Here is a 40826-nt window from a genome sequence, read left to right as displayed (position 1 = left end):
GATATCTGAGTCCAGTAAAATATGAAGCTTTACAGACACAACATTTATCAACTACTGTAGCTTAACTCCTCATCCACTCAAACAGGGGAAACCCATCTTAACTCTTAACTCTTTCTCTACTTTTGCGCCGTGAATCCACTTGTGCGGGCGCACCTGGCGCTCTTTCTCACGTCCGTGTTGTTCGCGGCCAACTTCAGCATCGCCAAAATCGCCATGCCCGAATGGGTACCGCCGTTTGCGTTCATCTCCATCCGCGTTGTTCCGACGGCGCTGGTGTTCTGGCTGTTGCATCGGTTCACCGTCCGCGAGCCCATCCGTTCGCGGCGCGACCTGGGGAAGATGTTGCTCGGAGCACTGCTGGGCATCGCGGGCAACATGCTCCTGATTTTCAAAGGGCTGAGTTTGACGGCCCCCATCAACGCCTCGCTGCTGACCATCCTGTCGCCCATTGTGGTCTTGGTCGGGTCTTCTTTCCTGATCGGCGAACCGATGACGCGCCGGAAGATGCTGGGTACGCTGCTGGCCGCCGGAGGTACGGTGCTGCTGGTGGTCAACAGTCGCTCGGCTGAGACGACCGGCTCGCTCGAAGGCGACCTGCTGGTGCTGGTTAGTGCGGTGAGCTACGGCGGTTACCTGATTTTGACGCGTCCGCTCGCGCAACGCTACCATCCGTTCACGATCATGAAGTGGAACTTCCTGTTCGGTGTGCTTTTGGTAGTGCCCTTCGGCATCGTCCCGTTGCAACAGATTCAGTGGAGCCAGTTTCCGGCCGAAGTGTGGGGCAGTGTGGTGTTCGTGGTGATTGGCGTGACCATTCTGCCGTACCTGTTCAACGCCGTGGCCCTGCGCACCGTCAGCGCGTCGGTAGCCGGCATTTACATCTACCTGCAACCGCCCATGGCCGCCTGGTTTGCCGTGATGCTGGGCAAAGACCAACTGACCTGGACCAAAATCGGGCTGGGGCTGCTGATTCTCCTCGGCGTGTTTATCGCCAGCCGTCCCCGCCTCCCCCAACCTCGCGCCAAGGTCCTGAACGAGTCGTAGCCGCGTGGGCCCTCTTCCGGAAGTAGATGAACGAGTCTACGCTCACGCCGCCTGCCAGCCGTTGCCCGAAAGCGCGACGTTAGCATAGCGTGCGTAACCCGTTACCAGCCTTTTCTTTTCTTCGCTGCCTTACCTTATCGGTAGCGATTCGCCGTGGACGTCTCAACAACGTAACATTGGACGTTTCAACAAACTAGCCTACCGTACGAGGAGCGACCTTTGCGCTATCCATTGTACTTCGTATGACACCTTCTGTTTCTGACACCCTTGTTCTGGTCACCGGCGGCACCGGCTTCGTCGGGAGTCACTGCATTTTGCAACTGCTGCAACGCGGCTATCGGGTTCGCACCACTGTCCGGTCGCTCGAGAAAAAAGAAAAAGTCCTGGCCATGCTCCGCCAGGGCGGCCTCGCTTCGTTTGACCGCCTTTCGTTTGCAGAGGCCGATCTGACCCACGACCGCAATTGGAACACGGCTCTGCAGGACTGTACGTACGTGCTGCACGTGGCCTCCCCCATCTTTCTGGAACTGCCCCGCCACGAGGACGAGATGATCCGCCCGGCCGTGGACGGTACGCTGCGGGTGTTGCGGGCGGCGCGGCAGGCAGGCGTGAAACGCGTGGTGATGACTTCCAATTTTGGTGCGGTGGGCTACAGCCACCGGGATCACAACACGCCGATCACAGAAACCAGCTGGACCGATCCTCATGAGAAAGGGCTGTCGGCTTACAACCAATCGAAGGTGCTGGCAGAACGGGCTGCCTGGGACTTTATGGCCCACGAAGGAGGCGACCTGGAGCTAGCGGTGATCAATCCGATGGGTATTTTCGGTCCGGCGCTGGGCCCGGAGCTTTCCAGTGGTTTCGGGTTACTCCAGAAAGTTTTGGACGGGAGCATGAAACGCCTGCCGGACATTCGCATGGGAGTTGTTGACGTGCGCGACGTGGCCGATCTGCACCTCCGCGCCATGACACACCCTGCCGCCAACGGCGAACGCTTTCTGGCGCTGGCCGGCGGCACGATGTCGCTGCTGGAAATCAGCCAGTTCCTCCGCCGGAAACTACCGGACGTGACGCAACGGGCTTCCACCCGGCCCCTTCCTACCTGGCTACTACGGATGGCGGCGCTGTTCAACACACAGGCGCGGGCAATTTTGCCGCTGGTGGGCATTTACCGGAACGCCAGCAATGCCAAGGCGAAGCAACTGCTGGGTTGGCAACCCCGCCCGAACGAAGAAGCCCTTCTGGCCACGGCCCAAAGTCTGGTACACTACGGCCTCTTGCGTCCCGAAACAGGCGCCCGATGAGTGCATCATTTTTCAAAGATTAGCCCGTATCTTTAACGAATGGTGAGCAACGCTGATCGCATTACGTCCTGTTACCTGGGGCCGCAGATTTCGCCCGAGCAATTTGTTGCGGAGCACATGTTTCTGTTTCTGCTCAAAGGCACCCTGCACGGCTACGACGGCCACCGGCACCACACGCTACGCCCCGGCGAATGCTGTCTGGTGCGCAAAAACCAGTTGGCTCGTTACACCAAACAAAAGGACGAAGGACAATTTGAGAAAGTGGTGGTGATTTTCGATGCGCCTTTTCTGAAATCGTATCAGGAACGCCACGCCGTCACCGCTGAGCCGGCTCACGTTAGCGGGCCTTTTGTCCGGTTGGAGCCTGGTGAGTTGATTCCCACCTTTATTCGCTCCCTACGGCCTTACTACCAGATGGGCGGGCAGATCGACGACGCCTTTGCCCACGTGAAACGCGAAGAACTGCTCCTGATTCTGCTGCGCACTCATCCGAAACTGGCCGCTCTTTTCTTCGATTTTGGTCCACCCCACAAAGTAGACCTGGAAGCCTTTATGCACCGGCATTACAAATTCAACGTGAGCATAGAGCGCTTTGCGTTCCTGACGGGCCGCAGTCTGTCGGCGTTCAAACGCGATTTTCGGCAGATCTTCTCCGATACGCCCAGTCGCTGGTTAGTGCAACGTCGCCTGGAGGAGGCGTATTTTCTCCTGGACCACGAAGGCGGGAAACCTTCCGACATTTACCTGGACCTGGGCTTTGAGGATCTCTCGCACTTTTCGTTTGCCTTCAAGAAAAAATACGGCGTCGCCCCAACCCAACTGTCCAAAAACGTTTCCGTACTCCGGCCGTCACCCATGACATGACCTGGCTACTGAAACATAAATCGCGACTATTCCCGCTGAATCTCAACCTAACGATACCTTCAAACCACCCCAACGATGCACGCTACCCTACGCCTCTTCCTTGCCCTCGTGGCGCTGACCCTCTGCTTCAACGCCGATGCCACGACTGAGAAATTGCTAAAGACCGGAAAATTCAACCCGAAACGGGATTTGCTTCTGGTGCAATTCGACTGCAAAACCGATGTGGACGACCTGCATTCGGCAGCGGCGTTCGTTACGCTGATGTCTGACCCCGCCTTTTCCAACCTGAACTACCATGCCGTTGCCGGTACTTACGGCACGCAGGAGGGATTGTACGTCCCGCCCAACGCGTTATTTCAGCTTGCCTTTGGCGACCACTGGACCGATGCGCATGAAAATTTCGCAGGGGCCGTCGACGCGGTAAAAGCCCTGGTCAAGTCAACGCTTGCCCAAAAAGGCGATGTCTGGATTGCCGAAGCGGGCCAGTCCGATTTTACCGCGGCACTTCTTAAAGCCATCCAGGCCGATTTACCCACCCTGCCTACCTCGCAGCGGATCCATGTGGTGCAACACAGCGACTGGAACGAGGAGGTGACTTCTCCTGAAAGCCTGCAGTTTGTCAAGACCAACGCTGATTATCAGAAAATACCCGATGGCAATGTAGTGGGCAACGGCACCCCGGGGTTTCGGTCGGCGGAGTTCACCCAATGGAAAACACACATGAGCGATCGCCGCCTGGTGACGATATGGCAGCGCACCCTCGATACGGCGAATCAGTATAACGGGAAAGAGGGGCGTTACCTCAACGAGGCCGTGGCGGCCGGTGGACTGGACTTTTCGGACCTCTCGGAAGTGTGCTGGATTCTGGGTTTACAGGACATAAAGGATGTAGCGCACTTTTTCAACCGGTATGCTAGTTGAGCACGCTGCTCAGAGTGGCTTCCGGAGGTTTTTGAACCGGGACTTTTCAGGTATCCTTCATCACTCCTCCGCCTTGTAAGAAGACGCGCCCCCATGATAAAAATCGCCAGTCAGGTAAAAGGGGGAAGAAGACTGCCCTTATTTTGTTGCAATTTGAACCCGTACGCATATGATTTACATAACTCAGCTCATTTATATAAAGGATGGCCAGGAGGCCACGTTCAATCGGTTTGAGGAAGTGGCGATTCCTCTGATCGCCAAGTACAACGGACGGCTGTTGCTCCGCTATCGCCCCACAACCGACCAGATCATCGCACAAACGATCGAAACACCTTACGAAATTCATCTGGTAGAATTTTCCGACGAACAGGACCTGGCGGCTTTCTTTCAGGATGAGGCGCGGAAACAGATGGTGCACCTGAAAGAGCAGTCCATCGAAACGGTCTGGTTGCTGAAAGGCACCAGGCTCGGATAAGCTTTCTTCACCCGTTTGGCCAGTTCTTCGCCCGTGAGATCATTCTCCCGGCCATCTTGCGTCGCAATGTGGCGTCCTTCAACGGCATGTGGCTACCCAAGTGCGCCTCCCTAAGCGGGTCACCTCTAGCCTGCGTCCTGCCTTTGCAACACACTGGTTGGAAGGGAGAGCAGATTTGCACTATCTTCAAAACGTAGCGGGGCACGAATTGAGTAAGCCCACAGAAAGCTATACGCGCATGGCCACGAGTCAACTGCGCCGGAGTCCTAATCTACCGGACAACAAGCCCCAATAAAGAAGTAACCCAGCGGTGGGGTATGCATAGGTTGTAAACCATTAGAATAAGAGGGAAAGACAACAAGATGATATGAAGAAAAAACAATCCAAACAGATATTTAGAATAGTTTTATTGCTAGGCACAGCGATCTCCTTGTACTTCGTGCCATGGCTTTTGGTGAAAGCATGGATACTTCCACTACCCGATACAATTCAAGAACAGTTGGATGAAGCCATTGGTCATGGTTTTGACGGCATGATTGTCTATATCGACCAAGGTGACCAACCACCTCAATATTTTTCTTCCGGCTGGCACGATCGAGAATCCAACGTAGTGGCAAAGCCTGATGCGTTATTTAAGATCGCGAGCATCAGCAAACTCTATGACGCAGTGGCAGTTACCAAACTGGTAAGTGATGGACGACTTTCATTAGATAAGTCAATCGCTGATTATTTACCGGAGCTTGCGGGCAGAATTGAAAACGCTGACAAAATCTCCTTAAGGCTAATGATTCAGCACAGAAGTGGCATTCCCAATTTTACGGACGCTCCAAACTTTTGGTCAGCCCCCACAAAGACCTATGAAGAAAGCCTTGCCTTGATTCTGGACAAACCGGCCAATTTTGAACCAGGCAAAGGCTATGAATATTGCAATACGAATTACCTGTTAATTAATAAGATAATGGATGACGAGCTAGGATATAAGAACTTTCAATTCATTCGGGAAGAAATCTTAGCACCACTTCACCTCCGCAATACATTCGGGTCACTCAATGAGGTAAATATAGACGAAGTCATGAGTGGTTATCACGTAGGCCACCCCTTTGATTTGAAGGAAGACGAACATGGCATGTTAGCCACAGCAGAAGACGTTGGTATTTTCCTGAGGGCATTGAACGATGGATCGTTATTTGAACCGGGAGAGCAGGAAATCTATGCCTCCATTTACGAGTACGAACATGCCGGTTGGGTTCCGGGGTACCAGAGTTTCGCAAAATATCACAAAGACCTTGATGCTGTTATTGTTGAGTTTTACAACACAACCGACCCTAAACTGTATAATTGGAATTTGTCAGAAATCATCAATACTAGAATTGTCAAAATACTAAAAAGGCAAAAAGTTCATAGCGATATATAAAAGGTATTAGAATGCCCCACAGCCTCAATGTGGACGGTCAAAAATCAAGATGGTAAAGGTTAACTCAGTGGGTCTTGTTGTTTTCCATAGTTTGCTGCTTTTTCTAAGTCAGGCCTTGTATGCGCAAACTAGGTCGTGTATACAAACTAAGCGAAGAACTTGATGGCTGCGATTAGGATGACGGCTTCATAATTGGCGGGCCTTTTCTCATATCGGGCGGTCGGCCGCTGCCGTAGCCACTCGCCTGGCATCAATGAACCTGAACATTCGTCGCTCCAATTATGGAAATTGATTGTTGAAAGTAAAGCGCCAACAACCCAACCCAGCAGTTCGCGTCGGTCGTTGTGTGCCATAAAATAGAAAAAATGTGGGCACTAGGAGAACTAATGTTTTGGATTATCTACTTAATTCTGTTGCTTCCTCTAGCATGGATTGTTGCTCGATTAATGAGAGAAAAAAAATCTACGGTTCGAGAATTTGTTTATTTGACCATTGCATTGATACCTATAACCCTGTTTAGCTATATCCAATATATCAATCAAAGAAATGCCGAACTGGAATATGTTGGTGTCTATTATCTTACAGAATACCCGAACTGTGATACATGCGTGTTGAATTTAAACTCAGATAATGCATATACAGTAATTTTTGACGACAGGACGTTGGAACAGGGAAAATGGAAGTATAGTAGTGGTGGAGACTATTGGATCGTCGATATTGGTAAAAATGGACAGTTAGGGTCTGGAAAATACAAATACAATGACAGAAAGAATAATTTTAAAGAATAGATACGCACACAACAATACGCAGCCACTAGACTAGAAAAAATGAGCCAGAGTGGTAGTCTCGCGAAACACGGAAATTGATACTTGGAAGAAAACATCAAACAAGCTCGGCCAGCGGCTGCGTTTGCCGTTAAAAAGGACTTTCATGCCGAACTGGTTGCTCGGCAGCGAATCCTAAACACCATTATCCGTTTTACTTCTTCACGCGCTTGGTCAGTTCTTCGGCTGTGAGGGAGAGCATCTTCCCGGTCACTTCCCCGTCGCGGTGTGGCTTATAGTAGCGGTATACGGTGCCAATTTGTGCATTGGCAAGCGGGTCACCCCCCATTGTCTTCGTCATACCTTTGCCACGCATCTATTGGAAGATGGCGCAGATTTACGTTATATTCAAACCTTAATGGGGCACGAATCGAGTACAACTACGGAACGCTATACGCGCGTGGCCACAAGTCAACTGCGACGGATTCCTAACCTACTGGACGACGAGCCCCAAGATGGAAATAACACACATAAAATATAACACACATGTGTGTTACCCATACGTTGGTTGCCATACTACGTTGGTTGCCATACTTGGATGACGAGAATACGATATATTTCGATTTTGATTAGTTTAATTGGACTAGTTGTCGTCCTTTTTAAACATTATCAACTTGGTATTCAATACAGCACAGCTGACGGAAAAACCCAGGCTCTTTATTCGCTGAATTTGCTACCCTTTATAGAATATTCTCTATTCGGAATTATTGCACTTATTTTATCAATCATTGCGCTTATTCGTAATGAACCAAGACGTATATCTTATCTATCATTAGTTATTTCCTTGATGACAATTCTTCTTCCATTCATTGACATCTGGAAAATCTGGGTATGACGTGTACGGCAACCAACAACGCATAAGTCAAATCTGGCTTTTGTCTGTTACAACACTTCGTGGTAACTTTAGTCGCACATACGTTGGGTACTTTGGACGGGGGGAGCGACTAGCCAGCCTTGCCTTATACGCAACCGTTAACGAGGACCTTCATACCGAACTGGTCACGCAGGCGTTCGCCAGCGAATCCTGAGCACCCGCTTTCGTCCGTTTTACTTTTTGACGCGTTTGGCCAGTTCTTCGGCTGTGAGGGAGATCATCTTCCCGGCTACTTCGCCGTTGCGGTAGGAAATGACGCGGAACAGGTCGACGCCCTTCGGAACGACGATGGGTTCTTTGTAGGGATTGTAGTATTGGTTGGGCAGCGAGTTGTCGAGTGTGTAGTAAAGATCCACGCCGGGCACTTCGGTCGATAGTGTGACGACCAGATTGCCAGCCGGATTCTTTTTCACCTGGATGATGGCGTCGTAGATACTCCGCGCGTAGTTTATTCCTGCCTCGTCGAAACGGGCCATGTGCTGCTCCACGCGCGGCACGAATCCTTCCCAACTCTTTTGGTTTTTCGCCGTCCAGCCGATCTCGGCAATGGCAAACGCGCGCGGGTACATCATGTATTGTAACTGCGAAGGGGCGGCCAGTTGTTCGGTCCAGACGTTGCCCTGCGACCCCAGAATCAGGCTGGATTTGACGCCCTCGGGCACTGGGTCCCACGCGTAGCTGTCCTTCAGCCGGGCCATGCTGTACGTCGGCGGCTCGACAGATGGATCGCCCTGGTAGAGGTCGAGGTAGGCCATTGGCGACGGACTCATCACGACAGGAGCGCCCAAATGCGCCGCCTCAATGCCGCCCTTCATGCCACGCCAGCTCATCACCGCCGCGCCTTTGGGCAAGCCGCCTTCCAGAATCTCGTCCCACCCGATGGTTTTTTTGCCCTTGCTGGTGATGATGTCGTGCACGCGTTTCGAGAAGTAACTCTGGAGTTCTTCGGCGCTTTTCATGCCCTTTTGCTTCATCAGCGCCTGACAGCTGGCGTCTTTTTCCCAGTAGCCCTTGTAGCACTCGTCGCCGCCCATGTGGATGTACTCGAAGGGGAACAGTTGCGCCACTTCGGTCATCACCTTGTCCATAAACGTATAGGTATCCTCTTCCGACGGGTCCAGTGTGTTGTCGATGTGCATCGTAAATTTTCCGTTGCCGTGCCACGTCGAAAACTTGCTGCCGGGGTTCACCATCGCGTTGGGGTCTTCGGTGCAGGCCAGTTCCGGGTAGGCCGCGATGGCCGCCATGCTGTGGCCGGGCACGTCGATTTCGGGCAGGATTTCGATGTAGCGGTCTTTGGCATACTGCACCACTTCGCGGATGTCGTCCTGCGTGTAGAAGCCGCCGTCCGTAGCCTTTTCGCCTTTTGCCGGAGGTGCGTGGTTTCCCCACCGTCCGACACGCGGCACGCGCCATGCCCCCACCGAGGTCAGTTTCGGCAAGCTTTTGATTTCCACGCGCCAGCCCTGGTCGTCGGTCAGGTGCCAGTGGAACCGGTTGAATTTGTAGCGGGCGATGTGGTCGATGAAGGCTTTGACCTCCTCTTGCGTGTAGAAGTGACGGCTCACGTCGAGCATGATGCCCCGCCAGCCGAAGCGCGGTGCGTCGGTGATGGTCACGGCCGGAATGGCCCACTCCACCCCCTCGGCTTTCGTGTCGCTCTCGATCTCTTTCGGCAGGAGTTGCAACAGCGACTGCACACCGTAGAACAGCCCGGCGGGTTGGTTGGCCGCGATGGTAATTTGTTGCGCGGTGGCTTCCAGCCGGTAGCCTTCCTCACCCAGCGCCGCGTCCGGTTGAGCGTTGAGCGTCAGGACAATCGCCGATGGACTTAGCGTCTCCGTCACCTTGAGTTGATAACCCGTCGCCGGTTGAATTTCGTCCGACAGGTACGTGCCGATTTTCTGCACGTCAGGTTGGCCGCTCGGCACCACGATGGAGGTAGCACTGACGAGTGGAAATGTGCCCTGCCCCTTTTCCAGGCTGACAGGTTGGGGGATGATGGCAACCGAAGGCGCTTGCGCATGTACGGCGATCGTGCTTACGACCACCAGCGCAAGTGTAACGAGGCAGTGAGGTACGTTCATGGTGGTGAGCAAGTTACCCATATTTTTCAGGCGGCAGGTATTCGGCATTTCGTGCTATTACGTTGCTTTATGATTTGTTAACTCTTAGCGCTAATCTGTAGCACCGAAGTGTCCCGCCACTGCGGCCAACTCCATCGATACGGATAAGCATAACCACTACACTATCATGTTAACGCCCCGCGTGCGCCATCGCCTTGCTGGGTTCCTGTTGCATCGGACGGAACAGCTGTAACGGCAGGCCGTTGCGGGCGATGAGCAGGAGCGAGCCCTGTGTAGTGCGGATCGACTGAATGTCGCGGACTTCGCCTTCCAATAGGAAGCCGCAGTCGGTAGGCAGGACAGATGTAAAATGCCCTTTTCCGTCGCCTTTCAGCATCAGGCCGTAACTGCCGTCGTATCGCCCTTGATAGACACTGACGCCGTGGTAGTTCCCGCCCAGCAAAACGTCCAGGTTGCCGTCGCCGTCAGCGTCTTCGGGATGGAGGGCGTAGATTTTGGAAACCTGTGCCATCTCCGGCAGCGGCCGGGTGATAAACGAACCGGTGCCGGTATTTTCCAGGTAGAGCGACCGGAACTCATTGACTTCCAGCACGTCCGCGCCATTCAGTTCGTCTGCGGTGAAGATCTCGTCCACCGTTTTTCCAGCGAAGTCTTTGTAGCTGGTGAAACGCTTGTTGATGATGCCCGGCAGTTGTTTGCCCAGTTCATCTTTCGTTGCCACGGTGTACCAGCGGTCGCCCACGTTGTAAGTCAGGATCTGGTCGAGCGTTTCGTTGCCGTCCAGGTCCTTCACGTACATCTTCAGCGTGGTGCCTTCGGTTTTGCGCAGCTTCGTGTTCAGGCCCAAGTTTCCGGCCATGAGGTCTAGGTCGCCGTCGCCGTCGAAATCAGCCGCCGTCAGGCTGGCCCACAAACCTTCCGTTCCCGATAATCCGGCTTCGGTGGCCTCAGTCAGTTTCCCCGCTTCGTTACGAAATACGCGGATGGGCATCCAGTCACCCGCCAGGATCAGATCGCCATCGCCGTCCCGGTCATAATCGACCCAGACCGCATCCGACACCAGCCCGGCGCGTTGCAGGTCGGGCGCCAATGCTTCGGTCCGATCGGAAAAATGGCCCGTTCCGTCGTTCACGAGCAGGTATGAGCGGGGGCTCGCGCCGTAGTGATACGAGACAACGCGCCCGCCCACAAACAGATCGAGGTCACCGTCACCGTCCACATCGAAGGGGCGAACGCATCCGGTATTGTCGGGCATGGGCGGCAGGTGGTCCGTTGCGCGGGTCAGGTGGCCCTGCCCGTCGTTCAGGTAGAGGCGGTCGTACTGCTCGGGCATCTGGTCGTAAAATTCGTTGCCGCCACTGACCACATACAGGTCCAGATCCCCGTCGCCATCGGCATCGAAAAAGGCCGCGCCCACGTCCTCGTAAGTAGAATCCGTCCGAAAGGCCGGTTGCGCCAGCGGATTGAAACCGCCCTGTGGCGTTTGGACAAAAAGTTGTCCGGCCTGCCACTTGGCACCGCCGACAAAGAAATCGTCGAGGCTGTCGCCGTTCACGTCGCCCACGGCCAGACGCGGCCCTTCGGTCGAGACGTGGAAGGGAATCAGGCTCTCGCGGTAGAAGTCGAAAAACTGATTCTCGTGGTGCACGTAATCCACCGGTATGGCGGGCGTCACGTCCTCGAAAAGCGGCTGCGGCTTCGGGAAAAAGGCTTGATAGCGTTCGCGTCCGCCGTCGGCAGAAGTTTGGTGCAGGATCAACGTGGTATCGATGGGCACGTCGGTCAGCAACTGCGTCCGCTGGTCTTCCCAACATACCAGGAGCGTGTCGATCTTGGTTTGCGTGCCCAGCCCGAACGTCAGCGTCGGCTCCACCGCCGACAGAAAACCCCGCGTCGGCATGAGTTGCTGCAATTGCAATTTTCCGCCGGATTTCAGGATCACCTTTGCCCCCACACCGTACGTATTACCTGCCGTCCCTTTCAGTTGCACCCGGAGGTAGTGCGGTTGCCCCAGCGTGTTCGTCTGGTTTTCGTAGACGTGCGCAGGTTCGTTGATGTTATTGATGATCAGGTCGAGGTCACCGTCACCATCCAGGTCGGCGTAGGCCGCGCCGTTCGAAATGTTCGGCTCGCCCAGGCCCCATGCGACCGACCGGTCGTGAAAGCGCAGAGAGTCGGTGCCCTGAAACAGGTAGTTGTGGGTTTTGCCTTCGGGCATCATGGCGATGGCCCGTTGGTCCAGACTGGTCGAGGTTTCCATCGCATAGCGCAGCGAGTCGCCGGACGCGAATTTGACGTATTCCAGATTGTTGGGGCGGTGGACGATGCCGTTCGACACGAAAATGTCTTTGCGTCCGTCGAGGTCGTAGTCGGCCAGCAGCGTACTCCAGCTCCAGTCGGTCGCGGCCATGCCCGCCATCGCCCCGACGTCGGCGAATTTCTCTCCACCCATGTTGAGTTGCAGGCAGTTGCGGCTGTACTGGTAAAAATACCCGTAGTCGAGTTTGTAGCGGTAGATGTCGAACGGGTCTTCGCCCAACGACGATTTCTCCACGACTTCGTCTTCCGGGTACATGTCGAGCGTCAGTACATCCTGATACCCGTCGCCGTTGAGGTCGCCCACGTCGTTGCCCATCGAGTAGCGGCTCAGGTGCCGGAAGTGGTCTCGCGCACGTTCGGTAAAGGTGCCGTCGCCGTTGTTGACGTAATAGTAATCGTCCTCGTGAAAATCGTTCGAGACGTAAATGTCGTCCCAGCCGTCGTTGTTCAGGTCGGCCACCGACACCCCCAGGCCGTAGCCCATCGCCGCCTGGTAGATCCCCGCCTGTTCGCTCACGTCGACAAAGCCTGCCCGGCCAGTCTCCTGCAACTGATTTTTATAGAGTCGATCCCCCGACTCCTGATGTACCAGCGCGCGGGTGCTGACGCGGTCGTAGCTCCGCGAGGTATGCACGGCGTGGTTCAGCAGGTACAGGTCAAGGTCACCGTCGTGGTCATAATCGAAAAAGGCGGCCTGCGTGGCAAACCCACTGAAGTCGACGCCATACTCCGCGGAGCGTTCGGTAAAGGTGACCTGCCCCGTTTCGTCGGGACCGTCGTTGATGTAGAGTTCGTTGGCACCTTCCAGCCCGCGGAAGTTAGCGACCGCACAGAGGTAGATGTCGAGCCAGCCGTCGCCGTTGACGTCGGCCATCGTTACACCGGTCTGCCAGTCGGAATAGCCCCCGACACCCGCCGCTTCCGTGGCGTCTTCAAACCGCAGGTTGCCTGGTCCGGGCGTGGATCGATTCAGGTAGAGCTTATTTTTCTGGCGGTTCGAGACAAAATAAAGGTCGTTTTTCCCGTCGCCGTTGACGTCGCCGACCGCTACGCCCGCCCCGTTGTAGAAGTAGAGGTAGTCGAGGATGTTGAGGTCTTCCTGGTACTCCAGGTGGTTGACGAACGTCACGCCCGTCTGCGCCGAATCCAGCGCCTCGAACAGCGGATGCTCCGGCGCCTGTTCCGTCGTTTCCGAAGGCTGGCATGACCAGAGCAAGCCCGTCGCGAGGCACACCATTCCCACTATTGCTTGTTTCATCACTTTCTTGTCTGAATCGTTTCGTGCGCGGGCGCATACCGCATCACCTGCGCCGCCGCGTCGTTTTTAGCCAGAATCAACCACCGCTCCTCGCCCCGGCCGCGGGCGGGCTGCACGTGGCGTACCTGCCCCCGGGTAAAGAAGCCGGACTCCTGCGGGCGAAGCGGCTGGTAGCTTCCGTCCTTTTTCCCACACAGCACCAGGCCATAAGAAGCGTCGTACCGACCGATTTCGGGCAACACGTCGAAAAAGTTACCGGCCAGTAGAATGTCCGATTGGCCGTCGCCGTCGAAGTCGTCTACCTGAATGCCACAGACCGGCGACACCTGTGCCTCTACCGGCAGCGGCTCCAGGGTAAACTGACCGCCGTCGTTGCGCAGAAGGCACGTGTTAGGATTCACCACCTGTTTCTGTAAAGCTCCGGCCAACTCCTCTGGGGTAAAAATATCTTCCAACCGCTTGCCGGCGTAGTCGGCGTACTTCACAAAATTCTTTTTGGTATTGGGCATCTGCTTTTGCAGATCGTGTTTCAGAATCATCGGATAAGCATTGCCGTCTTCTTTGTAGGTGGTGATGAGTTGTTCCACTACGCCATTCCCGTCGAAATCGTGCACGTACAGCTCGGCCGGTTGCTGCGCGCTGGCCCGCAGGTGCGAGTTGCGGCCCAGATTGCCCAGCACAAAATCGAGGTCGCCGTCGCCGTCCAGGTCGGCCGGTTCCAGGGCGTTCCACCAGCCTGCCGAGCCTGCCACTTCGCGAGGTTCCAGCGATTTACCCCGAACGTTTTGATAGATCGTGACGGGCATCCAGTCACCGACCACGACCAGCTCTGGATAGTCGTCACCGTCCACGTCGGCCCAACAGGCATCGGTGATCATGCCCAGTTCGTTGGCAGGCAGGTAGCGCTTGGTGTAGTTCTTAAAACTGCCGTGTCCGTTGTTGATGTAGAGGTAGCTGGGTGGATCTTGTCCGTATTGCCCCGGCACCAGGCGCCCGCCGACAAACAGATCCATGTCCCCGTCGCGATCAAAATCGGCCGCGGCGACACACGAGCCGCTGAACGCCAGATTCGGCAGCTCGGTATCGAGCGTAAACCGACCGTGCCCGTCGTTCAGGTACAGCCGGTCGATCAGTTCGGGGGCGTTGGGAGCAAACTCGTTACTGCCCGTCACCACGTACAGGTCCTGGTCACCGTCTTCGTCCGCATCGAAAAAGAGCGCATCCACGTCTTCCGAGGCTTTTGCTTCAGCAAACAGCGGGGGCGTCACGTTCCGGAACGTGCCGTTGGCCTGTTGCAGAAAAAGCTGGCTGCTCTGGCCAGCCGCGCCGCCCAGAAACACGTCGTCGAGGCCATCGCCGTCGATGTCGCCCACTGCCAGGGCCGGCCCCTGCGTTGAGAACCGTTGTTTGAGTAGCGGATCGCGGTTGTAGTCCACAAAACTGCTTTCCTGGTGGGTGTAATCGAGGTGCACCTGGCGCGTGGCGTCGGTGAAGAGCGGCGTTGTGGTCGGCGGCATGGGCTGCCATGACCGATCGGCCTGTGCATGGTCGAGCCACAGCGTACGATCGGCGGTGATGTCGTGCAGCACCTGCTGCCGGTCGTCGGGCCAGATCACCGTCACCGAATCAATGCGCGCCTCGTTGCCCAGGCCAAACACGAGCGTCAGGTCCACAGACGACTGGAACCCCCGGTTCGGCATTTGTTGCAAATAAAGTGTCCGCTGAGGCTGGTGGACGTAGACTTTGGTCCCGATGCCGTTTCGGTTGCGGTCGTAGCCCTTTAGCCCCACACGCAGGTAATGCTGCTGGAGCCGGTCGGAAGCCGTGTTCCGGTATATGGACGCCAGCGTATCGATGTTGTTGACCACCAGATCGAGGTCGCCGTCGCCGTCCAGGTCACCGTAAGCTGCGCCGTTCGAGAAACCGGGTTGCCCCAGGCCCCACTCCTGCGCCCGGTTGCGAAACTGCAGCCCGCCTTCGTTGTGGAAGGCGTAGTTGGGAATGGGCGAGGCAGGCACCATGTCCAGAAACTCGCGGTAATCGAAGCGTTTGCCGGCGGCCATCTGCCGCATGTTGTCTTCGTTGGCCAGGAAATTCACGAAGTCCTGATCGGTCACATCTCGGGCCACACCGTTGGCGACAAAAATATCTTTCAGCCCGTCGTTATCCATGTCGAACAGCAGCGCGCCCCAACTCCAGTCGGTCGCCGCCACCCCCGACAGTCGGGCTACTTCGCTGAACGTGTTGTTGCCGTTGTTCAGGTGCAGCATGTTCTGCATGTACTGGTAGTGGAAATCGCGCGCGAGTTTCAGCTGTTGCAGGTCGTAACTCTCGAACGTAGAAGTAGTTTTCAGGCGCTTGTCGTCGCCCGGCAGCATGTCGGTCACAAAAATATCCTGATGTCCATCGTTATTCAGGTCGGCCATGTCCGCCCCCATCGACGAAAGGCTTTCGTGGCCCATCCACGTCTTCGACTCATCCGAGAAAGTCCCGTCCTGCTGGTTGATGTAGAGGTAGTCGCGTTCGTAAAAATCGTTCGAAATGTAGATGTCGAGCCAGTTGTCGTTGTTCACATCGCCGATGGTGATGCCCAGCCCAAAGCCGATCAGGCTGCCGTAGATCCCCGCGTCTTCGCTGACGTCCGTAAAATGACCGCCATCGTTGCGGAACAGTTTATCACCCCCGAGCGGATCGCGTCGTTCGCGCACGTTTTCGTAGCCCAGCCGGCCCACCGGAATGAAACTGTTGTTCAGGAGATAGAGGTCGAGGTCGCCGTCACGGTCGTAGTCGAAAAAGGCGGCGTGAGTCGAATAACCGTTATCCGCCAGTCCGTAGGCCGCCGCTTGCTCCGTAAACGTCGGGACGCCCTCGGCCGAAAGACCCTGGTTGATGTACAATTCATTGGTACGGTCGTCGCCGTTGCCGGCATTGCACACGTACAGATCCAGCCAACCGTCGCCGTTCACATCGGCCAGTGTGGCGCCCGTACTCCACGCGCGTTTCCCCGCCACACCCGCCGCATCGGTCACGTCCCGAAACCGCAGGTCTCCCTGGTTCAGGTACAGTTTGTTGTCTTGCAGATTAGAGATCAGGAACAGGTCGGGCAGGCTGTCGCCGTTCACGTCGCCGATGGCTACGCCACCACCGTTGTAAAAGTTGCGGTAGTTGAAAATGTTGAACTCTTTCTGGTTGGTCACCCGGTTGGCAAACGAGACCTGCGTATGGGCGGGCGAAAGAGCTTCGAACAACGTAGGGCCCTGCGGGGGGCGCGCCGCATCCCGGTCATTGGTCTGGCAGGCACCGAGAAGCATCAACACACACAGCAGGAGAGAAAGTCTCTGCATCATAGCGGATCAGGGCAAGTCCACTCCCCTCAACGGTGGAACCAGGGAGCGCAGTTCAGCATTTAAGCAACGAAAGGTAAGGAAAAGGCAAACCCCGTCAAGAGTTTGCCTTTTCCAATTCTACCAGCAAAGAAAATTAGTAGCCCGGATTCTGCTTCAGCTTCGGGTTCAGGTTAATCTGACTTTGAGGAATAGGATACAGTTCGCGAGCTTCCGTCGAAGCGGGTTTGAACTCCCATGCGTCGGTGAACCGTCCGAAGCGGATCAGGTCCTGACGACGGTGGTATTCCCACGCAAACTCACGACCACGCTCCGCCAGAATGTCGTCGGCGGTCAGCGTAGAGAATCCTTCCACACCACGGCGTTCGCGCACGTAGTTGATGTCTTCCATGGCACCTGCCATATCGCCTAACCGGAATTTAGCTTCACCCCGCATCATGTACACATCGGCCAAGCGGAAAATGACAAAGTCGTTGCTTTGGTCTGTCCCCGGAGGATTGGCCTGGATCTGGTACTTCACACTGCGTGCGCCTGCAATACGAGCCGTTGGGCCGGCCGACATGGTAAAGTCGGGAATAGTGACGGTAAAGGCCAGTGGTACTCCTTCGTCATAAATGGAGTCGCCGGTGGCAGTATACTGCTGTCCTACTAACCACATTTGCTTCCGTGTATCTCCTTCTTCGAAAGAATTGTAGAACTCGGCCAAAGTGCAGTAGCCATTCCAAGGAGCCTGTGGCAAGTTGTAGGTCAACTGGCTCTGGTAGTGTAGCGTACGCATCTGGATGTTCATTCCGCCCCGTGCTGAAGCATCCATAGGAGCTGCCAGAATGATTTCCGGCGAATCCTGGTTGCGTACAGCAAAGTTGGAAAAGAAGTCTCCTGACAGACCATAGGCATTGGAATTGATGATGCTGTCACATTGCGCTTTGGCTTTTTCCCACTGGGCCGTTCCCGTATAGACTTCCGCATTTAAGTAAAGCTTCGCCAGAATCATGTGCGCCACATACTTGTTGGTACGGCCGTAGGAAGCAACGACGTCGGTAGGGAGGTTCGGCAACACGGTCAGCAACTCCTGCTCTATGAAGTTATAGACTTCAGCCCGCGAGCTTTGCTCAGGAGTATCCGAACTCTGCCCATCAGCAATGATGACGTTCCCGAAGTTATCCATCGCCACGTAGTGATAAAAAGCACGGAGCGCCCTTAGCTGTGCTTTGGTGAGTTCGCTCGTAATCAACTCATTATCCAATTGCTGATTGATGGAAGTGATGTTGTTATAGCAGAACGTCCACAACCCATTAAACAGGTTATCGTCCAGTTGTGCATTCCAGTCATGCTGCTGCACACGCTTCCATTGGTCACCGTCTTTCCAGTCTCCACCGCGCGTAGGAATGACCTGTTCGTCTGTAGCGGTGTTGAGGGCCGCATAATGGCCGAAGTAGTCCGCTAAACTCCCGAAAAGAGGTCCGACCAACGCATCGAGTTGCTCCTGGTTTTTTCCAAACTCCCCCTGAGGAATCTGGTCATATACTTCTTCCTCCAAGTTGGTACATGCATGAAAGGCGACAAAGCCCAGTGCACAACCCGCTAGAGAAAATAGTTTAATGTATCTGTTCATGTTATTGAATCTATAGGTCGTTAAAAGCTACCAAGATGGCTCCTGGCTGTCTAGAATGTGAGGTTAAGGCCCAACTGGAAACTGCGCGTTTTTGGGTAGATGTTTCGGTCGTCGATCCCGATGCTATTCGGACGCTGGCTGGTGGTATTTTCCAGATCACCCCGCACCTGAAGTTCAGGGTCGATTCCGGTGTATTTCGTGATGATGAACAGGTTGTTACCACCTACATACACGCGGGCGTTGGTAAACGTCTTCCCTTCGGTAATCGGCACATTATACCCAAGTTGCCAGTTGTCCAGGCGAACAAAAGCTCCATTTTCCAGCCACAAATCCGATAACTGGTTGATGCTGTAGTTGGTCGGATAATCGGTCACTTCGCGCAACATATTAGACTGCAAAATACTGCCCGGAATAGTCAGGTTCGAGCGAAGGTTGTTCAGGATTTTATTGCCGAATACGCCCCGCAACTGGAACGTCAGATCGAAGTTTTTGTATTGCAGGGTATTAATCCAGGAGGCTGTGTACGTAGGAATAGCCTTGCCCGCTTCGTACAACTTCGCTTTAGTGCGGTCGGTCACCGGTGCGGCACCCGCTTCTTCAGCTTCCAGCAATACTTCTCCCGCTTCATTAAACCCTACAAAGTGAGGGATGTAAAACTCGCCGAACGGATGGCCTTCCCGCAGCTGGGAAGCATATACTTCTGAAAGCCCACGCCCTCCGAAAGCGTTGTAACGAATTACCCCCACATCAAAATCGCCACCTTTCAAAGAAACGATTTCGTTTTGTAGCGCTGTGCCCACTACCCGGGTATTCCAGGTAAAGTTTGTTCCTTTGATGGCATCGCCTCCCAAAGAAAGTTCGATCCCGCGGTTGCGCATCTTCCCAACGTTGGCCAGGATCGAGTTCACAAAGTATTTGGTGCCATCAGCAGGTACGTTGTAGTTAAACAGCATGTCTTTCGTCAACTTGCTGTACACTTCGACCGTACCAGTCAACCCCCGGAACAACGTAAAGTCTACCCCTACGTTGGTTTGCTCCAGAATTTCCCACTTCAAATTCGGGTTGGTATTCTGTATCACACCGTAGCCCGGTACAAAAGCACCCAGGTTACCGTCGTAATACGTACCGCTAGGACCATACAAGAGCAGGGACTGATATGCCCGAATTCCTTCCGAGTTACCGGTTTGGCCCCAGCCTACGCGTAGTTTCAGGAAGTTAAGCCAGGAGCTGTTTTGCAGGAAACTTTCGTTTGAAAGCACCCATCCTCCTGCCAGTGACGGAAATAGCCCCCACTTTTCGTTCGCACCAAACTTCGAGCTTCCATCGCGACGCAAGGTAGCCGTAACGTTGAAGCGGTCTAACAAGCTGAGGTTGGCCCGACCGAAGAACGAAATCAACTTAAAGTCATTTTTGTACGAGTCAGTATAGTCGCCACGGCCGCTGTAGTAAGAGCCCCGCCCCTGCCCTAAGTTGTTGTATCCGAAAATGCTATACAGGCCTTCGATGTAACCAAAGTTGCCTGCCTGAAAGCCGTCGTTCACGTTATTCTGGTAAGAATACCCTGCTAATAAGTTGAGGCTGTTGCTGGCCCCGAAGGCTTTCTGGTATTGCGCCGTGACTTCCAACAGGTAGTTATTTACCTGCTCCAATCGACGCGATGCCGCAAAGTCCGACTGATTGGGGGTGTTGTCGCCGCCGGATTTGCCCAAGTATGCTTTGATATCCTGGTCGTATGCTTCGCTCCGGACACGGCTTTCGTTGCGATAGGCTCCGTTTACGCCGACCGAGAGTCCGTTAAAGATCTCATAATTAAGATTCACACCGCCAATCAAGACCCGAAATACCTCGTCGCGCAGGTAGTTTTCCTGCATTGCTACGGGGTTAAACAGGTCAAAGTCGCCCGCTATCTCATAATAGGGATTAGTGGTTTCGCTAGTGGCCAGAGGATTTAAGATAGGAAGCGTAGGTAGGTACAGGATGGCGCGACCGATTACGTCGTTGTTGACCAGCTTGGAGTTGCTGTTCGAAACGGAAAGGTTGTATTGCACGCGCAACTTGTCTTTCAAAGCACGCTGATCGAGGTTGATACGCCCCGTCAGGCGGTCAAAGCCTGTGTTTTTAATAATCCCACCCCGGTTGATGTAGTTCAGTGAGCCGCGGTAGCTGAAGTTTTCGTTACCCCCCATCACCGCCAAATCATGGTTGTTGGTGTAAGCGGTACGCGTAATCTGATCGATCCAGTCGGTGCTGTATCCGTTACCGCTGGCATCAAGCGGAAATTTACGAAGATCGGCAAACGCATCAGCGGCCTCATCCGGTGGCAGAATACGACTTACCTGATCACGGTAGCTTCCGGCGTCCAGCAGGTCGAGGCGTCTGGAAATGGTCTCGACGGCGACATAGTTGTCGAAAGAAACTGAAGCGGTTCCCTCTTTTCCCCGTTTGGTAGTCACGATGATAACGCCATTGGCGGCGCGAGAACCATAAATGGCCGCAGCCGAGGCATCTTTCAAGACATCAATGCTGGCGATGTCTGAAGGCGAAACGCTATTGATCGGCACGCCAATGATACCATCTACGACATAAAGCGGATCGCTGCCGCCGCCCAGCGACGTATAGCCGCGCAACCGTACGGTGGGTTGCGTAGTTGGGTCGCCACTTGGTTGCGTGATATTCAGGCCCGCTACTTTTCCTTGGATGGATTGCAGCGGATTGGTGTTGATCCCCCCATTAAAATCTTTGGAGGAAACCTGCTCGACTGCACCGGTCACGTCTTGTTTCTTTTGGGTGCCGTACCCGACGACCACGATTTCGCTGAGCTGCTTCACGTCGGCGGCCATGTTGACGTCGAGGGTGGCCCGGCCGTTCAGGGGGACTTCCTGCGTGGTGTACCCGATGAAGCTAAACACCAGGGTTACATTGCCGGAAGGGACGCTGAGGGAATAGTTTCCCTGGGCATCGGAGACGGTTCCGGTGGAGGTGCCTTTGATGGAAATGTTGACGCCGGGAATGCCGAATCCGTCTTCGGTCACCTGACCCGTGACGGTCATCTGCTGGGCCCAGCCGGCCGGGCTCCAACCGATAAGACCGATCAATAGCATTGCGCTGAACGCAACGTAACGCCACCATGCCCCGCTCGCATCCTGGGGTCGGTAGACGTCTGGTGGTAAAGTAAGTGTTGAATGCATAAATAGAAATGGATAGGTAGAACTCTATGTATTAATTAGTGATTGTAGGTCTGAATACAATGCATTCCCTGTAGGTTGTCAGGTTTGCTTCAAAGGGGGCGTTGGCAACCCGCGCACCACAACTGATCAAACCTTTGCGCAAAACTATAATTTTTTTTTATGTCAAGGGTTCTTACTGCGTAGCTCTTTGAAAAAAGTAGTTGCACAGGTTCTGTTTTATGTTGTTTACTCAGCCAGACGACAGCGTTTTTCTTTGCGGTCAGAAGCGCCATGCCGCGCCTATGGAGTAGACGAGCATCTGCCGGTTTACCCTTAGTCGCTTCTTAAAAAACTGGTACTCGCCTCAGGTACGAGCAAACATAAGGGGCATTTCTTCACGCCTCGTTCAACTTTGTTTCGAAAGCATTCAAATTTGTTACATCACCCTCCTAAGCCCTAAAAACCAGCGGGGTAGCTGCTCCCTTCCATGCGCCTGCCCCTGGGTTTTGCCACAAATGCGATAACTTTCGGAGTACGTTTAAGTTTTTACCTCTATGCCTAAAATGTCTTCTACTTATGCGGGGCAGCTTCGCACCCAGGCCCAGCACGACCCGTCAGGGAATCAACTTGTTACGGACGCTCCTCTTGACAACAACGGTCGCGGAGAGGCGTTTTCGCCGACCGACCTGGTGGCCACGGCCCTGGGGAGTTGCATGATGACGATGATGGGCATCGTGGCCCAGCGGGAAAATATCGACCTGGCGGGCACCACCTGGCGCACGGTAAAACAGATGGCAGCCAGCCCCCGGCGCATTCAACAGATCGACCTGGAATTTAACTTTCCGCCCCTTGCTCTTTCGGACGAACAGCGGCAAAAGTTAGAGCGCACGGCGCGTACCTGTCCGGTAGCGCTCTCGCTGCACCCCGATGTGGTCCAGCAAGTGACGTTCCACTGGTAACGTCTGGACGCAAAAAGCCCCTGCCTGTTTCGCACACGCAGGGGCTTTTTACTTTTATAGACGGCCGATTTTCTACTCGTCCTCGGGGATAACGTAACCGTTTTCCGGTCCCCGCACGGTGTTGCTCAGGTGCAACTCACGGTCTCGAATGGTGATCTCCGCCTGAATGGTATCCCCAGGGTCCAACGGAAAGAAGCTGGTCTTGTATTTATACCTGATGATTCCCTCAAGTGGGGTGTTCTCGCCGCTTTCGTTGATGCGCGGGAACCGACCGTGCAGAGGAAACGCGAACGGAACCGCTTCGTATTCGCCACCCCGCTTCACGAACAGGTCCACGTAGATATTATAATAGTAAGGATTGATCGTGCTGTCCGGATTGTACCGGTTGTAGGGCGGGCCCGTTTCGGTATCAGAAATCCCCAAATCGCCATTTCCGTCTTTAAACGAAACCACAAACGACAGTGTGTCGTCCGCATTCGGGCCGCTGTATTTAATGTACAGGTCTTTGAAGGCAATTTCGGGCGTATCGGGAAAATCCGGCTTGGGATAACAGCCGGCCAGAGCTAAAATCAGGGCAACGATCAGGAGGTCAGTATTCTTCATGCGAGTGGGCGCTTGCTCGTCTATACAACGTTAAAGAAAGTACTTTTGTGCTTTCATGGAGTCAACAAATTTCATTAAAAATTTCAAAAGGGCATTACCGCACCTCACGCCCAACGCCTTCGAGGAGGCTGCGCTGGCGCTTTTTCGCTTCCAGGCTACCCACAACGAGGTGTACCGCCGCTACCTCGGTCACCTGCGCTGCCATTCCGATCAGGTAGTACACCTGCACCAGATTCCGTTTTTGCCCATCGAATTTTTCAAGCACCACCGCGTGGTCAGCACCTCTGTGCCGCCGGAAGTGGTGTTTGAGAGCAGCGGAACCACGGGTCAGATCCGCAGCCGCCATTTTGTGGCCGACACCGCCTTTTACCGTACCGTGGCCGAAACCATTTTCCAGCGTTTTTACGGGCCGCTCGACCAGTACGTAGTTCTGGCGCTGTTGCCCTCGTACCTGGAGCGGCAAAACGCCTCGCTGGTTTGGATGGTCGACCACTTCATTCGCCAGACGGGCCACCCCGACTCCGGGTTCTATCTGCATCAGACCGAGGAACTTATCCGCACGCTTCGCCGCCTACAAGGGGGTCATCGCCGGGTGCTGCTGATTGGCGTGACGTTCGCGCTGCTTGATCTGGCCGACGAATACGAAACCGACCTTTCGGACGTTCTGGTGATGGAGACCGGTGGGATGAAAGGGCGCCGCCGGGAACTGCTCCGCGAAGAGGTCCATGCCCGCCTGTGTGAACGCTTTCGGCTGCCTTCGGTTCACTCGGAGTACGGGATGACGGAATTATTGTCGCAGGCCTACGCACGGCAGGACGGCCTCTACGAAACGCCCGCCTGGATGCGCGTGTTGCTGCGCGACGAACGCGATCCGTTCGACCTCTCGCCGAATCGCCGTACCGGCGGCATCAACATCATTGACCTGGCCAATGTCGACAGTTGTGCGTTTATTGAATCGGCCGATATTGGTACTTACGTACATAAAAATTCTTTCCGCGTGCTGGGCCGGATGGACCAAAGCGATTTACGCGGCTGTAGCCTGATGACGATTTGACATTTCGTACGATAAAGGGGTGTAAGTTCTTGGATTTTTTCAGGGCGCAACGAAACGAAAATGGTGAGCAGGTCGATTTTCCACCGACCTACGACACCTTTCAGAAAGCTTTCGCCCTGAGTTTCAGAAGCAAAAAACATTATTTGATTTATATTTGAAGAACAAAAAATCAGAATACTATGAAAGGTAAACTTCTAATGCTGGCCGTCTTTGTGGTAGGATTGAGCTCTTGCGGCGTGAGAACCTGCGCGACGTACTCGAAAAACACAAAGAAAGAGGTGAAAGAAGTGAAGGTCGATCGGGAGCGGGTGTAGGTTCATTTCTTGCTTCAATTGCTGGCTTTCTCTTCGTCAAAACACTAGCCTTCGGGCAATCCTCATAAAACCGTATGGTCGTTCCTGACCGTACGGTTTTTTTTATGCCCTTGCTTCCCTCCCGCTTCGTCGGTACTTGCCACTTGCCCCACTCAACCTGCGCCGCTCAGAATCGTATATAGGTGGAAAACGTCATGCACAAAAGCGTTTTGCCCGTGCATTTTATCACGAGAAGACTATAACCATGAACTATCCACATATCATAAAAGTAGTAAGCGCCGGAATGGTGACCACGCTGATGTTGGCCGCCTGCGAAAGCAATCCTCGAAACGCCAGCGAATCGACCGTCGATTCGACCATGGCGGCAGAGTCGACCTTGCCGGAAGATACCACCCTGGCCATGCCCGCCACTCAGGAAGACTTCGACCGCGAAATGGCAGTGGTTCGGGATCGGTATCCACAGGCGCATTACTGGACCAATCAGGACTCGACCGTGGATAAGGCGACGTACCCGGACGATTATTATACGTTTGAAGTCGAGGGCATCGAAGACGAAAACGAGCGCAGCCGCGTACGGGAAATGATTTCCGGATGGCGAGAGGAGCGGGCCGCCCGCCGCAACGCGGTAGTCGCCGAGGTAGACGAGAAAGCTGCCCCCACAGGAGGCTACGACGAATTCTACACATTGGTCAAACAGAACCTGACTTACCCTGAAGAGGCCCGGGACGAGGGCGTAGAAGGCACCGTATTCGTCGAGTTCGACGTCGATACCCAAGGCAAGATCAACAACGTAGCAGTGGCAGAGAGTAACTTCAACAAGACCGGTTACCAGGCCAACGCACCCCTGGCCGGTGGATCGATGTATCCTGACGAGGAGGTGGTCAAGCTCTTGCAAGACGAAGCCACCAAAGCAGTTTTGTCTACGTCGGGACAATGGACCCCCGCCCAGAAAGACGATCAAGCCGTGGCTTCGCGCCTGGAAGTGCCCATTACCTTCGACCTGAATCCCTATTAAGCTGCGCATCCAGCGGACCAGACATTGCGAGCCCACCCTACGGTGGGCTTTTTTGTGTTCGCCCGCCGGTTCCGGGATTTTCAGGGTAACTTCACCGAATGGAATCCTGGATCGAACAACTGGGCCTGCAAGCCCATCCGGAAGGCGGCTGGTATCGTGAACTGTACCGCGCCGATGAGTCGGTCGCGGCCGATGCCCTGCCCGCCCGCTACGGCGCCCGCCGTACGTTCGGCACGGCCATCTATTACCTGCTGGACAACCGGACGTTTTCAGCCTTTCACCGCATCCTCTCCGACGAAATCTGGCACTTCTACGCCGGCGATCCCCTGACGCTCTACGTCATCAGCCCGGCGGGCGATATTCGCACGGAAAAACTGGGACCCAAGCCTATGGCAGGCGAGCAGTTTCAGCTTGTCATCCCGCACGGCCACTGGTTTGCCGCTCGCGTGGAGCCGCCGGGGCGCTATGCGCTGCTGGGTTGTACGGTATCGCCCGGATTCGATTTTGCTGATTTTGAACTTGCTGAGCGCGCTGCCTTGTTGGAGCAGTACCCGCAGCATACGAACCTGATTCGTGCGCTGACCCGGGAAACCGCCTGAACCCGTAACGCTTAATTATCTGTTGCCGCTTTACCTGACCGATTACCCTATGCCTACGCCCGAAAGCGTTCTTTCTCAATACTTTGGTTACACCTCGTTTCGTCCGCTCCAGAAAGAAATTATTTCGGCCTTGCTTGCCAAAAAGGACGTGACGGTGCTGATGCCCACGGGCGGCGGGAAGTCCATTTGTTACCAGGTTCCGGCCCTGGTGCAACCCGGCTTTGCCGTGGTCATTTCTCCCCTCATTGCGCTCATGCGCGATCAGGTCGAAGGCTTGAAGGGCAACGGCATTGCGGCAGCGTTTCTGAACTCTTCGCAGAGTTACGGGCAGCAGCGCGATGTGGAAGAGCGCGTGGTCAAAGGCGAACTGAAGCTGCTGTACGTCTCGCCCGAAAAGCTGCTCTCGCCGGGGTTCATGGCGTTTCTTCAGCGGCATCCGATCAGCCTGTTTGCCGTCGACGAAGCACACTGCATCTCCAGTTGGGGACACGATTTCCGGCCGGAGTACCAGCAGCTTTCCGCGCTGAAAGCTAACTTCCCGGAGACGCCGGTCATTGCGCTGACCGCCACCGCCGACCTGCTGACGCGCAAAGACATTGTGGAGGGACTTCGGTTGCAGGAACCGGAACAATTTGTGGCCTCTTTCAACCGCGAAAACCTGAGCCTGACCGTATTGCCGGGACGCAACCGCTACGGCATGATCAAGAACTTCCTGAAGTCGCGGCCCAACCAATCGGGCATTATCTACTGCATCAGCCGCAAATCGACCGAGCAGCTGGCTGCGAAACTGGTAGGCGACGGATTCCGCGCCAATTTCTACCACGCCAGCCTGTCGGACAAGATGCGTTCGGAAGTACAGGATGCGTTTTTGCGGGACGACATTCAGATCATCTGCGCCACCATTGCCTTCGGCATGGGCATCGACAAATCGAACGTGCGGTTCGTGATTCACTACAACCTGCCCCAAAACGTAGAAAGTTATTATCAGGAAATCGGCCGGGCGGGGCGCGACGGCCTGCCGTCCGAAACCTTACTGTTCTATAGCTTTTCGGACGTGATGACCTGGCGCGACGTGTTCGGGAAAAACGCAGCCAACAACCACTACCTGGACCTGCGGCTGGTCAAGCTGGACCGGATGCAGCAATTTGCCGAAGCGAACGTCTGTCGGCGGCGTATCCTGCTCAACTATTTCAGTGAAACCCTGCCCGACGATTGCAACAACTGCGACGTCTGTCAGAATCCGCGCGAACCGTTCGACGGCACGGTACTGGCTCAGAAAGTACTTTCGGCGGTGGTCCGCACCAATCAGGAAGCCACGATGACGGCACTGGTCGACATTCTGCTCGGCCGCCGTTCGGCTGTGGTGCGGCAACACGGGTGGGACCAGATCAAAACCTTCGGGGCAGGACGCGACCTTTCGTGGAACGACTGGCGCGAGTACGTACAACAGGTCATCCACATGGGGCTAGTCGACATCGCCTACGATCAGAATTATGCCCTGAAACTGTTACCGGCCGGCGAAGACGTACTGTTCGGGCGCCGGGATCTGGACCTGTACCGCCCGATGTCGAAAGAGGCGGTCAAAGAAGCGACCCGCGTCAAGACCAAAACCGAAGTGCTGCGCGACGACCTGTTCGAGCGGCTGCGGCGCGTGCGAAAGCAACTGGCCGATCAGCGGGGCATTCCCCCCTACCAGGTGTTCAGCGACAATACGCTTTCGGACATGGCGCAGAAACGCCCGACCAACCGCGTCGAGATGATGGGCGTCAGTGGCGTAGCCGCCAAAAAGTACGAGTCGTACGGCGAAGTGTTTATCAACGAGATTCTGGCGTTCCTGCAACAGGAAGGACACAAGGGCACCAACATCAAGCATGCCTCCCAGTTCGCAACGCTGGAAGCGTACAACCGGGGGATGAAGCCGGAGCAGATCGCCCGCGAGCGCAACCTCAACCCGACCACGATCTACTCGCACCTGGCGTGGCTCTACACCCACGACCACGGCGTAGACCTGCGGCGCTTCCTGACGAGCACCGAGTTTACCGAGATCACCCGCGCCTGCTTCGACGTAGGCACCGACAAGGGCATGAAGCCGATCCACGAGCACCTCCAGGAACGATTCGACTACGCCAAAATTCGGCTGGCGATGGCCATCTTCGACAAAGAGCGGAAACGCAAAACGCTACAAGCCCTGAAGGAAGAATAACGCATGGAGGCGGGGTTCACGCAAGGTATGCGGGCAGAGCAGCCGCTAGATGCCGACCATCTGCCCTACGACAGAACCGCCTATCCCTTCAAAGTCGACAAAGCTGCCAGAAAGTGCTAACCTCGAAGCGTCAACGATCGGCACCGGCTGTAAAGCCGATTTTCCAGCTCGCTCTTTCACCAAACTTTGTTGCCATGCGTACCATCGAAACTTATGGTCAGTTTCACGAAATCCTTATTGATGCGACTCCCCCCGTGCAGGACCTCGCGTTTGAGTTGCGCACACTGATCCAGGAGGTCTATCCCGACGTTGTAGAAGTCCCCTGGCCCCGCCAGCGCATCACCGGCTTCGGCATCGGCCCAAAAAAAATGTCGGAACATTTCTGTTACATCGCCGTGCATCGGCATCACATCAACCTGGGCTTCAACCACGGCGGCTGTCTGGACGACCCCACAGGCCTGTTGGGCGGCGAGGGAAAGAAATTCCGGCACATCAAGCTTGCGACGCCTGACGACATCGACCACGGAGCGCTGCGCCAACTGTTGGAAATCGCGTTGTACGAACGCCGGGCCGCGCTATCGTGAAGCAACCGTATAAGGCACCGGCGCAGGGCTTTCCAGTTGCACGTAGTTCCGCAGCGACGGGGCCAGCCAACCGACGAGCAGGTGATACAACGCGAACAGCTCGAGCGAAAAAGGCAGATACCCCAGGTAACCTAGCAAAGGCATCTCGAACACAGGCCAGAAATCCACGAAGGGAATGGTGTATTTCCATTTAGGGTAACTATAGAAGTTCCACATTTCCCAGAAGAAGCCACAGATCAGGCCGCTGATCCAGAGCGCCCACACCGGCCGCCAGTTTCCTTTTCCGGTCTGGTGCAACAGGGATCGGTTGCCCAGCCATGCATTCAGAGGATCGAGGATGAAATACAGGGACATCCAGATCAACGCGGCACCGTATTTCGGCCAGACCAGGAGTGTTACCAACATCAGCCAGCCGCCAACGAAGAACAGTACCTGTGTGGAGCGTTTCTGCCCGACGCGAATCCCCCACCGGGGCAGTCGAACGGTGCCGACGAACTCGGCCGTGCCGAAGATGGCCGGCACCACCGTGGAGAAGCACAACGACGCCAGTCCAAAATAGGCCAGATCGGAGAAGTGTTCGCGTCCGTCGTAATACCAGTAATGGGCACGTTCGTTGAGCAGTTCAAACAGCCACCACGACGGCAGCGACACCAGAAACAAGCCGACGTAGGCCCGAGGATGGCGGGTCAGCAGCGAATCGCCTTGCCGCCAGACCGTCAGGGCATCGATGGTCAGGCAGTAGCCGAGCCACAACGGGAAAAAGGCCCACTGCGTCCGCAATCCTTCCAGCGCCCAGCTGCAGTACCAGAAAATCCCCATCAGCGCTCCTCCCAGCCATCCGTACCAGGGCCACGGTTTCCGAACGTTTTGTTGTGCTACCATCGACATAGTACCAAGATTCTTTCTTCCTTCGCGTACGCAAGCACTTCCGATACGTTACTCCCCACGGCAACACCAAAAAAGCCGTCCTCTTCCGAGAACGGCTTTTGATTAAGCAATGAACTCAATTTCATTAAATCATCTCGGCGGCCCGCACCAGCACATGGTCGAGTCCACTGACGTCTTTGCCACCCGCCGTAGCGTAAAAGGGCTGACCGCCGCCGCCGCCTTTGATGTCTTTCGCGAGGTCGCGCACAATCTGACCAGCGTTGTAGCCTTTCTCCTTCACCAGTTCGTCGGAGATCATGACGGTAATCATGGGTTTCTCCTGCACTTCGGCAGCCAGCACCAAAAACAGGTTGTCGACCTGACTGCGCAACTCGAATGCGATCTGCTTGGCCGCATCGGCGTTGGGCAGGTGCACTTTCTCGGCAATAAAGGCCATGTCGTTGATCCGGCGCACTTTGCTCAGCAGATCCTGTTTTACTTGCTGCGCTTCCTGCAACTGCAACAACTCGATCTGCTTCTGGGCGGCATTGCGCTCGTCGATCAGGCCTTGCAAGGCTTTGGGTAGATCGCGCGGATTTTTCAACAGCGCTTTGATCTCTTCCAATTGCGCCAGCTGCTCGTTGATGTATTGCTCGGCACGGTCGGCGGTATACGCTTCGATGCGGCGCACGCCCGCTGCCACCGAACTCTCGGAGATGATCTTGAAGAAACCGATCTGCCCCGTAGACGGCACGTGGGTTCCACCGCACAGCTCGACAGAATACGCCGGATCGAAGGTAATGACGCGTACGTAGTCGCCATATTTTTCTCCGAACAGGGCCATCGCGCCCATGCCTTTGGCATCCTCGATGGGTACGTTGCGCCGCTCGTCGATCGGAATATTTTCGCGGATTTTCCGGTTCACGATCTGCTCAATCTGAGCCAGTTCTTCTTCTGTCACCTTGCTGAAATGCGAGAAATCAAACCGCAGGTAGTCTTTCGTTACCAACGATCCTTTCTGTTGCACGTGCGATCCGAGTACCTGGCGCAGCGCGGCGTGGAGCAGGTGCGTTGCCGAGTGGTTATTTTCCGTTAGTTTCCGTTGCGGCGTATCCACCACGGCATGCAGCTCGGCCGTGAGGTCCGAAGGCAACTGCTCGGTTTCGTGAATGATCAGGTCGTTTTCCCTGACGGTATTCAGGACGGGAATCTTCTCCTCGTTCGTTTCCAGATAACCGGTGTCGCCGACCTGCCCACCGCTTTCGGCGTAGAACGGCGTTTTGTCCAGCACCAATTGGTAACGCTTTTTGCCCTTGCTGTCTACCGCGCGGTATTTCACCAAGTGCGCGCGGCTTTCCAGATGGTCGTAGCCGATGAACTCACTCTCTTCGTCGGTGGTCAGCTCGACCCAGTCGCCCCGGTCTACGGCCGCTGCACTGCGCGAACGTTCCTTTTGCTTGCCCATTTCCTGTTGGAATCCGGCTTCGTCCACCCGCATGCCCCGCTCCCGTGCAATCAGTGCCGTCAGGTCGACCGGAAAACCGAACGTGTCGTACAGTTCGAATACGGTAGCCCCGTCGATCACCCCGCTGGTATTTTCGTTGGTTAGCGCGTCGAGGCGACGCAGTCCGGTCTCCAGCGTACGCAGAAACGCCGATTCCTCTTCCTGAATTACCCGTGCTACAAAGTCCTGTTGGGCTTTGAGTTCAGGGAACACATCCGCAAACTGATCGGCCAACAGAGGCACCAGGCGATAGAGAAAAGGCTCTTTGAATCCTAAGAAGGTGTAGGCGTAACGCACCGCCCGTCGCAAGATACGCCGGATGACGTACCCCGCCCGCTGGTTGGAAGGCAGTTGCCCATCGGCAATGCTGAACGAAATTGCGCGGATGTGGTCCGCCAACACGCGCATCGCGATGTCTTTCTTTGGATCGGCTCCGTAGGTGGTACCGGCTTCGCGGGCGATGAACTGAATCATGGGCTGGAACACGTCGGTATCGTAGTTCGACGTCTTGCCCTGAATCGCCATGCAAAGTCGCTCGAAGCCCATACCGGTATCCACGTGCTTTTCGGGGAGGGGCACCAGCGACCCGTCGGCCATCCGGTTGAATTGGATGAAAACGTTGTTCCAAATCTCCACGACCAGCGGGTTGTCGCGGTTGACCAACTCGCGTCCCGGCACCTTGGCGCGCTCTTCGTCGCTCCGCAGGTCGATGTGGATTTCCGAACACGGACCGCAGGGTCCCGTATCGCCCATTTCCCAGAAGTTGTCTTTCTTGTTTCCGTACAGAATGTGGTCGTCGGGCAACATCTCCCGCCAGAGGGCCAGCGCCTCTTCGTCGGCAGGTAAGCCATCGGCTGCATCTCCCTCGAACACAGAAGCATAGAGGCGGTCGGCCGGTAGCTTGTAGACTTCTGTCAACAACTCCCACGACCACTGCAGGGCCTCTTTCTTAAAGTAGTCGCCGAACGACCAGTTGCCCAGCATCTCGAACATGGTGTGGTGGTACGTATCGTGCCCTACTTCTTCCAGATCGTTGTGCTTGCCCGAGACGCGCAAACATTTCTGTGTGTCCGCAACCCTTTTATTACGAGCCGGTTTATTACCTAAAAAATAGTCTTTAAACTGGTTCATCCCCGCGTTGGTGAACATCAGCGTCGGATCGTTCTTCACGACCAGCGGTGCGGAGGGAACAATCTGGTGCCCCTTGCTTTTGAAAAATTCAAGGAAAGTCTGGCGTATCTCTTTGGCTTTCATGGACATAAGTGTGAAAATTCAGTTGATCGGCGGGAGCGCCCCAAAGGCGATAGGTTCCATTTATTATTCAAATCAGACAACACCGAACAGCCGATCTGTACAATTTTTTATAGCTTTTGATCAAATGGCCTTTCTTCTTCATAATGAAGGAGTTAGCCACTGAGGCAACGAAGTTTTTTGAACTTTACCGATTATACTACAAGTCAAAATAGCGAAGGGAAAATTTTCCTACCTTGCGAGAGTACAATACTAGTGCTGAAGACTTTAAGCATCCGTTTTCACTTCGTCGATCAACAAAATTAGGACAATCTCTGCACCTGGGTTAGCTCATGGCAAAAATTAAATACTACTACGACACCCACACCTGCAAGTACGAACAGGTACGCACTTCGACTTCAGACATCCTGATCAATGGATTAGCGTTTCTGATGCTGGCAGCGGTGACGGGTGGAGTAATCGCGTTTTTCTACGGAAAAATCTTTGGTTCGCCTACTGAGGCCGCGCTGCGCAAGGAGAACCAGGAACTGAAATTCTATTACGAAGTGCTGGACGAACGGATGCACCAGACAGAAGACATGCTGACTTCGTTGCAGAGCCGTGACGATAACATTTACCGCACGATCTTCGAAGCCGAACCCATTCCGGCATCGGTGCGCAGCGCAGGGGTCGGTGGTGCGGAACGCTACCGGGAGTTGATGGAAAAAGGCCTGAGCCGTGAAGATCTGATCATCAGCACGACGGCCCGGCTCGATCAGTTAAAGAAAGAGATGTACATCCAGACCAAGTCGTACGACGAGCTGGTTGAACTGATTAAGAACAAAAACGAAATGCTGGCGGCCATCCCGGCCATTCGCCCGTTGAAAGACAACATGCGTGTGGGCTCTGGCTTTGGCAAGCGCGTCGATCCGGTTTATAAAACGATCAAGATGCACAAGGGGCTGGACTTTGCGGCACCGACCGGCACTAAAATCTACGCGACGGGCGACGGGAAGATCATCAAAGCACGGCGCAACGGCGGCTACGGCGAGTGTGTCATTATCGACCACGGCTTCGGCTACCAGTCACTCTACGGACACATGAGCAAGATCGTAGCGAAAGAAGGCCAGCACATTAAACGTGGGGACGTGATCGGCTACATCGGCAGCACCGGCAAGTCTACAGGCCCGCACCTGCACTATGAGGTGATCAAAAACGGCACGCGCATTAACCCGATCAACTTCTTTTACAGTGACTTGTCGCCCAGCGAGTTTCAGGACATGCTGGAAGTGTCGTCCAATCAAAACCAATCGTTCGACTAAATCACTTACCACTATAGTAACTCATTCCAGGCAGGCTCCCGACATACGGAGCCTGTTTTGTTTTGTCGGTGTGCTCGTGCCGGGCTGACGTCAGCCAAGCGCAATTGTTACCTTTGTATTACCAATTTAGAGAAGCTTATGGACGAGATTGAAAAAAGGTACTACACGATCGGAGAGCTGGCGCAGATGCTGGGGGTGAATGCCTCACTGATTCGTTTCTGGGAAACTGAATTTCCGTCTATCCAACCCAAGAAAAACCGCAAGGGGAATCGGATTTATACTCAGAAAGATGTAGACCAAATTCAGCGCATCTATCACCTGGTGAAGGAACGCGGGTACAAACTCCAGGGTGCCCGGGATGAGTTGCGTAAGCAAAATCAGGTAGCTGCCGAACGTACCACCATGAAACGCCGCCTGGAAAAAGTCCGCTCGTTTCTACTGGAGATGAAAGAATCGCTGCCCGACGCATGAAAGACGCCGACGAGATTCTCTATCGGTTGGCGCTGTCGTTTGTGCCCAAAGTCGGTAGTGTGCTCACACGCCAGTTGATTGGGTACTGCGGCTCGGCCAAGGCGGTTTTTACCACGCCCCGGGGCAAACTGCTCAGGATTCCGGGTATCGGAAAATTCATTGCCGACAACATTCAGCAAGCGGATCTGCTCGTTAAGGCCGAACGCGAACTGGCGCTGGTCGAAAAACACGACGTGCAACTGCTTTGGTTTACGGACGAGGCCTACCCTTCGCGGCTCAAGCACCTGCCCGATAGCCCTCCCCTACTGTATTACCAGGGCACCGCCTCGCTCAACCACGCCCGCATCGTCGGCATTGTGGGCACGCGCCAGGCGACCGACTACGGACGAAGCGTTACCGAACAGATTGTCCGCGACCTGGTGCCGCACGAATGTCTGGTGGTCAGCGGTCTGGCTTACGGTATCGACATTACGGCCCATCGCGCCGCAGTGCAGCACCAGTTGCCTACCATTGGGGTAATGGCCAACGGACTCGACTTGGTCTACCCCGCGGCCCACAAGGCGACCGCCCAGCAGATGCGCACACACGGAGGTTTGCTGACCGAAAACCCGTTCGGCACCAAGCCCGACGCCCCTCAGTTTCCGGCACGCAACCGGATCATCGCCGGTTTATGCGACGCTCTGGTTGTGGTCGAGGCCGCCGCCAAGGGGGGAGCCCTCATCACCGCGGACATGGCGCATCAGTACGACCGCGAGGTGTTGGCTGTTCCGGGCAATCTGGGTAACCCCTATTCTGAAGGCTGCAACCGCCTGATCCGCCAGTTGAAGGCGGCTATTTATACGAACATCGAAGACCTGGAAAAGCTACTGAACTGGGATTTGGACGCGCCCGCTCGCGCCACCACGACGCAACTGCACCTGGACGAGTCGTTGTTCTCGGCAGAGGAGTTGAGTGTTTTGCAGGTGCTTCGGCAACAGGGGGCTCAGCAGATCGACGAGTTGGGGTTTGCTACACAATTAGCGGCGGGGCGCCTGGCTTCTTTACTTCTGAATCTGGAGTTTCAGGGAATGATCAAAGCGCTGCCGGGAAAAAAGTATTGCCTGACGCATAAAAAATGAGCTGTCAGCGATCTTCTTCGCTCACAACCATGTGGATCGGAAGCCGCAAAATGGCTTTAAAATCTTCGCCAATCTGCTCCATGTCTTCGTCTTCCTCGTCGTAGAACCAACGCACTTCTACGGGGCTCCCTTTCAGGTGGAGGCTTTCCAGCTTCTTCATCAATTCCAGAATATACTCGGCTGAGCTGGAGTTGAAATACGTCAGCTTAAAGATGAGCTCTGTACGGGCAGCGGGTTGCGCAACATAGTCTTCTACCCACTCAATCAACGGTCTGTAGAGGTTATAGGAATTCTCAGGAATCGATTTTCCTGAAATTTCAAGTTTTCCCGTCACAGGATCAAAGTGCACACGGGGAGATTTGACCGTCGGTTGCAGTATCAATTCTTGCATACCTATTTTTTCGTTCCTGACACGAAGCAAAGAGCCCTACGCCCAGGCTTCAGGTTATTGTCCGGCCTACCTGCCGAATTTTCGCGGAAATATAGCTGAATTATATGTAACAATGAACCTTCGTACTCGGGATGCATTCTGCCGAGGGCAGAGAGAAAATTTATTTGTTGCTCGAAAAATAAAATCTATTTACGGATGAACACCCTGTGATCCAACTGTATGCCGACAGAAATACAGTTTAGTGCTTCCCCACCACAGGAATAATGCCCTACAAGCTCACCAACTCTGAAATACGTTCTTTTCATTTTTCTTCCCCGCACGAAAGAATCAGCCTTACATTTCGTTGGGGGCAAAAACAACGCGTTACGGGCTTCTCACTCCCGGATCGTCTTCGATCAGGCAAATCTCCACAGCGATTGCTTTCCCTCGGCCTAAACTTTCCCTAAGGGAGATGAGTCCCAAGTTGCTACGAATGCAGTACGTCCCGCGCCATCGTGTTACGGTGTTTCCCTTCCCCCGCCTTGGCTCGACTCGCTTTTATTTTAGAGTCTGCAGAAGAAGTCAGATACCCCTCCTCTCAGGGGGAGTTGCACCTGCAAAAGTAACGTCTACAATACGTTCTACCTCAAGGAGTTCGTCTGGTTTCCAAAAGAGGCTCGCAAGAAATTACGCATTTCTACCCGATGAAATATTTACGTCCAAGACGCACACTTTCTTTGCACTTTATGCACGATAGCGCCTCGTGCATGTCCCTCGACGATGCACCACGTGTCGCCGTTTCGCAGGTGCTGGCTACTGCCCGACGAGCAACTGTTTTTGTGCCACACGCTGGCCTCACCTAACAAAAACCTAGTTTCGTCGGACCGTAGGGGATTTTCGCGTAGCTTTTTTTTTCCTTGCCGACCGCCTAGATTTCCCTAGGAATGCTTCGTGCGTTCGGTGGATACAGCACGGAAACAATGACCACTACGCTGCAAGAAGGGGGAGGTAATAAGCGGTTTTATTTTAAAGGCCTACAATCGACCTTGTAAACTCACATTTTAATTTCCGGCCGCCCAACGGCATTTTCGGAGCGCACTATTCTATTGATGATATTTACAACTCAGAGAACTCACAATCAGCGAATTAGCTGAGCTTGTTTAATCTTATTTATCTTGACATGCGCCGTTTTACAACGCTCATCTTACCACTCTGGAGAAAGAACAGGAGGCACCCTGCATTCACGGCCGGATACCTCTTGGTATGTATTGGATTGTGGACCAGTTGCTCTCACCTCGCGAAAGAAGAGGAAAAAATCAGTACGAGCGATGCAGCGCACGCTATTGAATTGACGTGGGATCAACTGTACACCACTACCGATCATCCTACCGGACCCGGTTACTTCCAGGAAGTGGCCGCCGTACACGAAATTCTGGAGCAGGAACATAATTCCATCTGGTACCGCATCACCGTTCCAAAAGAAGCGGCCGGGGCGAATTTGATTTTCCGCCTGGAGCCTCAACAAGGCGACGAAGACTACGACTTTCTGTTGTATCAGACCGACGATGCTGTGGCCTTCTTCGATGCCTTGCAAAATGGATCAGTGCGTCCTGTGCGCGGTAACGTAGCCTTTAATAACTCTATCCACGAAAACGTCACCGGACTTTCGTGCCAGGCCCTTCATCCTTTTGAAGATGCCGAATCGCACCACACCTTTAGCTCGGCGGTTCCTCTGAAGGGCGGCGAGACCTTCTTCCTTCTGGTGGATTCTCCGCTGATGGGCAGCAAAGGGTACAGTCTGAAATTTACCGACTGCTCGGATGTACACGAAGAAGTGGAACAGGAAGCAACCGTAGCTTTGGCCGAATCGTCTGCCAGCACGCCCGCGGTAACCGCTTCGCCAGCCGCTGCTCCCAAAGCCTCGAAGCCCGGCAAAGGCGAGCGCTACCACACCGTCAGTAAAGACGAAACGATCTACTCTATCGCCCGTTGGTACCGGATGAGCATCAAAGATGTAGAGAGCAGAAACGAGCTTTCGGAGAGCTTGATCTACGTTGGCCAGAAACTCGTTGTGCGCGATGTGCAACCTGATTATAGCCGTACGGCAGGGCGTAAAACTCAGCCTACTTCAAAATCGACTACCCCGCTCTTGGCTTCTTCGGAAAACCAGCAAGGGCATACGCCCAATGCGGTGACCAGCTCTACACTTGCTAAGACCGGCTCGTCCAATACCACGAAAAAGGGCACCAGCACTGCCACCAAGGCACCAGCTGCATCCGAAACTCAGCCCACACCAGTCGAAGCTTCGGAGAAGGAAAAGGAAGTGGTCGCCACACCTGCCGAGGAGCAAGAAGAGCAATCTGAACCTGTGGCCCTTGCTCCGGCGAAACCCGAAGGCAAAACGTACTTCCTCAAGTTGAACGTCTATAACTCGCGTAACAGCAAGCCAGTCGAGACCTCGGCTATGGTGGTAAGCCCCTTAGACGGCTCCCCAATCGGTGAACTGGAAGCTTTCAAAACCGAAGCGCTCTACCTGGAGAAATCGAAGCCACGTCGTAACTCTGTCGTAATTGACAAGTTTGGGTTCCGTCGCACCGAGCTGGACCTGGATCTGGACCATCTCTTTAACGATACGACGCTTGCTGCTGGAAGTGTCTTCCTGAATCGTGATACGATCGTGCTTGATCAATACATCGACCGCTACCGGAAAGGCGACATCAACGTGATGTACAACGTTTTCTTCCACGACGATGCCGCCATCATGCTGGTTAAATCAAAGTATGAACTCACCAGCCTGTTGGAACTGATGCAGGAGAACGACGACGTGAAGATCCGCATCCACGGCCACACCAACGGGGGCGGCATCGGCAAGATCATTGTCCGCAATGAAGATGCTCACAACTTCTTCTACGTAAACGGCACCACCAAAGAGACGACAGGCTCAGCCAAGCATTTGTCTCAGCTTCGTGCCGACATTATTCGCGACTACCTGGTTTTCAACGGGATTTCTACAGACCGTATTGAAACTGTCGGTTGGGGTGGGAAACGCCCGGTGTACGATAAAAAGTCGACGCTCGCTTACAAAAACAAGCGTGTAGAAGTGGAAGTAGTTGAAGAGTAGAGCTAGTAGATAGACATTAAAAAGCCCCGGTTGCAGTTTGCAGCCGGGGCTTTTGTGTTTTAAGTCTTTTATCGCTTAAAAATACTGCTTGATTTTCCCCGATTTTACTTCCTTCAGGTAACGGGTCAGGTCGCGTTTCACTTCGGGCGCTAACAGATACAATCCCGCCATGTTGGGAAAACACATGGCGAAAATCATGGCATCGCCAAAGTCGAATACGCTGGTGGCTTTGATGGCAGACCCTACCACAACGAAAATGCAGAAGATCACTTTATAAGAGATATCGGCCGCACGCGTTTCACCGAACAGGTACGTCCAGGCTTTCAGGCCGTAATAAGACCAGGAAATCATGGTAGACAGCGCAAACAGGATGACCGCGATGGAGAGCACGTAAGGGAACCAGGAAAAGACCGTAGCAAATGACCGGGAAGTAAGACGCACCCCTTCAGAATCGCCTGCCTGATAGGCATCGGTAATGATGATCACCAGGGCCGTCATTGTACAGATTACGACCGTGTCGATAAAGGGCTCCAGCAAGGCGACAATGCCTTCACTGATCGGTTCGTCGGTCTTGGCAGCGGAGTGGGCGATTGAAGCCGATCCCACCCCAGCCTCGTTCGAAAACGCGGCACGCTGAAATCCTACCAACAGAACGCCCAAGATACCACCGAACACAGCATCGGGCGAAAACGCCCCTTCAATAATGGCGGAAAAAGCCGTCGGAATCTGCCGAAAATTCACCGCAATTACAGCAAGGGCGCCCAGGATGTAAATCCCGACCATAAAGGGGACTACTTTGTCCGTCACCTTCGCGATGCTGCGGATCCCCCCGATGATGATGACCGCAATGACCAGAGCCATCACGACCCCAAACAACCATTTGTTCTCAAAAAAGAAGCTTTCTTCGCCGCCGGTTACCTGAATCAACTGTTGGGTAGCCTGGTTGATCTGCACCATATTCCCCCCCCCGAACGATCCGCCGATACAGGCAATGGCAAAGAAACCCGCCAGTACTTTTCCGACGCCGCCCCAACCGCGCTTGGCGAATCCTTTACTCAGGTAATACATCGGTCCGCCCGAAACCGTACCGTCTGCGTGTTCGTCACGGTATTTCAGGCCCAGCGTACATTCTACAAATTTGGACGACATCCCCAATAGCCCGGCCAGGATCATCCAAAACGTAGCCCCCGGCCCACCGGTCGAGATGGCCAGGGCCACACCGCCGATGTTGCCGATTCCGACCGTTCCGGATAGTGCTGCCGTAAGTGCCTGAAAGTGACTTACTTCACCGGCATCGTTAGGATCGTCGAAACGGCCTCGGACCACGTCGATGGCGTGTTTGAAGCCCCGAATGTTGATAAATCCCATGTAGACGGTAAACACGGAGGCGCCTACAATGAGCCAGATCAGGACGAAAGGAATGGACCGCCCGCCACCGACAGGAATGGTAAAGAACACCACCGCCTCAATGGCCTCGGTCACCGGCTCAAAAACAGAATTGATTTGCTGGTCGATGGTTTGTGCTGCCTCTTGTCCGTAGCATACCGGGCTCAGCAACAGCAGAGCAGATAAGAAAAGTATAACTCTTTTCATGCAGAAAAATTAGGAGATGAAAGCGTTTGATTGACGAACGAAGTAACCGTTACGGGCGAAAGGTAGTTGCGCATGCAAATGCACAAAATACACCCTATAGCGTCAAATATAGGGATTAGATTTTGTTTTGTGCCCGGAAATTTCGTAGCGTAGCTTTTTCGTGCCGACACGCTACTTTCCCGCAGCATCGTTTCGTTTGGGGCCTTTTGCTTGTACGCAACCGAACACCCGCTGTCCGTTATCGGACACAACTCCCCCACTTTTCGGCCTCTGATTCACCCTGTGGGACATGGCATGCTTGTTGGCAACGGCTATTCGATCATCATCCAACAAAATCCGATCATCATGATTCAGCTCCGACACATCGACAAGTACTACCGCACCAAACT

Annotated in this window: 30 protein-coding genes (1 of these 30 cut by a window edge); 19 read left to right on the top strand and 11 right to left on the bottom strand. The window is 54.5% G+C overall.

From position 1 onward, the window contains the following. Positions 1-129: 129 nt before the first annotated feature. The 7 genes from BLR44_RS07200 to BLR44_RS07170 all read left to right on the top strand — a co-directional run bounded on the left by BLR44_RS07200 (position 130) and on the right by BLR44_RS07170 (position 6810). A complete protein-coding gene (locus tag BLR44_RS07200; RefSeq protein WP_089680689.1) occupies positions 130-1044 on the top strand; it encodes a DMT family transporter in 915 nt (304 codons plus the stop codon). Between the two features lie 242 nt (positions 1045-1286). Then, on the top strand, positions 1287-2348 hold the full coding sequence (locus BLR44_RS07195; protein ID WP_089680687.1) for an SDR family oxidoreductase: 1062 nt from the start codon (positions 1287-1289) through the stop codon (positions 2346-2348). A gap of 39 nt (positions 2349-2387) precedes the next feature. Beyond that, complete coding sequence (locus tag BLR44_RS07190; protein WP_089680685.1) at positions 2388-3212, top strand: helix-turn-helix domain-containing protein; 825 nt, start codon at positions 2388-2390, stop codon at positions 3210-3212. 75 nt (positions 3213-3287) lie between these two features. Next, on the top strand, positions 3288-4133 hold the full coding sequence (locus BLR44_RS07185; RefSeq protein WP_089680683.1) for a hypothetical protein: 846 nt from the start codon (positions 3288-3290) through the stop codon (positions 4131-4133). 169 nt (positions 4134-4302) lie between these two features. Then, positions 4303-4608, top strand: a complete 306-nt coding sequence (locus BLR44_RS07180) for a DUF1330 domain-containing protein (RefSeq protein ID WP_089680681.1) — start codon at positions 4303-4305, stop codon at positions 4606-4608. Between the two features lie 367 nt (positions 4609-4975). Then, on the top strand, positions 4976-6022 hold the full coding sequence (locus BLR44_RS07175) for a serine hydrolase domain-containing protein (RefSeq protein ID WP_089680680.1): 1047 nt from the start codon (positions 4976-4978) through the stop codon (positions 6020-6022). A gap of 365 nt (positions 6023-6387) precedes the next feature. After that, positions 6388-6810, top strand: a complete 423-nt coding sequence (locus BLR44_RS07170; protein WP_218127025.1) for a hypothetical protein — start codon at positions 6388-6390, stop codon at positions 6808-6810. 190 nt (positions 6811-7000) lie between these two features. Here the strand turns inward: BLR44_RS07170 and BLR44_RS29120 are convergent, their stop codons facing one another. Then, entirely contained in the window at positions 7001-7147 is a 147-nt protein-coding gene (locus BLR44_RS29120) for a hypothetical protein (RefSeq protein ID WP_245705999.1), read from the bottom strand. Here BLR44_RS29120 and BLR44_RS07165 point away from each other — a divergent pair. Further along, entirely contained in the window at positions 7106-7327 is a 222-nt protein-coding gene (locus tag BLR44_RS07165) for a tyrosine-type recombinase/integrase (RefSeq protein ID WP_317042773.1), read from the top strand. The genes BLR44_RS29120 and BLR44_RS07165 overlap by 42 nt on opposite strands. 566 nt (positions 7328-7893) lie before the next feature. On the opposite strand, the gene BLR44_RS07160 is transcribed toward BLR44_RS07165, so the two are convergent. From BLR44_RS07160 to BLR44_RS07140, 5 genes are all read right to left on the bottom strand, one after another. Beyond that, positions 7894-9807, bottom strand: a complete 1914-nt coding sequence (locus tag BLR44_RS07160; RefSeq protein WP_089680805.1) for a beta-N-acetylhexosaminidase — start codon at positions 9805-9807, stop codon at positions 7894-7896. Positions 9808-9976: 169 nt separating this feature from the next. Further along, positions 9977-13384, bottom strand: coding sequence for a CRTAC1 family protein (locus BLR44_RS07155; RefSeq protein ID WP_245705995.1), 3408 nt, complete (start codon positions 13382-13384; stop codon positions 9977-9979). Beyond that, the gene (locus BLR44_RS07150) at positions 13384-16731 is read right to left on the bottom strand and encodes a VCBS repeat-containing protein (protein WP_089680673.1); all 3348 of its coding nucleotides are present in this window, start codon (positions 16729-16731) and stop codon (positions 13384-13386) included. Before BLR44_RS07150 ends, BLR44_RS07155 begins: the two co-directional genes overlap by 1 nt. Before the next feature lie 133 nt (positions 16732-16864). After that, positions 16865-18343: a RagB/SusD family nutrient uptake outer membrane protein gene (locus BLR44_RS07145; RefSeq protein ID WP_089680671.1), complete on the bottom strand. Its 1479-nt coding sequence runs from the start codon at positions 18341-18343 to the stop codon at positions 16865-16867. 50 nt (positions 18344-18393) lie between these two features. Further along, positions 18394-21531 carry a SusC/RagA family TonB-linked outer membrane protein gene (locus tag BLR44_RS07140; RefSeq protein ID WP_089680670.1) on the bottom strand — a complete coding sequence of 1046 codons (3138 nt, stop codon included), beginning with the start codon at positions 21529-21531 and terminating at the stop codon, positions 18394-18396. A gap of 542 nt (positions 21532-22073) precedes the next feature. Here BLR44_RS07140 and BLR44_RS07135 point away from each other — a divergent pair. Continuing rightward, positions 22074-22469, top strand: a complete 396-nt coding sequence (locus tag BLR44_RS07135) for an OsmC family protein (RefSeq protein ID WP_410493068.1) — start codon at positions 22074-22076, stop codon at positions 22467-22469. 72 nt (positions 22470-22541) lie between these two features. On the opposite strand, the gene BLR44_RS07130 is transcribed toward BLR44_RS07135, so the two are convergent. Then, entirely contained in the window at positions 22542-23072 is a 531-nt protein-coding gene (locus BLR44_RS07130) for a hypothetical protein (RefSeq protein ID WP_089680666.1), read from the bottom strand. 55 nt (positions 23073-23127) lie between these two features. Between BLR44_RS07130 and BLR44_RS07125 the strand changes: the two genes are divergently transcribed. The 5 genes from BLR44_RS07125 to BLR44_RS07105 all read left to right on the top strand — a co-directional run bounded on the left by BLR44_RS07125 (position 23128) and on the right by BLR44_RS07105 (position 28841). Next, the gene (locus BLR44_RS07125) at positions 23128-24126 is read left to right on the top strand and encodes an acyl transferase (protein ID WP_143017168.1); all 999 of its coding nucleotides are present in this window, start codon (positions 23128-23130) and stop codon (positions 24124-24126) included. A 558-nt stretch (positions 24127-24684) separates the two neighbouring features. Further along, positions 24685-25455 (top strand): energy transducer TonB, encoded by a 771-nt coding sequence (locus BLR44_RS07120; protein WP_089680664.1) that lies wholly within the window; start codon positions 24685-24687, stop codon positions 25453-25455. Positions 25456-25553: 98 nt separating this feature from the next. Further along, positions 25554-26054: a cupin domain-containing protein gene (locus BLR44_RS07115; protein ID WP_089680662.1), complete on the top strand. Its 501-nt coding sequence runs from the start codon at positions 25554-25556 to the stop codon at positions 26052-26054. Positions 26055-26103: 49 nt separating this feature from the next. Then, positions 26104-28257: a DNA helicase RecQ gene (gene recQ, locus BLR44_RS07110; RefSeq protein ID WP_089680801.1), complete on the top strand. Its 2154-nt coding sequence runs from the start codon at positions 26104-26106 to the stop codon at positions 28255-28257. Between the two features lie 194 nt (positions 28258-28451). Then, the gene (locus tag BLR44_RS07105; protein ID WP_089680660.1) at positions 28452-28841 is read left to right on the top strand and encodes a DUF1801 domain-containing protein; all 390 of its coding nucleotides are present in this window, start codon (positions 28452-28454) and stop codon (positions 28839-28841) included. On the opposite strand, the gene BLR44_RS07100 is transcribed toward BLR44_RS07105, so the two are convergent. Both BLR44_RS07100 and alaS read right to left on the bottom strand, forming a co-directional pair. Further along, positions 28833-29723 carry a hypothetical protein gene (locus BLR44_RS07100; protein WP_143017167.1) on the bottom strand — a complete coding sequence of 297 codons (891 nt, stop codon included), beginning with the start codon at positions 29721-29723 and terminating at the stop codon, positions 28833-28835. The two genes, BLR44_RS07105 and BLR44_RS07100, sit on opposite strands and share 9 nt — an antisense overlap. 130 nt (positions 29724-29853) lie before the next feature. After that, positions 29854-32466 (bottom strand): alanine--tRNA ligase, encoded by a 2613-nt coding sequence (alaS, locus tag BLR44_RS07095; protein WP_089680656.1) that lies wholly within the window; start codon positions 32464-32466, stop codon positions 29854-29856. Between the two features lie 329 nt (positions 32467-32795). On the opposite strand from alaS, the gene BLR44_RS07090 reads away from it, so the two are divergent. The 3 genes from BLR44_RS07090 to dprA all read left to right on the top strand — a co-directional run bounded on the left by BLR44_RS07090 (position 32796) and on the right by dprA (position 35353). Next, on the top strand, positions 32796-33764 hold the full coding sequence (locus tag BLR44_RS07090; RefSeq protein WP_089680654.1) for a M23 family metallopeptidase: 969 nt from the start codon (positions 32796-32798) through the stop codon (positions 33762-33764). A gap of 138 nt (positions 33765-33902) precedes the next feature. Next, positions 33903-34235 carry a MerR family transcriptional regulator gene (locus tag BLR44_RS07085; protein ID WP_089680652.1) on the top strand — a complete coding sequence of 111 codons (333 nt, stop codon included), beginning with the start codon at positions 33903-33905 and terminating at the stop codon, positions 34233-34235. Next, positions 34232-35353: a DNA-processing protein DprA gene (gene dprA / locus BLR44_RS07080; protein WP_089680650.1), complete on the top strand. Its 1122-nt coding sequence runs from the start codon at positions 34232-34234 to the stop codon at positions 35351-35353. Before BLR44_RS07085 ends, dprA begins: the two co-directional genes overlap by 4 nt. A 4-nt stretch (positions 35354-35357) precedes the next feature. Here dprA and BLR44_RS07075 read toward each other — a convergent pair whose 3' ends face one another. Further along, complete coding sequence (locus tag BLR44_RS07075; protein ID WP_089680648.1) at positions 35358-35744, bottom strand: DUF1987 domain-containing protein; 387 nt, start codon at positions 35742-35744, stop codon at positions 35358-35360. 1327 nt (positions 35745-37071) lie between these two features. Between BLR44_RS07075 and BLR44_RS07070 the strand changes: the two genes are divergently transcribed. Then, the gene (locus tag BLR44_RS07070) at positions 37072-38844 is read left to right on the top strand and encodes an OmpA family protein (protein WP_218127024.1); all 1773 of its coding nucleotides are present in this window, start codon (positions 37072-37074) and stop codon (positions 38842-38844) included. Between the two features lie 75 nt (positions 38845-38919). On the opposite strand, the gene BLR44_RS07065 is transcribed toward BLR44_RS07070, so the two are convergent. Further along, positions 38920-40437: an alanine/glycine:cation symporter family protein gene (locus BLR44_RS07065; RefSeq protein ID WP_089680644.1), complete on the bottom strand. Its 1518-nt coding sequence runs from the start codon at positions 40435-40437 to the stop codon at positions 38920-38922. A 345-nt stretch (positions 40438-40782) separates the two neighbouring features. On the opposite strand from BLR44_RS07065, the gene BLR44_RS07060 reads away from it, so the two are divergent. Further along, positions 40783-40826: the 5' portion of an ABC transporter ATP-binding protein gene (locus BLR44_RS07060; protein WP_089680798.1), read on the top strand. Its footprint extends 664 nt past the window's final position; only the first 44 of its 708 coding nucleotides appear in the window; it begins with the start codon at positions 40783-40785; its stop codon lies off the right edge, out of view.

The sequence above is a fragment of the Catalinimonas alkaloidigena genome, from assembly GCF_900100765.1.
Taxonomy (GTDB): Bacteria; Bacteroidota; Bacteroidia; order Cytophagales; family Flexibacteraceae; genus Mooreia; species Mooreia alkaloidigena.
Note: the sequence above shows the minus strand (reverse complement) of the source record. Positions and strands in the feature narration are given on the sequence as shown.

What these genes read in the sequence shown, in the direction of transcription:
- BLR44_RS07075 (WP_089680648.1), bottom strand. Translation starts at nt 35,744, where the DNA reads ATGCAAGAATTGATACTGCAACCGACGGTCAAATCTCCCCGTGTGCAC.
- BLR44_RS07175 (WP_089680680.1), top strand. Translation starts at nt 4,976, where the DNA reads ATGAAGAAAAAACAATCCAAACAGATATTTAGAATAGTTTTATTGCTA.
- BLR44_RS07180 (WP_089680681.1), top strand. Translation starts at nt 4,303, where the DNA reads ATGATTTACATAACTCAGCTCATTTATATAAAGGATGGCCAGGAGGCC.
- BLR44_RS07145 (WP_089680671.1), bottom strand. Translation starts at nt 18,343, where the DNA reads ATGAACAGATACATTAAACTATTTTCTCTAGCGGGTTGTGCACTGGGC.
- BLR44_RS07160 (WP_089680805.1), bottom strand. Translation starts at nt 9,807, where the DNA reads ATGAACGTACCTCACTGCCTCGTTACACTTGCGCTGGTGGTCGTAAGC.
- BLR44_RS07120 (WP_089680664.1), top strand. Translation starts at nt 24,685, where the DNA reads ATGAACTATCCACATATCATAAAAGTAGTAAGCGCCGGAATGGTGACC.
- dprA (WP_089680650.1), top strand. Translation starts at nt 34,232, where the DNA reads ATGAAAGACGCCGACGAGATTCTCTATCGGTTGGCGCTGTCGTTTGTG.
- BLR44_RS07105 (WP_089680660.1), top strand. Translation starts at nt 28,452, where the DNA reads ATGCGTACCATCGAAACTTATGGTCAGTTTCACGAAATCCTTATTGAT.
- BLR44_RS07130 (WP_089680666.1), bottom strand. Translation starts at nt 23,072, where the DNA reads ATGAAGAATACTGACCTCCTGATCGTTGCCCTGATTTTAGCTCTGGCC.
- BLR44_RS07100 (WP_143017167.1), bottom strand. Translation starts at nt 29,723, where the DNA reads ATGGTAGCACAACAAAACGTTCGGAAACCGTGGCCCTGGTACGGATGG.
- BLR44_RS07115 (WP_089680662.1), top strand. Translation starts at nt 25,554, where the DNA reads ATGGAATCCTGGATCGAACAACTGGGCCTGCAAGCCCATCCGGAAGGC.
- BLR44_RS29120 (WP_245705999.1), bottom strand. Translation starts at nt 7,147, where the DNA reads ATGACGAAGACAATGGGGGGTGACCCGCTTGCCAATGCACAAATTGGC.
- BLR44_RS07065 (WP_089680644.1), bottom strand. Translation starts at nt 40,437, where the DNA reads ATGAAAAGAGTTATACTTTTCTTATCTGCTCTGCTGTTGCTGAGCCCG.
- BLR44_RS07140 (WP_089680670.1), bottom strand. Translation starts at nt 21,531, where the DNA reads ATGCATTCAACACTTACTTTACCACCAGACGTCTACCGACCCCAGGAT.
- BLR44_RS07190 (WP_089680685.1), top strand. Translation starts at nt 2,388, where the DNA reads ATGGTGAGCAACGCTGATCGCATTACGTCCTGTTACCTGGGGCCGCAG.
- BLR44_RS07195 (WP_089680687.1), top strand. Translation starts at nt 1,287, where the DNA reads ATGACACCTTCTGTTTCTGACACCCTTGTTCTGGTCACCGGCGGCACC.
- BLR44_RS07170 (WP_218127025.1), top strand. Translation starts at nt 6,388, where the DNA reads ATGTGGGCACTAGGAGAACTAATGTTTTGGATTATCTACTTAATTCTG.
- BLR44_RS07135 (WP_410493068.1), top strand. Translation starts at nt 22,074, where the DNA reads ATGTCTTCTACTTATGCGGGGCAGCTTCGCACCCAGGCCCAGCACGAC.
- alaS (WP_089680656.1), bottom strand. Translation starts at nt 32,466, where the DNA reads ATGAAAGCCAAAGAGATACGCCAGACTTTCCTTGAATTTTTCAAAAGC.
- BLR44_RS07090 (WP_089680654.1), top strand. Translation starts at nt 32,796, where the DNA reads ATGGCAAAAATTAAATACTACTACGACACCCACACCTGCAAGTACGAA.
- BLR44_RS07185 (WP_089680683.1), top strand. Translation starts at nt 3,288, where the DNA reads ATGCACGCTACCCTACGCCTCTTCCTTGCCCTCGTGGCGCTGACCCTC.
- recQ (WP_089680801.1), top strand. Translation starts at nt 26,104, where the DNA reads ATGCCTACGCCCGAAAGCGTTCTTTCTCAATACTTTGGTTACACCTCG.
- BLR44_RS07150 (WP_089680673.1), bottom strand. Translation starts at nt 16,731, where the DNA reads ATGATGCAGAGACTTTCTCTCCTGCTGTGTGTGTTGATGCTTCTCGGT.
- BLR44_RS07155 (WP_245705995.1), bottom strand. Translation starts at nt 13,384, where the DNA reads ATGAAACAAGCAATAGTGGGAATGGTGTGCCTCGCGACGGGCTTGCTC.
- BLR44_RS07085 (WP_089680652.1), top strand. Translation starts at nt 33,903, where the DNA reads ATGGACGAGATTGAAAAAAGGTACTACACGATCGGAGAGCTGGCGCAG.
- BLR44_RS07125 (WP_143017168.1), top strand. Translation starts at nt 23,128, where the DNA reads ATGGAGTCAACAAATTTCATTAAAAATTTCAAAAGGGCATTACCGCAC.